Origin of the sequence: Pseudomonas sp. BGI-2, assembly GCF_004310295.1 — a bacterium.
In the GTDB taxonomy this organism is placed as follows: Bacteria; Pseudomonadota; Gammaproteobacteria; order Pseudomonadales; family Pseudomonadaceae; genus Aquipseudomonas.
The window spans coordinates 1-57,671 of record NZ_SISB01000014.1 but is presented as its reverse complement, the minus strand read 5'-3'; the positions used below and the strand labels follow the sequence as shown (position 1 = coordinate 57,671).

The 57,671-nt window shown below is 56.6% G+C and carries 51 protein-coding genes (1 of these 51 running past the window's edge); 11 read left to right on the top strand and 40 right to left on the bottom strand.

The window, feature by feature from the left end:
* Positions 1-1,107: the 5' portion of an ATP-dependent endonuclease gene (locus EYC95_RS11825; RefSeq protein ID WP_131060512.1), read on the bottom strand. 507 nt of this gene lie to the left of the window's left edge; only the first 1,107 of its 1,614 coding nucleotides appear in the window; it begins with the start codon at positions 1,105-1,107; its stop codon lies off the left edge, out of view.
* Positions 1,108-1,369: 262 nt separating this feature from the next.
* Here EYC95_RS11825 and EYC95_RS30615 point away from each other — a divergent pair, with 262 nt between their 5' ends.
* On the top strand, positions 1,370-2,314 hold the full coding sequence (locus EYC95_RS30615) for a hypothetical protein (protein WP_256656951.1): 945 nt from the start codon (positions 1,370-1,372) through the stop codon (positions 2,312-2,314).
* A gap of 297 nt (positions 2,315-2,611) precedes the next feature.
* Positions 2,612-3,046 carry a very short patch repair endonuclease gene (locus tag EYC95_RS11815; protein ID WP_305955864.1) on the top strand — a complete coding sequence of 145 codons (435 nt, stop codon included), beginning with the start codon at positions 2,612-2,614 and terminating at the stop codon, positions 3,044-3,046.
* A 19-nt stretch (positions 3,047-3,065) separates the two neighbouring features.
* Here the strand turns inward: EYC95_RS11815 and EYC95_RS11810 are convergent, their stop codons facing one another.
* The 5 genes from EYC95_RS11810 to EYC95_RS11795 form a co-directional block, all read right to left on the bottom strand.
* A complete protein-coding gene (locus EYC95_RS11810; RefSeq protein WP_218568843.1) occupies positions 3,066-3,992 on the bottom strand; it encodes an HNH endonuclease in 927 nt (308 codons plus the stop codon).
* Between the two features lie 143 nt (positions 3,993-4,135).
* Positions 4,136-5,287, bottom strand: a complete 1,152-nt coding sequence (locus EYC95_RS11805; RefSeq protein WP_218568842.1) for a DNA cytosine methyltransferase — start codon at positions 5,285-5,287, stop codon at positions 4,136-4,138.
* A 282-nt stretch (positions 5,288-5,569) separates the two neighbouring features.
* Entirely contained in the window at positions 5,570-6,196 is a 627-nt protein-coding gene (locus EYC95_RS11800; RefSeq protein ID WP_131060510.1) for a recombinase family protein, read from the bottom strand.
* A 306-nt stretch (positions 6,197-6,502) separates the two neighbouring features.
* Positions 6,503-6,643 (bottom strand): hypothetical protein, encoded by a 141-nt coding sequence (locus tag EYC95_RS30155; protein WP_165557452.1) that lies wholly within the window; start codon positions 6,641-6,643, stop codon positions 6,503-6,505.
* Entirely contained in the window at positions 6,640-6,840 is a 201-nt protein-coding gene (locus tag EYC95_RS11795) for a helix-turn-helix domain-containing protein (protein WP_131060509.1), read from the bottom strand. Before EYC95_RS11795 ends, EYC95_RS30155 begins: the two co-directional genes overlap by 4 nt.
* Positions 6,841-6,988: 148 nt before the next feature.
* Here EYC95_RS11795 and EYC95_RS11790 point away from each other — a divergent pair, with 148 nt between their 5' ends.
* Positions 6,989-7,528, top strand: a complete 540-nt coding sequence (locus EYC95_RS11790) for a hypothetical protein (RefSeq protein ID WP_131060508.1) — start codon at positions 6,989-6,991, stop codon at positions 7,526-7,528.
* A 4-nt stretch (positions 7,529-7,532) separates the two neighbouring features.
* Here the strand turns inward: EYC95_RS11790 and EYC95_RS11785 are convergent, their stop codons facing one another.
* From EYC95_RS11785 to EYC95_RS11760, 6 genes are all read right to left on the bottom strand, one after another.
* Positions 7,533-8,744 (bottom strand): site-specific integrase, encoded by a 1,212-nt coding sequence (locus EYC95_RS11785; RefSeq protein ID WP_131060507.1) that lies wholly within the window; start codon positions 8,742-8,744, stop codon positions 7,533-7,535.
* Between the two features lie 247 nt (positions 8,745-8,991).
* On the bottom strand, positions 8,992-9,918 hold the full coding sequence (locus EYC95_RS11780) for a DUF5655 domain-containing protein (RefSeq protein WP_131060506.1): 927 nt from the start codon (positions 9,916-9,918) through the stop codon (positions 8,992-8,994).
* Positions 9,915-12,932 carry a type I restriction endonuclease subunit R gene (locus tag EYC95_RS11775; protein ID WP_131060505.1) on the bottom strand — a complete coding sequence of 1,006 codons (3,018 nt, stop codon included), beginning with the start codon at positions 12,930-12,932 and terminating at the stop codon, positions 9,915-9,917. Before EYC95_RS11775 ends, EYC95_RS11780 begins: the two co-directional genes overlap by 4 nt.
* A gap of 322 nt (positions 12,933-13,254) precedes the next feature.
* Complete coding sequence (locus tag EYC95_RS11770; protein ID WP_131060504.1) at positions 13,255-14,724, bottom strand: ATP-binding protein; 1,470 nt, start codon at positions 14,722-14,724, stop codon at positions 13,255-13,257.
* On the bottom strand, positions 14,724-16,010 hold the full coding sequence (locus tag EYC95_RS11765; protein ID WP_131060503.1) for a restriction endonuclease subunit S: 1,287 nt from the start codon (positions 16,008-16,010) through the stop codon (positions 14,724-14,726). The genes EYC95_RS11770 and EYC95_RS11765 overlap by 1 nt, the downstream gene beginning before the upstream one ends.
* Positions 16,007-18,400 (bottom strand): class I SAM-dependent DNA methyltransferase, encoded by a 2,394-nt coding sequence (locus EYC95_RS11760; RefSeq protein WP_131060502.1) that lies wholly within the window; start codon positions 18,398-18,400, stop codon positions 16,007-16,009. Before EYC95_RS11760 ends, EYC95_RS11765 begins: the two co-directional genes overlap by 4 nt.
* Positions 18,401-19,312: 912 nt before the next feature.
* Here EYC95_RS11760 and EYC95_RS11750 point away from each other — a divergent pair.
* A complete protein-coding gene (locus EYC95_RS11750; RefSeq protein ID WP_131060501.1) occupies positions 19,313-19,606 on the top strand; it encodes a DUF3077 domain-containing protein in 294 nt (97 codons plus the stop codon).
* Between the two features lie 65 nt (positions 19,607-19,671).
* On the opposite strand, the gene EYC95_RS11745 is transcribed toward EYC95_RS11750, so the two are convergent.
* The 6 genes from EYC95_RS11745 to EYC95_RS11720 form a co-directional block, all read right to left on the bottom strand.
* On the bottom strand, positions 19,672-19,887 hold the full coding sequence (locus EYC95_RS11745; RefSeq protein ID WP_131060500.1) for a hypothetical protein: 216 nt from the start codon (positions 19,885-19,887) through the stop codon (positions 19,672-19,674).
* On the bottom strand, positions 19,884-20,150 hold the full coding sequence (locus EYC95_RS11740; RefSeq protein ID WP_256656950.1) for a hypothetical protein: 267 nt from the start codon (positions 20,148-20,150) through the stop codon (positions 19,884-19,886). Before EYC95_RS11740 ends, EYC95_RS11745 begins: the two co-directional genes overlap by 4 nt.
* A gap of 20 nt (positions 20,151-20,170) precedes the next feature.
* On the bottom strand, positions 20,171-20,800 hold the full coding sequence (locus EYC95_RS11735) for a hypothetical protein (protein WP_131060498.1): 630 nt from the start codon (positions 20,798-20,800) through the stop codon (positions 20,171-20,173).
* Positions 20,797-21,363 carry an RNA polymerase sigma factor gene (locus EYC95_RS11730; protein WP_131060497.1) on the bottom strand — a complete coding sequence of 189 codons (567 nt, stop codon included), beginning with the start codon at positions 21,361-21,363 and terminating at the stop codon, positions 20,797-20,799. The genes EYC95_RS11735 and EYC95_RS11730 overlap by 4 nt, the downstream gene beginning before the upstream one ends.
* Before the next feature lies 1 nt (position 21,364).
* Positions 21,365-23,065, bottom strand: coding sequence for a VWA domain-containing protein (locus EYC95_RS11725; RefSeq protein WP_131060496.1), 1,701 nt, complete (start codon positions 23,063-23,065; stop codon positions 21,365-21,367).
* 89 nt (positions 23,066-23,154) lie between these two features.
* Positions 23,155-23,715 carry a YbhB/YbcL family Raf kinase inhibitor-like protein gene (locus EYC95_RS11720; protein WP_131060495.1) on the bottom strand — a complete coding sequence of 187 codons (561 nt, stop codon included), beginning with the start codon at positions 23,713-23,715 and terminating at the stop codon, positions 23,155-23,157.
* A 139-nt stretch (positions 23,716-23,854) separates the two neighbouring features.
* Between EYC95_RS11720 and EYC95_RS11715 the strand changes: the two genes are divergently transcribed.
* A complete protein-coding gene (locus EYC95_RS11715; RefSeq protein ID WP_131060494.1) occupies positions 23,855-25,384 on the top strand; it encodes an apoptosis inducing factor family protein in 1,530 nt (509 codons plus the stop codon).
* Positions 25,385-25,459: 75 nt separating this feature from the next.
* Here the strand turns inward: EYC95_RS11715 and EYC95_RS11710 are convergent, their stop codons facing one another.
* From EYC95_RS11710 to EYC95_RS11670, 9 genes are all read right to left on the bottom strand, one after another.
* Positions 25,460-26,965 (bottom strand): YdgA family protein, encoded by a 1,506-nt coding sequence (locus tag EYC95_RS11710; RefSeq protein ID WP_131060493.1) that lies wholly within the window; start codon positions 26,963-26,965, stop codon positions 25,460-25,462.
* A gap of 283 nt (positions 26,966-27,248) precedes the next feature.
* Positions 27,249-27,884 (bottom strand): NADH:ubiquinone oxidoreductase subunit N, encoded by a 636-nt coding sequence (locus EYC95_RS11705; RefSeq protein WP_131060492.1) that lies wholly within the window; start codon positions 27,882-27,884, stop codon positions 27,249-27,251.
* Between the two features lie 82 nt (positions 27,885-27,966).
* Positions 27,967-29,415 (bottom strand): efflux transporter outer membrane subunit, encoded by a 1,449-nt coding sequence (locus tag EYC95_RS11700; protein ID WP_131060491.1) that lies wholly within the window; start codon positions 29,413-29,415, stop codon positions 27,967-27,969.
* Entirely contained in the window at positions 29,412-30,299 is an 888-nt protein-coding gene (locus EYC95_RS11695) for an HlyD family secretion protein (RefSeq protein WP_131060490.1), read from the bottom strand. The genes EYC95_RS11700 and EYC95_RS11695 overlap by 4 nt, the downstream gene beginning before the upstream one ends.
* Entirely contained in the window at positions 30,296-30,505 is a 210-nt protein-coding gene (locus EYC95_RS11690) for a DUF1656 domain-containing protein (RefSeq protein ID WP_008148151.1), read from the bottom strand. Before EYC95_RS11690 ends, EYC95_RS11695 begins: the two co-directional genes overlap by 4 nt.
* Entirely contained in the window at positions 30,502-32,574 is a 2,073-nt protein-coding gene (locus EYC95_RS11685; RefSeq protein WP_131060489.1) for an FUSC family protein, read from the bottom strand. Before EYC95_RS11685 ends, EYC95_RS11690 begins: the two co-directional genes overlap by 4 nt.
* Positions 32,571-32,999 carry a MarR family winged helix-turn-helix transcriptional regulator gene (locus EYC95_RS11680; protein ID WP_131060488.1) on the bottom strand — a complete coding sequence of 143 codons (429 nt, stop codon included), beginning with the start codon at positions 32,997-32,999 and terminating at the stop codon, positions 32,571-32,573. The genes EYC95_RS11685 and EYC95_RS11680 overlap by 4 nt, the downstream gene beginning before the upstream one ends.
* A gap of 130 nt (positions 33,000-33,129) precedes the next feature.
* Positions 33,130-34,605 carry a Fic family protein gene (locus EYC95_RS11675; RefSeq protein ID WP_131060487.1) on the bottom strand — a complete coding sequence of 492 codons (1,476 nt, stop codon included), beginning with the start codon at positions 34,603-34,605 and terminating at the stop codon, positions 33,130-33,132.
* 143 nt (positions 34,606-34,748) lie between these two features.
* Positions 34,749-34,931: an antitoxin gene (locus tag EYC95_RS11670; RefSeq protein WP_131060486.1), complete on the bottom strand. Its 183-nt coding sequence runs from the start codon at positions 34,929-34,931 to the stop codon at positions 34,749-34,751.
* 165 nt (positions 34,932-35,096) lie between these two features.
* Here EYC95_RS11670 and EYC95_RS11665 point away from each other — a divergent pair, with 165 nt between their 5' ends.
* Both EYC95_RS11665 and EYC95_RS11660 read left to right on the top strand, forming a co-directional pair.
* Positions 35,097-35,372 carry a CopG family ribbon-helix-helix protein gene (locus tag EYC95_RS11665; RefSeq protein WP_131060485.1) on the top strand — a complete coding sequence of 92 codons (276 nt, stop codon included), beginning with the start codon at positions 35,097-35,099 and terminating at the stop codon, positions 35,370-35,372.
* Positions 35,369-35,650 (top strand): type II toxin-antitoxin system RelE/ParE family toxin, encoded by a 282-nt coding sequence (locus EYC95_RS11660; protein ID WP_131060484.1) that lies wholly within the window; start codon positions 35,369-35,371, stop codon positions 35,648-35,650. The genes EYC95_RS11665 and EYC95_RS11660 overlap by 4 nt, the downstream gene beginning before the upstream one ends.
* A gap of 14 nt (positions 35,651-35,664) precedes the next feature.
* Here the strand turns inward: EYC95_RS11660 and EYC95_RS11655 are convergent, their stop codons facing one another.
* Entirely contained in the window at positions 35,665-35,910 is a 246-nt protein-coding gene (locus tag EYC95_RS11655; protein ID WP_131060483.1) for a DUF2789 domain-containing protein, read from the bottom strand.
* Between the two features lie 139 nt (positions 35,911-36,049).
* Positions 36,050-36,511: an aminoacyl-tRNA deacylase gene (locus EYC95_RS11650; protein WP_131060482.1), complete on the bottom strand. Its 462-nt coding sequence runs from the start codon at positions 36,509-36,511 to the stop codon at positions 36,050-36,052.
* 199 nt (positions 36,512-36,710) lie between these two features.
* On the opposite strand from EYC95_RS11650, the gene EYC95_RS11645 reads away from it, so the two are divergent.
* From EYC95_RS11645 to EYC95_RS11635, 3 genes are all read left to right on the top strand, one after another.
* Positions 36,711-37,241, top strand: a complete 531-nt coding sequence (locus EYC95_RS11645; protein WP_131060481.1) for an NfeD family protein — start codon at positions 36,711-36,713, stop codon at positions 37,239-37,241.
* 2 nt (positions 37,242-37,243) lie between these two features.
* The gene (locus EYC95_RS11640) at positions 37,244-38,002 is read left to right on the top strand and encodes a slipin family protein (RefSeq protein ID WP_131060480.1); all 759 of its coding nucleotides are present in this window, start codon (positions 37,244-37,246) and stop codon (positions 38,000-38,002) included.
* A 346-nt stretch (positions 38,003-38,348) separates the two neighbouring features.
* The gene (locus EYC95_RS11635; protein WP_131060479.1) at positions 38,349-38,732 is read left to right on the top strand and encodes a DUF6124 family protein; all 384 of its coding nucleotides are present in this window, start codon (positions 38,349-38,351) and stop codon (positions 38,730-38,732) included.
* A gap of 324 nt (positions 38,733-39,056) precedes the next feature.
* On the opposite strand, the gene EYC95_RS11625 is transcribed toward EYC95_RS11635, so the two are convergent.
* From EYC95_RS11625 to EYC95_RS11570, 11 genes are all read right to left on the bottom strand, one after another.
* Complete coding sequence (locus EYC95_RS11625) at positions 39,057-40,634, bottom strand: efflux transporter outer membrane subunit (RefSeq protein WP_131060478.1); 1,578 nt, start codon at positions 40,632-40,634, stop codon at positions 39,057-39,059.
* Positions 40,631-41,698 (bottom strand): HlyD family secretion protein, encoded by a 1,068-nt coding sequence (locus EYC95_RS11620; RefSeq protein WP_131060477.1) that lies wholly within the window; start codon positions 41,696-41,698, stop codon positions 40,631-40,633. The genes EYC95_RS11625 and EYC95_RS11620 overlap by 4 nt, the downstream gene beginning before the upstream one ends.
* 26 nt (positions 41,699-41,724) lie before the next feature.
* Positions 41,725-43,260 (bottom strand): MFS transporter, encoded by a 1,536-nt coding sequence (locus EYC95_RS11615; RefSeq protein ID WP_131060476.1) that lies wholly within the window; start codon positions 43,258-43,260, stop codon positions 41,725-41,727.
* Positions 43,261-43,479: 219 nt separating this feature from the next.
* Complete coding sequence (locus tag EYC95_RS11605) at positions 43,480-44,400, bottom strand: LysR family transcriptional regulator (RefSeq protein ID WP_131060475.1); 921 nt, start codon at positions 44,398-44,400, stop codon at positions 43,480-43,482.
* A 204-nt stretch (positions 44,401-44,604) separates the two neighbouring features.
* A complete protein-coding gene (locus EYC95_RS11600; RefSeq protein WP_131060474.1) occupies positions 44,605-45,471 on the bottom strand; it encodes an ABC transporter permease in 867 nt (288 codons plus the stop codon).
* Positions 45,472-45,491: 20 nt separating this feature from the next.
* Positions 45,492-46,352 (bottom strand): ABC transporter ATP-binding protein, encoded by an 861-nt coding sequence (locus EYC95_RS11595; RefSeq protein WP_131060473.1) that lies wholly within the window; start codon positions 46,350-46,352, stop codon positions 45,492-45,494.
* Between the two features lie 5 nt (positions 46,353-46,357).
* Positions 46,358-47,383: an ABC transporter substrate-binding protein gene (locus EYC95_RS11590; RefSeq protein WP_131060472.1), complete on the bottom strand. Its 1,026-nt coding sequence runs from the start codon at positions 47,381-47,383 to the stop codon at positions 46,358-46,360.
* Positions 47,384-47,400: 17 nt separating this feature from the next.
* Positions 47,401-48,288, bottom strand: a complete 888-nt coding sequence (locus tag EYC95_RS11585; RefSeq protein ID WP_131060471.1) for a TauD/TfdA family dioxygenase — start codon at positions 48,286-48,288, stop codon at positions 47,401-47,403.
* A 322-nt stretch (positions 48,289-48,610) separates the two neighbouring features.
* Entirely contained in the window at positions 48,611-49,978 is a 1,368-nt protein-coding gene (locus tag EYC95_RS11580; protein WP_131060470.1) for an HlyD family type I secretion periplasmic adaptor subunit, read from the bottom strand.
* A complete protein-coding gene (locus EYC95_RS11575; RefSeq protein WP_131060469.1) occupies positions 49,968-52,124 on the bottom strand; it encodes a type I secretion system permease/ATPase in 2,157 nt (718 codons plus the stop codon). The genes EYC95_RS11580 and EYC95_RS11575 overlap by 11 nt, the downstream gene beginning before the upstream one ends.
* Positions 52,125-52,160: 36 nt before the next feature.
* Positions 52,161-53,513, bottom strand: a complete 1,353-nt coding sequence (locus EYC95_RS11570) for a TolC family outer membrane protein (RefSeq protein WP_131060468.1) — start codon at positions 53,511-53,513, stop codon at positions 52,161-52,163.
* Between the two features lie 358 nt (positions 53,514-53,871).
* On the opposite strand from EYC95_RS11570, the gene EYC95_RS11565 reads away from it, so the two are divergent.
* The coding region (locus tag EYC95_RS11565; RefSeq protein ID WP_131060467.1) for a retention module-containing protein at positions 53,872-57,671 on the top strand (3,800 nt) is incomplete at its 3' end.

Sequence of the window (57,671 nt, the reverse complement as noted above, 5' to 3'; positions counted from 1 at the left end):
CGCTGGACTACCGCCTAATAGCTCATAAATAATATATGGCTTATCGAAATCATCTGTTTTACGAATAACGGTTGTACACTCGCTTTTTTCCGTCTTGAAGATACTTTCCACTTCGCTTGATTCAGCAACAAACACCGAAGAGTGAGTGCTAATAAATACTTGATCAAGCTTCTCACTCAACTCTAGAAGAACCTTTTTCAGCTTTCGCTGAGCCGTGGGATGCAAGTGAAGTTCAGCTTCGTCAATGAAAAATAGGAATGACTTGCCAGCATCCTCTCTTGCTTTTCGATAATCTGCATAGGCCTGAATAACTGCAAGCATCAATGCACGTTGCATTCCATCGCCTTTCTCGCTGGCGTATGTCTCAATTCCATCATCCACTACCGTTTCGAATTTTTTCAACAGATCCCCAAATTCTGGTGAAATGACTTCAAATAGAACTTTAGAACACTCTGAGAATTGCTTTTCTAAATGCCCCTTGACTGCGCCGCCGAGATCTCGGAAATGACCGTAGATCGCAGAATCTTCGGAGTTGAATAGCTTTTCAAAAGTAGCATGAAACTCTTTGTACTTTGGATCATCATCCAAAATCTGCTCAATTACAGAAGCGAGCATGATCCCAACTGCACTTTTCTGACTATATTTAGTAAATTCTTCAAAGTACTGTCTTGTGTGAATATATTCAAACTTTGGCAGAAAATCATTTAGCGCAGAATCGAAGCCAGCAGGATTTTTAGCAATTTGCCCTTCAATTTCGACAGTTCTTTTTTTGGGGTCGCTACTTTTTCTAGTTATCGTGATCGCATCTGAGCCTGCGAGAATTGCTAGAATTTTTGCTTTGTTCCCCACATTGATCATATTTTCAGCGCCATGCTGAGCACCTGAAAACTCTACACTCACAACAACTTCTTTGCTCGAATCCCGCATGTATTGAATATTTTCGATCGTTCCCGACTTTGATGAGCCCGTATAAAACCAGTTAATGGCTTCAAAAAAGTTCGTCTTGCCCGTGTTGTTTTGGCCTACAAGTATGTTGAAATCCGAAAAAAACAGATCTAAAGACTCGATTGACCTGAAGTTTTCGATCTTTATCCTAGAGATTTTCATGCTTTCCCTGCCAGCTGAGTTGATTGTCAGCCGAGTGTCCTCCCGCCCCCTGTACAGTGTCAATAGGTCCATGACTAGTCAGGATATGGGGACGGCTTAAAATAAAACTGTAAACAATAACTACATCCCTAGAGAAGTAGTTATGATTAAGTACTGCCTAAACTGCAATGTGGTAATTCCAAAGCTTTCTAAACAATGGCCTAGCCAGAAGTACTGCACCACAAAGTGTAGAAAGATTGGAAACCTTAAGATAAAGTCTTCAATGACACGCGCTGAGCAAAAAAGAGCGAATTTACGTCAAAACAAAGAAGTGATCTATTTAGTAAGACAATGTAAAAAAGCCAAGACCGTTCAAATCTTAGAAGGTCATAGCATTGAGTCTTTCACTAAAACTATGGAACTTGTTAGGAATAAGCCTTCAGGAGAGGTACATCTTTGTCATATAGCGCCAGTTAAGGGCAAAACTTCAAAAGGCTTATTTCACCATTTGAATCTGTTCTATGGAGGGGCTTATCAAAATAAAAAATTCAAGAACAATTATCTTGGGGGCGGACTATCCATAAGCAATAAGAAGCTTAAGGTAAAATGGAAGATTACAGATGATATGTCGACAAATGACATTCTTGTAATGATAGAGAGATACTTGGGAAACATAGTATCGGAATACATTAAAACTAGCCCAGTAAAAAAATCCAAAAAAGCGCAAATTGCCAATAAAATTGCTGGACTAGATAAAACAAAGGCCTTCGATGACCTAATGTTGATTAGTTATAATCACCTAGTGAAGCAGTGGGAAGAGATCAGCAAAATAAAAATATTTACCCCGTCTTTTACAAATCAAGAGTCAAAATATATAACTTATATGGACGGCTTAACAAGATTCATATCTTATGGCGGCGACAGGGTGCCTATGCTTAAAAGCCTAAGAAAGGTAATGGTTATAGGTTACATGGCTCTTGAGCGTGTAGCGCAGAGCCAAACATACAATAAATATTTTTATGTTAAATATGAGCCTCTAATTAACAAGAGGTATGGCCAAGCGATGCTAAACGACCCAGAAAACTGGCCTGAATTCAAAGACCTGATATACGATACAACATTTAAAGTATTGCAGGGAGGCTCGCTAGACATTCAAAAGTTTCGCAAACTGATAATGTCGCACCTCACATTCCCAGAGAAAGCGTGGGCAACTAAAGAAACCCTATAAATATGACTGCACCTAAACAATTCATTCAGACTTGAAAGTTACAAAAACTATCGTAAATCTCAGCAAGACCCATTCCTCGTATTGGGCAAATGAGTGACGTGATGGTATGGTGCCCATAGAGGCAATAACTTGCTCAGCGTCGTCACCATTCAAGTGACTAGGACGAATTCAAATCGTCGCTTTACAAGAAGGTGACGCGTTTGACTGCCAAGTGAAATGGGTGAAGCAAAGCCTTCATTGAGACCTCCTTGACCGGCGTAGAGGTCCATGGCCTGGAAATAACGATCAAAATTCAATGTGCTGACTTGCCACAAAAAGGTAAACAGAGTGGATTTCGTAGACCAAGCGACTCGATCAAGAATGATGGCAGCCGTTCGTAGTGAAAACACCCGTCCTGAGCTCATAGTCAGGAGGTTCCTTCACGCTCATGGCTATCGATTTCGGTTACATCAGAAAAACCTGCCCGGAAAGCCGGACATTGTGATGCCAAAATTCCGGACTTGTATTTTTGTCCATGGATGTTTTTGGCATCATCATTCAGAATGTCAATACGCTACCATACCCAAGACTAGGTACGAGTTCTGGAATGAAAAACTTCTACGCAATGTGGCAAGGGATACGGAAAACGTTAAGGCCTTGGAGGCTCTAGGCTGGCGAACTTTGATTATATGGGAATGCCAGTTAAAAAAAGGGCAAGACACGCTTAATCAACTACTTCAACAGCTATGCTAAAATCAAGTATGAGAAGTGATTAATCGAACCGTTCCTTTCTATGCACCTTATGATGACAGATAGTACATAACGTAATAAGATTCTCCACCGAGTTTTTTCCGCCTTTTGCGTGATGAAGAACATGGTGCAACTCAAGGTGTCTAGGGTCTGACGCGTTCCACATCGAGTGAGTCCATCGACAGTGTTGACAGGAGTACTCATCTCTAACCAGCACTTCACCTCTAACGTCATCGGGGATTTTTCGATCATGCGGTGGTGTTTGATTCATATCTTCAAGGACATAAGCACCAATCGGTAAATCCGGACGCCCCGTAGTTCGCGTAGCAATAGACCAACCTTCTTCGGTTCTCAGCTCACGTACTCTGCGAGCCCATTCGGTTGAGCCATCAGCAACATATCTAAGCTCTTCACCCGTGACGGCTCGCCCCACATTTACTTGGAGAAACTCCAGCAGTTTATCTTTTACAGCAAGTTTCTTCTTACGAATAGTATTTGCACTATTCCAACGAAATGCAGCGTCCCTATCTTGGGTCTCATCAAGCAATACATAGTCATCGACCATCAATGACTCGACACCCAGCATGGTTAGGTCGAGGTCTCCAGCCTTGACCATTTCTTGTGCCGTCACTCCCGTAACGATGCTCCAACCTTGCTCAACACGGAGCTCACGAACGCGTCGTGCCCATTCGCCAATACCTGAGACCACCATCAGCTCATCGCCTTTAATCACTTTGCGTGGATAAGTGATGAGATAAAGAATTATGCGATCCCTAGCAGATGCAGCACTCGATTTAGGAATCAGAGAGCTACCCAGGTCACGGAGAGCATGAAAGGTGGGCACTAAAGAGATTACCCTTGCACGAAGATCACCATGCTTCAGTTCAAGACCGAAGTTAGTGATTAGCTCCAGCAAGCGAATTCGCAAACTTTCTGGATCGTTTTGCAACTTCAGTGAACGCCTTGCCAACTCACCATCTCCCATGACGAATGCTATGACTCTGGGTGTATTCTGCCTTTGCAGAATACTACAAATACTTTCAACGGCATGTAGCATCTAAGGCATCAGGCAATCAAGACCGGTCCGCTTAACTACGCTGCCATTGTCTCAGCCTTCGCACTCAGCACCTTCAATACGACTTTCGCTATAGCACCAGCAAGAAGAGGAGGTACTGCATTACCTATTTGGCGTGCAATTTCAATTTTTGTCCCTTGAAAAGGGAAGTCATCTGGGAATCCCATTATCCGCGCTGCTTCGCGGTGAGTTATCGGGCGATGCTTTTCTGGGTGTAGATAGCGACCTTTCTCTGGTTTGAAGAATTCAGTTCTGATGGTCACGCTCGGTCTATCCCACCAAAGTCTTCCAAACAGATCAGTGCCGCCCGACGTCTTGCGAATCCAACATGCTGGAGTAATCTCAGGTGCATTTCGCTGCAAATCGAAGCGATTGCCGCCAGGAGGTACAGCCTTATACCGAGCAAGGCTTTTCTCTGTTGGAGTGCGACCAAAATGTAAATTCAAAGGAGGAGCGCACTCGCGAATTTGAATGCCAACGGGTTCCGGCAAATCTGCTATCACATCTTTGACCGTTCTCCATGGAGGCAGAAATCGGTCGTCTGGATTCTTGGAATGAGTCTTAATCGGCAACACGGGCGTTTCGACTAACCTTTTTTTCCATCCGATGATAATCAACCGTTTTCGAGTTTGTGCCACACCATAATCGGCAGTGTTCACAACCTCAAAGATCATCTCAAAGCCCATAGATATTGCCCGATCTTGAATATCTAAAAACTCACTGGAACGCAGCAGTTCGGGGACATTCTCCATCACGAACATTTTGGCACCACACTGCTCCACAACATCCATGTATGGCTCCCATAAAGCTCGACGACCATCCCCAGTCCTGTTTTTGTTGAGAAGACTAAAACCTTGACAGGGTGGGCCACCGATGACTACATCCGCAGCAGGAATCTCAGGGCTTGTTTGCAGCCAATCCTCAATGTTACCCACCACCGCTGGAGCAGAATATGCCTGCTCATGCGTTCTCATTGCCGCCGCATCGTTGTCGACCGACAGAACACACTCGAACCCACCACAGAACCTTTCATCTGTGAAGCCGAGCGTCATGCCACCAGCACCGGAAAATAGGTCGATTACACGGAATTTATGGGGTGTCATATTGATATGCATAGCTGATATTTTTTCATCGCCGGAGTATAGGGCAAGTGTCTTGAGCAAAACCATCAAGACTAGCCCAATCGAAGCAGAAGGTGCCCAGTTAACCGGGCCGATCCCTCAAAACGGGGTCTTCTTGAGGAACACCCTTTACTGTATGAATAGACAGTACATTCAACACAAACTGCGAGTCAACCTTCCATGAGGAGCGAAGGGTAAGCGAATTTCTCTCTGATGATCTGTCTCTCCGATCAATGAAGCGTTTGCGTATGAATCTAGCGATGAGCCAGAGATACTGAAGAATTGCTATCACCTTTGCCCCAATCAAAGCGAAAAGGGGTAGCGCGATCATCAGGCAGTCTTCGTTTCTCGTTTGATCCTGTACACAGTGGCAACACCGCACTCAGCCAGCTTGGCAATCTGATCAGCAGACATCGTAGGATGCTTCTGCATCAGCGATTGAACTTCCGCCCACTTGGCCACGTTCTTGCCTTTGCCTGCTGGCTTCCATTCAGGATCAGCTGCACGTTTGTTCTCCAGACCTTGCCTGATACGTTCCACACGCTTCTCCTGATCCAACCTCGCCATCGTCGCCATCAGGTCGATCAGCATATTGTTGATCACATCCATGATCTGACCTGTAATTCCCTTCGCCTCAACCAGCATGTGGCTGGTGGGCAGATCAGCTACAACCAACCGAAGCCCCTTGACTTTGATGGTCGCTTTCAAGGTGTCCCAGTCTGTCGGCGAGAGCCGACTAAGGCGGTCTACGGACTCAACCAAAAGTACGTCTCCCTTTTCGGCAGTATCGAGTAGGGCAAGCAACTGAGGGCGGTCGAGCTTGGTACCACTGATGTTCTCAGCGTAGATACCAATGATGCTCAACCCTTTTTCGGTAGCGAAAAACTCCAGGGCGACTTTTGCACGGTTGGCGTCCTGGTCTTTGGTCGATGCTCGGAGATACAGGTGGGCATTCATGGCGAGCTATTCTTTGATCTATAATTCGATAGATCAATGATAATTGAATCGTATACCTATCATCAATAGATATCTGATATAGCTTGGCAAGCAGCTCTCGGACTATCAGTTAGGTCTACCTATACGAGAGATATCTCACACAGCAGATGCAGGGGAAGCAACCATTTACAGAATCAAAAAGGTATTCGGCTTGCAATACTGTTAATGCCTTTCGTGACTGCGCTAATCAACAGACGAATTTGCCAAGCTTGCGAATCTGATTAGTGACAAAGCCTCTGGCCATTCGGGCAGAGGCTTTTTTTTCAATCAATTTTCGCCACGCTTGATGAGTTCCACTCGGTAAGCACCTAATCGGCGGAGTGATTCCAAATCTGCCAGGAGGATCGCTCCTGATAGCTGAAGCATGCCCAAGACGTTTCCAGCGTAATCAATGATGCGGAGGCTCATCTGCTGTTCTCCTTGGCTTGGCGGTTGATGAAAGCCTCCAGATTTTTGACCAATACCAATCGGCGTCGGCCCAGCTTAAAGCTCTCGATTTCTCTCCTCGCCAGAATTTCGTAGAACATGGATCGAGCGACACCAATCAATCGCGCACCATCGTCAACGCCTACTGAGAGGGGAGTTATTGGGTTGTTCAGACTCATCTGATAATTCCTTAGCTGCTGATGCCATGACTGGCTGGGTTTGTGTAGCCACCTTATTGTGGTGCCACTTTTGTGTCAACACATTTTCTTGTGTTGCACGCCACATGTGTGGCAACCTTAGCGGCACCACAGCTCAAGGAAAAAAATCATGGCCGTCAGAAAAAAATCCGAAACGATTCACCTTCGTGTGAAACCGATTTCCAAAGCTTTGCTAGAGGGGTTATCAAATTCAACGGGCAAGACCTCAACTCAGATCATCGAGGATTTGATAACTGAAGCTGCCGCGAACTTTTTAATTGAAGATGTAGAAGACATTATAAATGATGACGCTTTAAAAAATGGACAATTAGACTTAGAAACGGCTCTTGTAACGGCTCACTGCGACGACGATCCTATTCTTACGAAGCTTAGAACTTATTACATTGCGCCGAATGCTCTAAGCGCAAAAGATAAAATAATCGCATCTGCGGTCACTCAATCTAACGATACTTTCTTTGGCAAATCAGAACTCTTCTCAATTGAGGATGAAATTATAAAACCGGATTATATTTCCAAAACTCCACAGTTAGATTTACATGAGGTATCGAGAAGAATGCCATCGCTGGAAGATTTTGCAGCATTTAGGGAAAAGAACCAAAACTTTAAGTCTACGTATGAAGCTTTCCTTAAAATGATAGGCGAAGAGTGATCATCTAAATCAGCTCCACCGCTGCCGCCTTGCTATCGGGAGCCAAATGTGCGTAACGCAGCGTCATCGCAAGATCTGAATGGCCTAGTAACTCACGCACCGTGTTGAGGGGAACCCCCGCCATAACTAGCTTTGATGCGAATGTATGTCGTAGATCATGCCAGCGGAATCCCTCAATTTTGGCAAGCGTCAGAAGTCCGTCCCATGACTTCTTAACATTATCCAACCTATGACCATCTTTGCCGGGAAATACGAAACCTTTATCGCTAGTTTGATCCTTCCAATTGGTTAATATTTCCAGTAATTCTTTGTTTATCGGGATATGCCGCGTCTGTCCGGATTTTGAGGTGGCGCCTTCCACCGTGATTATTTTATTTTTTAAGTCAATGTCTGTCCAAGTCAGGTTGAATACCTCACCTCTTCGCATACCTGTATTGATTGAGATTAGAACTAAAGGCTTAAGGTGATCAGCAAAATAAAGTTTATTAAGGTCAACCATCAAATCCTTTTTACGATCAGTGCGCCATTTGTTTGCACTATCTCGCTCTGCACAAATAGTCGCCTCTCTCTCCGTCATAGCGTCACGTAGTGCCTTTTCCTCTCCTGGTGTCAGATATCTCACCCGACCGCGCTTATCGACTTTTAGGCGTTTCAGCTTAGCCATCGGATGTACCTCTAGCACACCCCATTCGACCGCCCGAGTCAGCACACCGCGCAAGCGTGTCATATTCCGATTGGCGGATGCAGGGGTCAGGCCTCCCGACAGCCAGGTCGTACGCAATAACTCTATGCGCCGAGCGTCGATCTCATTGAGACGCAGCGTAAACAGATCCGCAAAACTCTTCCGAATGGCACGGGAGCTGTTAACAGCATCTCGATGATGGGTTTTCGACCAAGGCTCGAATTGGTCAGTGAGAAAGGATTCGAAGGTGGGCATACCTCCCACCTTTCGTTCTTGAGAAACGGCTAATGGCTCACCATGAGCGTGCGCCTCAGCAAGATACTGAGCCGACTCGGTTCGTGCTTGTTCGAGCGTCATCTTGCCCACTCGCCCCAGCGTTATCGCTTTGTTCCGCGCCCAAGTCACCATATATGAGGCATGTCCGCTGGGAAGTACGCGGATGAAAAGCCCCGGCTGGGAGGTATCATGGATGCGGTATGCTTTTTCTTGTGGAGCCAGGTTTGCTAGCAACCTGCCGGTAATCTTGGTCTTCATAATCTGGCCGTGACAGCAGCGTGACAGAAGAATTAACAATACCAGTCTGATTTGACGGACTCAAGCGGACAGTAACCATTTGATTTTACTGGCGCAAGCGTGGTTTCACAGGGATTAATTATGCCCTCCGAAGGCAGTGGTCGTGGGTTCGAATCCCGCCTGGTGCACCATATAGTAGAAACGAGAAAGCCTCAGATCTTAGGGTCTGGGGCTTTTTTGTGGTCGATATTTCGGCGAGACCTCAGCTCTAGTTCTCTTGGTAGCTGCGTTCAATCAGTACTTTGGCTCTTTCCAGATCAGCCAGAGTGCGCAGGCTCAACTCCAAATCGCCGGTCCCCCAGTGACCGATGGCGCGCACATCACGGCTGAAGTCCTCAATAAGTTCGACAGAATCAGGATTGAGCTTGAGGTAAAGCTGTAGCCGCTTGGACTGCACCACTAAGCTGGCGAAGTTTTTCAAACGACGAAATGCGAGGTAGAGCTTCAAGGGCTTCTCTTGTACATCATCGCCGAGAGACTGCAGGTAGCTGGTGGTCTGCTCAAAAAGCGAAGAGATGTCCGACGGCGCCTGGGCCAGTTGTTCCTGCCAAGTCTTATCCTTAGCGGTGAGGGTAGGTTTGCCCGCTCCGCTTTCTACAGACTTTGCTGATGCCGATGCATCAGCCACGCTCACCACATTGACCAGCTCAAACAGCAGCAGGTCATCTGCGAACAATTTGTAGCGGATCAGCTCAATATTGCGCTGGATCAGTTGTACCGCATGCTGATCGTAACGGGTGAAATCGGCGGCTATACATAGCAGTCGCGTGCCGCTCCACTCAATCTGTTCGGCGGCCTCTTTCCCCAATTTTTCCATCACCAACCAGCGAAACTCGGCCTGATGATCCAGCAACCAATCGAGATAGAACAGCCCCTGATTAATTACATTCTCGTTGCTGTGACGCTTGTATTCGATGATTACCGGACAGCCATTCTCGTCGAGACCCAGCGAGTCAATACGACCCTTGTGGGTTTTACCGGTGGCGTATTCGGTCGCGAGAAAGCGCACCCCGAGGAAGGTTTCCATCTGCGCTTCGATTAAACTCTGTAGCTGTTTTTCTACGGCCACTGCACGGCCGGGTAATTCACAGGCACCGTTAATGGTGTTTAATCGAAAGAGTTGGATATCGCTCACCCTAACATCCCTCGTATATTTCCCTGCAAGGTTGACTTGAGTGCAGCATCGCTAGCCACCAATCGGTACAGCTCTAGATCCTCGCGCCGACGCCGCAGCATGACTTCATCAAAGATTTTGTCGAAGGCCAGTTTGCGGTGGTCTTCGTCCTGGCTCTTCTGGTATTTGGCATCGAAATCAGGATGCTCTTGAATGCCCTTAACGATACTCAGGAATTTCACACGCTTTTCTTCATTCGTTACTCCCCAGGCCTGGAACCAGCGGTCGTTAAAGGATTGGATGATCTGATCCAACGGGTCAGTTTCCTGATCGCCACCGTGCACCCCCCGCGGATTGGGGTTTGCCGGATCCTGCGTGGTTTCGGAGTCGTCCAATACAATTGAGTGATTGAGCTTTACGCGCTCCAGCCCATACGAAGAAAGGTCCACTGAGTTCAGTAGGGCGTCGATCTCGTCGGCGTGCTTGTCCTCGACCTTTAGCTTCGGTATCAGGAACTTGAGGAACCAGAAGAGCTTTTCCCAGGCAACGATCTCAAAAGGCATGATCGAAGCCATCTGCCCGTAGATCTTTACGAACTGCTTTGCCTTAATTTTGAAATCAATTTTCTCCTCATCCTCCAGCTCCAGTTCAACGTCGTAACGCTCGACGGCAATATCAATCAGCACAGCCAACCGCTCAGCGTCGACATTGTCGAAGTACTGCGCAGCAAAAGACTCCACCTCCGGCCACTCGTAAACTCCCACCTCGTCCAGTTGATCCTTGAGCTCATGAAGCACATTGATATCCGTGGCGCCGGATAGACTGGTGGCTGTGTAGAAAGGATCGAAGGACGTCTTGATTTCCTCTACTAGGTTGAAAAAGTCGAGAACGAACAAGTCTTCGGTCTTCTTGCCCCATTTCGGCGCAGCGCGATTGAGGCGTGACAGCGCTTGCACGGCGAGCACGTCCTGCAACTTCTTGTCGACATACATGGCGCATAGCTTGGGCTGATCAAAACCGGTCAAATACTTGTTAGCTACAACAAGTAAGCGGTACTCCTCGGTATCGAACTTGTCCCGAGTGTCTCCTTCGGCGAAGCCGTTAATCTGAGCCTCACTATATTCGATGCCGTCCACCAGCTTGTCGCCGGAGAAGGCGATCAACACCTTGAACGGGTTGCCCCGAGTCTCCAGCAATCGGCAGATGGCCTTGTGATAACGGATGGCCGCCTCAATGTTCTGGGTGATGACCATGCCCTTGGCCAGACTCTTGAGTTTTTTCGGGATGACCACCTGCTCGATAAAGTGATCCAGCATGATCTCGGCTTTGGCGTTGATGGTCTGCTGGTCGCGCTCAACATAGGTACGTAACTTCTTCTGCGCCTTTAACTTGTCGAACAGCGGGTTATCTTCGATGGACTTGCGGATTTCGTAATAGCTTTTGTAGGTGGTGTAGTTCGCCAGCACATCAAGGATGAAACCTTCCTCGATGGCTTGCTTCATTGAATACAGGTGGAACGGCTCGAAGCGGCCATCAGCCTGGAGTTGCCCGAACTTCTCCAGAGTGCTGTTCTTCGGCGTAGCGGTGAAGGCGAAGTAGGAGGCGTTTCCCTGCATCTTGCTTTTCTTGATAGCACCAAGGATTTTCTCTTGTGCGTCATCCAGTTCATCCCCTCCCATCACCCTGTTCATTTTTCCGTGGGAGCTGCCATCCTGCGAGCCGTGGGCTTCGTCAATGATCACGGCAAAGCGCTTGCTACTCATATCGTCGATACCTTCGACGATCACCGGGAACTTCTGGATGGTGGTGATGATGATTTTTTTGCCCTGTTCCAGCGCGTGCTTTAAATCCGAAGATTTCAGCGCTGGAGCGATGATGTTCTTAACCTCCGAAAAATCCCGAATGTTTTCGCGCAACTGCTTGTCCAGCAAGCGCCGGTCTGTCACCACAATGACCGAATCGAAGAGCGGCACATCCAGCCCCCTGGCCCCAGCCACATCCAGCGAAGCCGGGTAGGTTTCGATCAACTGATAGGCCGCCCAAGTAATGGAGTTCGACTTGCCCGAGCCGGCCGAGTGCTGGATCAAGTAGCGCTGGCCCACTCCATGCGAGCTGGCATGCGCCACAAGTTCCCGCACTACATCCAATTGGTGGTAGCGCGGGAAGAAAAGCGTCCGCTTGGTCAGCGGTGTTTTGCTGCTGCCGTCCAGACGAACGAAGTGCTGGATGATGTTGGCCACGCTCTGTCGGTTGAAGATTTCCCGCCACAGGTAAGCACTCCTGTGGCCATCGCGGTTGGGCGGGTTGCCGGCACCATGATTGTGACCCTTGTTGAACGGTAGGAAGAAGGTAGCGTCACCGGCGAGCTTGGTGGTCATATAGACCTCATCGGTATCTACCGTCATATGCACCAAGCAACGACCGAATTGCAGCAGGGGCTGACTGCTGTCGCGATCCTGCTTGTACTGCTTCTGTCCGTGATAACGGGCGGTCTGGCCGGTCCAGGGGTTCTTCAGCTCCAGGGTGGCGAAGGGCAGCCCGTTGATGAAGAGCACCATGTCGATCTCTTCCAGGGTATTGCTCAGGGAGTAACGCACCTGACGGCTGCTGCTGAAGATGTTCGTCGCAAAGTTGCGCTTGACCCGTTCTGAGCTGCTGGCCAGCGGTGCGGGGTACATCAGGTTAAAGTGAACGTCGTCTATAGCGAGGCCACGCTTGAGGAGATGCAGTACGCCATACTTCTTCGCCAGCCGGTCGAAACGCTCCAGGATGCGCAGATCCCAATCGTCGTAACGTTGCTTAAGACGCTCCAGTTCATCGAACTGGCTGTCATGCAGGAATTGCCATAACCAGCAGGTATCCACCGCATAACGGGCATTGAAATTCTGGGCGCGGCCCATCCGGTATCCGTGGTTGGGACCAAAGGGACGCTCAGCCGCGCCTTCGCTTACGATCAACTGCTCTTCCAAGCAGCTTCCGGTCAGATATTTCTCAATGCCCGCTTCCAGCGCCTGTTCGTTGGTCTTGCTTACCATGCTGGCTTCCTTGTGCCTAAATTGCCCGTCGAAGCCAACCTACCCCCGACGCAGTGTACGAATGTCTGAAAATGTCTAGATGGCGAGAGCTTAGACATTCGCAGCCACAAGCTAACCCATTGATTTATAAAATCTTAAATCTAAAACTTGGATTTACTGGTAACCCGCTGCTGGTTTAACCACTGGCTAGATCGTCTAAAAATATCCCTCGCAGTCAAATGAACGCTTTTTCCAACCGCCCTGAATCTATTGGGTTTTAAGCCTTTCTTTGGCAGTTTTGAGCATCTCAGTCAAATGACCGGCAAATGAGCGTCAAATGAAGTCATACCCAGCCTGGGACATAGCGATAGACTTTGCGATTGGCCTTGGGATCATACAAGCGGATCAGGCCTGCTTCGATGGTCTGCTTGATGATCCGGCTGGCCATAGCGCTGTTACCCTCGTCGATCTGAAATCGTTTGCGCAACGAGGTGTTATTCATTGGCTCGCGATTCACATACTTCAGGCAGCAGTGTTGGTAACAAGCGCGAATGCGGTCCTCCGGCTCCATGTCCTTGTAATCCTTGTGAGCAAACAGCACCACGCGAGTGTGCTCGTCGGTTTGCTCAAAAATTGGCGCTGGGAGCTGGTAAGTCTCGATTTGGGCGATCACCTTGTCGATGCCGCTGCCGCGCTCCTCGCAGATGCCGATACGGCGCATGAACGAGGCCAGCGCCTCGTTGCGACTGCGCGGCGGGCTGTCGAGAAAGCGCTGCGGGTCCACCAGAGGCACTCCAGGATTGGTAATTTCCATGCGCCGCTCGAACAGCTCGATCATCGGCCCACTACCGCTGAGGTTGAAATCCTGATGAATGATGGCATTGGCCACCAACTCCCGCAGGGCTAGTTCCGGGTACATTGGAACCTCCTGACGGAAAGCCTTGCCGATTTCCTCGTTGGTCGGCAGAAGGGTTTTCAAGGTGTCGATAACTCCTTCGAAGCCCAAGGCGTAGCCCTTGTTTCCGGTGAGTTCACGAATGGTTTCCAGTTTTCCGCTGCCCTTATAGTGGATCACACGTACAGCTTTGCGTCCTAAGGCAGGGAAATCTTGCAAGCGCTTGGCAAAAAGTATGGCGCCCAGGTTGGTGATATGCCATTGCCCACTGTCGCTGCGCTGGATCATTCGGTCGGCCGCCAGCGCCGCGAGTATCGCGTCGCGCCCCTCGGGCAAGTGCTGGTTGGTCAAGTCGAAGTAAGTCGAATAGTTGAGCAGTTTGAGCACCTGATCAACGCCTAGGTTCTGCGCAGCCAATTGCTGTTCAAAGGGCACTCGGTCGAACACGCGCCAGAGCGCCCGCTCCTTTTCAGGAAACTCGCGCAGTTTCTTCTTGTAAGAGCCGATCCGGATGTATTCGATGCCATCAAACTGAACCGGGGTATGACTGGCTGCTTGGACTTCCAGTATCACTACCGGCTGGCTATCGGTGGCGGGAAACTCGAAAAAGCGAAAGTGGATTTTCGGCGAGGTCTTTTGCAGCAGCCAGCTTTCCAGCTCCTGCTGCTTATAGCGGGATGCAGAGGGTTTGAAAGCCGTACCAGTCACGGCGTGCCTGGCATCGTCAATGCCCCAGAGCAAGTAGCCATACTGCTTACCGAGTAGGGCGGCGGCATTGGCCAGCGCCGAGATGTATTCGCCGATCATCGGTGCATCGTCGTTGTCTTGCTTGAACTCTACCCACTCGGTTTCATGCGGCAACGCGCAAAGTTCTCTGAGCAGGGATTGCAGATAGCCAAGGTCGCGCTCCACCGTCATCAGGCGATCTCCCGTTCCTTTACATCTGCAGGCTCAACTACGCCAGGTACCTTGATCTTGCCGGTTACAGCGCAGCTGATCAGGGTAGATTTGTATTCCTTGATCTTGGTAATTTGTCGTTCAAGCAAAGCAACGGCAGCATCCTGCTTCTGCATTGCATGCTCGATAAACTTCACGATTGTCTGCTGCTCTTCAACAGGAGGAACCAAGGTTATCAACTGCCTAAAGCCATCCCAGTAGAGCCTCTTACGGAAGTCTGTAATGCCCTTGGAGTAACGATCCATCTGCTGGATAAAGATGGGTGTGCGGTATTGGTATTCGAAGTATTGGGCGTTGAGGCGCGGACAAGGTATTGCAATGGTATAGGCAGGGCTGACCATTCCCTCCACGCGCACCGCACCAATTGCCCCTTGCCAAGCCCGCATCATGTTGAAGGCGATATCGCCTGGTCGTACAATTTGGTACTTGGTTTTATCTTCAATCTTTACACGGCCACGGATGTTGTCATCCTCGGATATCTCTTCCTTAGACACGCCGGAATGGATGGAAACCGATAGCAGAGGCAATTCTTCTTTTCCAGGTTCGACTCGTTCATGGAACAAGGCGCGGTTGGCCATAACTTCCCAATGTGCCGGAATTTCGCCGATCCATTCGATGCCGGAATCCCGCATGGGCGCATCAGGGAAAATACCACGTGTTACAGCCTGCTGAATCAGTATCTGCTTACGCTCTTTAAGCAGCTCAATCTGACGCTCTTTGATCTGGATTGTCTGATCTATTTGGTCTGATTTGTGATCTATAAATTCTGCAATTGCTTTTTGCTCTGCCAGTGGCGGGTGCGGAAATCGTTGGTTCTCCACCACCGCCACTGATATGCCGGGCTGTGCTGTCGACTGAGAGAGTCTATTGAAATCAGCAGTTCGAATCGCTTCGCCAATCCATGTAACGCTGCTCCCTGACTTCGGATATACAACCACGGCATGCTCGGAGGCAAAGAAATATCCTGACGAGTAGTTGACGTTACCACACAGAGCCCCCTGCCTTCCGATCAACGGGAGCCTGCCGATATTATTGAATGATTTGGTGTATCCCCGAAAACCGTTCCCTCCAAAAACAGGATATCCGTCCTCCGTAAACTGCTCTGGCCGAATGGTGTCGCCGCTCTGAAGTTTGGCGATGTATTTCAGCGCCTTTATCTCCCAATGTACTGGGACTTTACTTGCCCAATCTATTTGGGTTTTTTTATAGCGTGAATATCGCGGCAAATGAAACTCTATTTGGGTCATGACGACACCCCAGAGAGTTCTTCAACCCTCAACCCCAAAATTTCCGCAATTAACCCTTCCGCCTGCTGCTCCAGAGCCACAATTTCCCGCGAAACTTCTTCCATGCTGCGCAATGGCTGATGCTTGTAGAAATGTTTGTTGAAACTAATCTCGTAGCCGATCTTCACCGACTCCAGGTTGATCCAGGCTTCCTCGACATGAGGCTGCACTTCCACCTTGAAGAAGCGGTGGATGGAATCAGCCAGTGGGATGCTTTCGCTGTCGCGCAGCTCGCTGCTGGATTCATAAGTGATGAACTCACCGGGCTTGCCATTAGGGTAATAGCCAAAATCCACAAGCTCGGGCTCGCTGCAGTTCAGCCGCTGCTGCAGAACCGCCAAATGTGTGCGGTCAAACCTCTCGACTTTGCGAATCACCTTAGCGGCTTTTTCGTCGTACCAACTAACGGCATTCAGCAGCTGGTTACGCTCGCTGGCACCGAGCTTAATACCGGAGTCGCGATGCAACTGTTTGAGCACCTTGTCTACCTGTTTGGCGAACACATTGAAGTCGTCGAACTCGTTGGTGCCGACTGCCTGCATCAAGTAGTTGGCCACGGTCACAAGCAGGGACTGCTTCATCCAAACTTCGAGGCTCAGCACCTTCTTGCGTTGTTTGGCGTTGAATTCCAGTCCCTGATCCTCGCACCACGAGAGAATAGCCATTTCGTTCTTGGCCAGAGTCTGATCCTGGTACACCGCCTCGCCCCACTGGCCGTAGATCCATTCCATGGGCTCGCGCAGTGACTTATCGAAGCGCAAAATCTCGATGCGCTCGGCGCTGAACTGAGCCTTTCGCCGATCAGGCCGCTCGATATTGACTTTGTGGTAGCCGAAGTCACGGTTGTCGAAGACTCGGGCAGCGATACCGTCGCTGCCGCCCTGACGGTCGATGCCGTCCTGATTGAGGTAAGCCTGAGTAATCAACTCGATATGCTCGGCAGCGAACTCGCAGTTCTTATTGCCCAGGTTCTTGCGCATCTTGCGGTACAACAGGCTGGCGTCGATCAACTGCACCTTGCCCCGTCGATGGGCCGGTTTGTTGCTCGATAGCAGCCAGATGTAGGTGGTGATACCAGTGTTGTAGAACAGGTTGTTAGGCAACTGGATGATGGCGTCCAATAGGTCGTTTTCGATGATGTGACGGCGGATATTGCTCTCGCCACCACCAGCGTCGCCGGTGAACAGGCTGGAGCCGTTATGTACCGAAGCGATGCGTGAGCCCAGACCAGCTTCGCCCGGTGCTTTCATCTTGCCGACCATCTCCATCAGAAATAGCAACTGTCCGTCGCTGGACCGCGGGGTGGCGTCCTGCACTTCTTCGTTGCCCCAATAGTCCCTGAGCGTTACCTTGAAGCGTGGGTCGATGACGTCACCGCCCTCCTTGATGAATTTCTGCTCACTCGCCCAGCTCTTGCCGTAGGGCGGATTGGACAGCATGAAGTCGAAGCGGCTACCGGCAAATTCGTCGACGGACAGGGTGGAGCCAGGTCGGATGTAGGCGGGGTTATTGCCCTTGATCATCATGTCCGACTTACAGATGGCATAAGTCTCGTCGTTGATTTCTTTACCGTAGAGGTAGACGTCCCGCCGTGTACTCGGGTCCGGGTACTTCTCTTCGATGAAGTTCTGCGACTCGGTGAGCATGCCGCCGCTGCCGCAGGCCGGGTCATAGATGGTCATAACCGCAGGCAGGCGATCCTTGATCGGGTCGAACACCAAGTGGGTCATCAGCTCGATCACTTCGCGCGGGGTGAAGTGCTCTCCCGCTTCCTCGTTGTTCTCTTCGTTAAATTTACGAATCAGCTCCTCGAACACATAGCCCATGCCCAAGTTGCTCAGGGCCGGCAAGCGATTGCCTTCCGGGTCCTCGTTATCGTTCGGGGTCAGGTTGATATGACGAGAGGTAAACTTTTCCAGCACATCGAGCAGTACGTCTTTGGCCGCCATATGGCGCACCTGGGCCTTGAGATTGAAGCGCCGGATGATGTCCTTTACGTTGCCGCTGAAGCCGTCGAGATACTCCTCGCAGTTGGACAGGAGGATCTGCTGATTGTTGGTGGCCGTCTTCTGTAGCTGACTGAGCGTCCATTTGCTGATGTTGTAGAACACATAGCCGGAAGCAGCTTGCAAAGCGCTTTCGTCCAGTTCGGTCAATCCCATTTCACGCTGAAGTGCCAACTCATCCATTACTTTGGATTTGGTCGGCTCCAGCAAAGCGTCCAGGCGACGCAACACCACCATGGGAAGAATGACGTCGCGGTACTTGCCGCGCACATAGATATCCCGCAGGCAATCGTCGGCAATGGACCAGATGAAAGAAACCAGTTTGTTGTGGACCGCGTGGTTCACTGCAGATACTCCGTATCGAAGACGCTGGCCAACCGGGCGACTTGGCAGCCCAAGGGTTGACGAAACGCAGCATCTTAACCAAATGGGGCCGGAACCGGGCTGAAATCTGGCCCATGGAGCAGCCGTCGATCACCTTGTTCCGGCTCTTTCGGATAGGGATACTTCGCGGCTCACTCCTAGGGTTGAGCGGACGCTCCCGTCGAAGGCGGGATTACTGCCATGACCAGGGCTGGCGGAACCTCAAATGGTAAAAAGAAAAATCCAGACAATAAAACCCCTGAGCAGTCTCTGCACCGGAGTGCATCAACCGACAGGGGCCGTGTTGTTGGTGATTATAAGGGGTGAGAGCATCTCGGCAACTGCTGGTTGGTCCGATGCAACCGTCAAGGAAAACTTGACGGTTCGATTTGAGTGCGCGCATCAGACTCAGGAGCCCGATGGCTTTCCTAAATTTCTTGGGTAGTTTCTTGGGCGGTTCTTGGGTAGTTTCTTGGGTAGTCAGCAACCACCAGAGCTCTGACAAACGCCGTTGCCATTCACCCAACACCCGAGGTTGCAGGAGATCCACCTGCACGATACCCTTCCGCCGTCGCTGCCAATTCAGCGACCGGGCTTGGTAACCCGAGAGTTAAGCGCAACAGCGCCCCAATCAGATTTGCAGGCGTTTTTTTATGCCCGCAGTTTTGAGCTATGGCGGCTGTGCGTGGGACGTCTTCGGGCGTGCCGGATTCCTTGACTCCCGGTTTACCAACCTGCGCACAGCTGTCACCTATTCGCTTGGTAACGAAAAAGTGGCAGTTCCACGTCAAGGAGCTAGACCATGCGCAATATAAATCCGTACAAAATTCGTTTTACCCCTCAACGCGATTTCGAATCGCTATCCCACCGCACCTCCATCAATGGAGGTGGCAAATGACCGAGCAATCAGAGCTGAAAACCATTGGCTTAACGCCTGCCATCTACTGCTCGGATCAGGCTGTGTTCCACGTCACTCGCGGTGTGCCTCTCGGTGATGCGTTAGCCATGGCTTCCGACTTTCTGTTCCTCGCCAAAGCATTATCCAAAGATGCTGCCTACGACAGAGAAAGTGATCGTCATGCATGGGCTTCGCATTATTTGACGGCGCTGAGTAAAGCGTTGGTTGATGATGCGGTGAAAGTACTGACGCGAGGGCCCGCGTCGCGTAAGGAAAAAACCGCAGAATAGCGGCAACCCACCATTCAAATTGCAGGTCCTGACATTGCTAGGGTCTGCAATTTGAAAGAGGAGCGCTATCTCGTGCCGTTTTGCTTAGCTTCGATGCCATCAATGAGCGCATAAAGCTCTGCAAACACTATTTCGGCAGCAAAATCTGGGCGCGGATCACTACGGCAAGCTGCAATGGCCTCAGCTTGAACCCGATCAAGCACCTGCTGCGAGTCCGTGTATGACGCGCGCTTAGCCGCCAAGCCGCCATGATCGGGAAGGTGCATATTGCGGCTTTTCATTCCGTCGTCCAATCAAACTCGTCGTACTCATCATCCTCTTCGTCCTCAACCTCTTCATCATCAAGAACGTCTTCCTCCAGCGCCTCCTCTGCCTGCTTCGCCAGAAGAAACTCCTTACGACTCTTCGTCACTGCTCGCCGCAATTCCTCACCCTTCACAGGGCAGTTGAGCATTTGGGCGATGCGATCGATTTTTTTCGCCACGGCTTCCTCCAACGCATCGGCTATGGCCCGATAGTGCGCGCTTTCGGGTGTTGATGCCAAATCGCTGGGCGCTTTGCGTCTCAGTTTTTCTGCAGATTCTTGAGTCGGACGGTGAGATTCTCCTTGGGAAAGCGTTTGTGCAACGTCGCCATCAGGTCGTCGGCCGCTTTGGTTTGACCGGCACTTCGCAGGCGAATCACTTCCCGCAATTGATCGTCGAGGAACTTCGGTGGAGCCGCGAAGCGTTTACTGACCTTCGCTTCTTCAGCCATGTCAGCGCTGATCGATTCGCTCTGCGCGGGCGCAGCCATATCGGCCATTGGCGCCACAGGCGCAGGCGCGGACATCGCGCCAGCCGGGGCCGCCATTGAGCGGGCAACCGATGCAGGCACTTCAGCGGCTTCTTTCTTGGCCGCAAAAGACGAGGTTTTGGGTGCCGGGGTGGAATCGTAGGTCGGCACTTGCTCGGGCGTACGTTGCACCAGCGCCAACATCAGCGCGACACCAACAAGGCTGGCGAACGCGACTTGCCAACGGGGTTTCTGGCAGGCCTCGACCCAGCGTTGCCACAGGTTCGGTTTCGGCACAGGCGTTTCACGGTGTGCGGCGGCCAGAATGAACGCGTCGAGATGGGCCGGTGGTTCATCGGTCGCGTGTTCACGAAAATGCTTCACCACATCGTCTTCCGGTGTTTTGCGGGCGTCAGTCATGTCAGTACCTCCTCGGTCAGCAGCCGACGCAGTTTCTGCTGGGCGTAGCGCAAGCGACTCTTGACGGTTTCCAGGGGTGTTTCGGTGAGGGTGGCGATCTGCGGCAGGTCGAGATCGCCGTGGGCGCGCAGCAGGAAGACTTCGCGCTGGTCGGCGGGCAGGTTTTGCAGGGCGGCTTCGAGGCGCTGGCTGTCGCGGCTCAGGCTCAGCAGTTGCTCCGAGTCGGTCGACTCATCAATCACGGCGTGGGTTTGTTCGTCATAGGTGTCGTGCAAAGGGTTGTGGATTCCATGTTTGCGCCAGTGATCGATCAATCGGTTGCGGGCAATCTGAAACAGCCACGTACGAAAATTCGCCCGGCCTTGTGGTTGACTGGTGCTGCGGATCAGGCTCAGCCAGGTTTCCTGGTAAACCTCTTCGGCGAGTTCGGGCTTGCCGCTCAAGCCGAAGAGGAATCGGTAGAGGCCCTGGCGATGACGGGCGTAGAGAATCTCGAACGCTGGCCCGTCGCCTGCGCGATACCGGACCAGCAGCGATTCGTCGCTCGGTTCAGGCGCAGACATGTCAGTTGTACTCTCCTTTATGCGACTCACTGTTGGAGGCGGAGGTGGTCCGCAGGCTCTGCGCCAACTCCACCAATTGCACGAATTCTGCCCGCAGACCGAATCGGTCGTCACCCCGTGCACCGCGAGCCAAAGCCTCGGTGTCCTTCATGTTGAAATCACCGGTATAGCGCCCGTCCTTGAGCTGCTGGGAAAACGCTGCCACGGCCGCCGCAAATCGCAGGTCATCACTGGCTTTGCCGATCGAAGCACCCGCAATCGGCCGCTCGATCAAGCGACTGTTCCCACCTTCAGGCAGCTGATAACGCACACGCAGCATCGCCAATTCCCCGGTTGCAACAGAAGCAGCCGACTCAGACTTGCCATACCGCAGCTGCTCCAACCAGCCCTTCTCACCCTTGGGCACAATTTCATACAACGCCGTCACCGTGTGTCCTGCACCGATTTCACCGGCATCGACTTTGTCATTGCTGAAATCCTCACGCTTCAACGCCCGATTCTCATAACCCAGCAGCCGATATTCGCTGACCTGCGCCGGGTTGAACTCCACTTGCAGCTTCACGTTCTTCGCCACCACCGCGAGGGTAGAACCGAGTTGATCCACCAGCACCTTGCGCGCCTCGCGCAGGTTGTCGATGTAGGCGTAGTTGCCATCGCCGGCGTCGGCCAGTTGCTCCATCAGGTGTTCATTGTAGTTATCCACACCAAAGCCCAGTGTGGTCAGGGAAACACCGGTCTTGCGTTTATCCACAGCCATTTGCTTGAGGCTGTCGAAATCACTGATGCCGACGTTGAAGTCACCGTCTGTGGCCAACAGGATGCGGTTGATGCCTTTGGCAATGAAAGCCTGCTGCGCCATCTGATAAGCCAGTTCGATGCCCGAGGCTCCCGCCGTCGAGCCACCGGCGGTCAATTGATCGATCGCTGTACGAATTTTCGCTTTTTCCCGTCCGGAAGTTGGCTCCAGTACCACACGCGAATCGCCGGCATAGACCACCAGCGACACCCGGTCCTGCTCGCGCAGTTGATCGACCAGCAGCTTCACCGTGCTTTTGACCAGTGGCAGACCTTCGCGCCGGTCCATCGAGCCGGACACGTCCACCAGAAACACCAGGTTAGCCGGGGCCAGTTCCGCTACCGCACGGTCCGAGGCCTTGATGCCGATGCGCAACAAACGGGTATGCGAGTTCCACGGCGACGGTGCCAGTTCGGTGGTCACGCCGAAGGGCGAGCCATCGGTGGGCAACGCGTAGTCGTAGGGAAAATAATTGACCATTTCCTCCAGCCGCACCGCGCCTTCGGGCGGCAGGCGTCCCTGATTCAGCAAGCGGCGAACATTGGCGTACGCGCCGGTATCGACGTCAGCACTGAAGGTCGAGACCGGTGCCTCGGCCACGCTGTGAATCGGATTATCCGCCAGCGCTTGATATTGCTCGCGCTGCTCATCCCGATAACCCGGCGCAGCCATCTCTGGCGCAAAGCCCGCCATGGGGGCCGGACGAATGCTGCGTTTGGCCATCGAGGCATCTGCCGCAACGGACTCGTTGCGCACCAGCGCCTCAGTCGTCATTGCACCTTGAGCCGGTGGCGACACCACAGCGGAGTCAGGTTCAGAGGAAACGCCGCAACCGGCAACGGCCAGCAGCAACCCGACGGCGAAACCCTGGGCGGCCGGGCGGAGGAAATGCAGAGGGAGGGACATGGGGGCTGACCTCAGGAGGAAATTGATCCATTCATCCTCTGAGACGAGCCCCCGTTCAGGTTCGGGTTAAACCGGCAGAAAAATTATCTTCAGCGGTGATAACGCCGCACCACGCTGCTGTTTTTCAGCACATGGCCTTTGATTTTCTCCAGCAACTGCGCCCGCGTCAGGCCGGAGGGCAAGGCGTCCGGAGCGAGGTCCAGGGCGTAGAGCTGAATAATGTAGTGATGCGCACTGTCGCCAACCGGCGGGCAAGGACCGACATAACCGGTGGTGCCTTTGCTGTTGGTGCCGCCGACGCCTTCAAGGGCGGATTTTGCGCCAACACCGGCCGCAATCTGGTGCGTTGTGGCTTTGATGCCGTAATGCACCCAGTGATCGACACCCTGACCTTTCTGGCCGTCGGGATCGTGCATGACGATGGCATAGCTCAAGGTGCCCGCCGGGCCAGTGTTCCAGTTCAGCGCCGGTGACGCGTTGTGCCCGCCGCAACCCGGGGCATCGCTGGCGGCGGCCGAGGTGAACAGCCGGTCATCCGTGACACCCGGGATATTCAGGGTGAAACGCTCCTGGGCCTGCGCCGGAAATTGCACACACAGGGCGACTGCAACGGCCGCCAGCCAAGGGTTCAGAGAGGTCAATCGGGTCATTCCGGAGCACCTTGTGCGGATGGGGCCTTCTTCGGCTTGCGAACTATAGCGGTACCGTTCATGCGGTGGCAGTGGGAATTGGCTGAACCTCGGGTTAAGCGCCAAACTCTTAAGTGAATCGCCTGCCTGGAGAGTGATCATGGCCCTGCACCGCGTCGCCCGTTTCGCCGATGTGCCCGAAAACCGAGGCCTGGAAGTACGGATCGCGGACACCAAAATCGTTTTGCTGCGGGTCGGCGATCAATTGCGCGCCTATCAAGGCGAATGCCCCCACGCTGGGGCGCCGTTGGCCGAGGGTGCGCTGTGTCATGGGCGCCTGATCTGCCCGTGGCACAAGGCCGCGTATCGGATCGAGGACGGCGGGTTGTGCGAACCGCCGGCCCTGGACAGTCTCAAGCGCTATCCCCTGGAAATGCGCGATGACGAGGTCTGGGTCGACGATCAGCCGCTATCGGATCCCCACACACCGCCGGCCGATGATGAGCGCACGTTTGTGATCGTCGGTGCCGGGGCCGCCGGTACGGCCGGTGCGGCGGCATTGCGCGAGAAAGGCTTCGGCGGCCGCGTCGTGTTGATCGACCGTGAAGCCGAGGCCGGTTACGACCGGACGGTACTGAGCAAATTCGTGATTGCCGGGGAGATGCCGCCAGAAGAAGTCCCGCCGCTACGAGACGAAAGCTTTTACCGCGAGAAGCGGATCGAGCGAATCAACGGTGAAGTGGCGAGTCTGGATGCAGTAAACAAAACACTGCGACTCGCTGACGGTCAGTCGCTGACCTATGACGCTGCGTTGCTCGCTACCGGCGGCACACCCAACCCCCTCGCGCTGCCCGGCGCCGACTTGCCGCAAGTTTTCCTGCTGCGCTCCAAGGATCAGGCGACGCAGATTCTGAGCGCCGCGAAACCAGGCCAAAGGGCGGTGATCATCGGCGACAGCTTCATTGCCTTGGAATCGGCGTCAGCCCTGCGCGAATACGGTCTGCAAGTCACCGTTCTGGCCCGCCACACGGTGCCGTTCGCCAAGCAGTTCGGCGAAGCGGTCGGCAAGGCGATTCGTGCCCTGCACGAGGCCAACGGCGTGGTGTTTCATACCGACAGCGAAGCCGCGCAGATCGAAGGCACGGACAAGGTCGAAGCGGTGAAACTGGAAAACGGTCAACGTTTGCCAGCAGACCTGGTGCTGGTCGGCATCGGTGTCAGCCCGGCAACGGAACCGTTTGCCGATCTGCCCAAAGAAAAGGATCGTTCACTGCAGGCCGACGACGGCATGCGCGTGGCCGAAGGGCTCTGGGCGGCGGGTGATATCGCGACCTTCCCGCTCAACGGCCAGCCGCAACGGATCGAGCACTGGCGCCTGGCCCAGCAACAGGCACGCATCGCCGCGACAAACATGCTGGGCGGCGACGAACACTACCTCGACGTTCCGTATTTCTGGACCTGGCACTTCGGTAAAAACTACGACTACCTCGGCCATGCCGAAACCTGGGACGAAGTCGAGTTCAAGGGCAACCCTGACCATCCTCCTTTTATCGGTTTGTTCAGCAGAAACGGCGTGGTCGCGGCAGCAGTTGCCTGCGACAAAGAGCGCGCGATGGCGATGCTCGCTGAACGGATGAAACAACCGTTGCCGGTGGATGAAGCGTGGCGGCTGATTCGGGACGTGGATTAGCGTTAAACACCACACAGCAAAACGCCCGGCGTCTGCGTGTCGCAGAGGCCGGGCGTTTCGTTGAAGCGAGCGGTTTTACTGAATCGGTGCAACGCCGCCGAGCTTGCTCATCACGAAGCCGACAAATTGCTCAACGGTCATATTCTGGCCATTGAACTCCACCTGATTGTTGGCGTAGTGCAATTGGGTGACGATGTCGTTGCCTTCCAGTTTGGCCAATTGCGTACCGACCGCCATGCTGCTGAACATGTCCGCGGTCGCCGTCGCCTGATCGGCAACGAGCTTGACGTCGGTCTGACCGTCGATTTCCGATTGCACGGTGAGAAGGTCAACGAGCATTGGCTTGGACACTTTCAGATTGAAATCCAGCAGCGCAATCAGCTGTTGGGTCAGTTGGTCTGGCGGCAGGTCCATGGACTGCGGCTTGGTCAGGTCGAGCACCAGGTTGGCGCGGCTTTCACCATTGGTGGACTTGAACGACAGATTCTCCAAAGCCACCTGCGGGCCAGCGGCGAGCAGTTTTTCCAGATTGGTTTTGACCTGCGCCTCTTCGGCCGGGGTCAAGACCAGTTCTGGAGCCGGTTCACCGGCGGCAGCAGCCTCAGCGGCAGCCTTTTCGTACGGCTGCAGCTTGGTCTGGTAGATCTGCATCAGCGCCATGGTCGCCGGCATATCGAGGTTCTTCAGGCTCATGGCCATCTGCGCAGAGCCGACAGTCTTGCCATTCAACGACACTTCGCCAACCTTGTAATCGGCACGTCCCGAACCACTGGTGCCCGATTCTTCGGTCAGGTTCTTCATTTCAAATTTCTTGAGACCCAACACAGACTGCTTGGCACCGAAGGTAGTTTTGCTATTGGTCAGCTCCAAGGTGTTGTCGCCGATGTAATAGCCGTAGCTGCTTTTGGTCAGGTTGCTGGCCACGGTCAGGCCGTTCAGCTCGACCTTCACCGGCGTCTGGTCTTCAGCCACCGTGGTCAACGTCATGCTGTCCATGTAGCCGTTGGCCTTGACCTTTTGGGCCTGGGCGCTGGCGGCGACGTCGAGGTTCAGGCCGGAAAATTTCAGGTTGGACTTGGCATCCAATGCGATGTCCAGCGGCAGGAATTCAAGGGTGCCGTTGGTGGATTCGTCGTAACCGATATTGACCAGGCCCTTGAGTGGAGACTGGTCCTTGGCAGCGGCGAACCATTTTTCGGTGGCCGGGGTTCTTTCCAGTTCGTAGTGACTGGTGGCCATGACCGGCAGCCATTTCAGCGACACCAGACGCGAGAACGGCAGCGGACCGTGTTCGATGTGGTCGACGAACAACAACTCGACCGGCGCTTCACCAAACATTTCACCTTCGCCCTTGAGGCGGTAGTGCGCGGTGCTGCTGAACACATGGCGCTCCAGCGACACCAGTTCCAGCGACGCCGTGCCGTTGGAACCGACCAGCGCGGCATTCAGCTCTTTGTTGGCGTCGGCGATCGAGGTGTTCAGCACGCCTTCGATTTTGGTGCCGGTGTACCAGGCACCACCGGCGCTGATTGCACCGATGGCAACGACGATTCCAAGAAGCACGCCTGCTGATTTATTCATGAATTACCCGATCAATGTCCGTTGTTGAAAATGTGGTCGTCTTCCCTGAACCCATGACGGGTTGCGGTCGCGACTGCGCTGAAAGTGCGATGCAGATTAGCATCAGGCGCACCGGGCGGCCCAATGTTTAAAGGTTAAAGAGTGTCTATTGACTGCGCATGAGGGTTGAGAGTTCGGCGGGCATGAAATCGCCTTCGCGGGCAAGCCTCGCTCCTACAAGGATTATGCAATACCTGTAGGAGCGAGGCTTGCCCGCGAAGGCGTCGGTACCGACAACATCAATTCAGGAGTATTGGACCTCCATCTCATCCAGCTGATGATCAAAGCTTTTCAGCCGCGCCGTCCACGTATACACCAGCACTTCAAAATCGCGATTGATCACCGCCCCGCCCGTCACTTCCGAGCGCGGATCGCAGAAGTCCAGCTGATAGCGTTCGCGGGCCATGGCAGTGGCAACATCGGAGAGCTCACGGGCATTGTTGAGCCAGTGCCTGTCGTCTTCAGAGACTTGCTTGTCCAGTTCAAGGCACTGTTTTTTCAAGGTCTCGAGGCTTTTTTCCAGCGGCGTGCCGGTGAGTTCGCCCATGACTTCCTGGAACGTGCGCCCCGGTTGCCAATAGCTGCCCCAGAAATACCGGTCAAACACTGTTTCGACCCGACGCAACGCCACCTTGGTGTCCCAGATCAGCACCAGGGTCTTGCCTTGTTCAAGTTGTCTTTTTTTGATCCGCTGGCCCTGGACTGAAGCCCAGGCCACCACGACGATTGCCATCACCGCAATCAGCGCCGCGGCGCTGTCCAGGAACACCAAGGCCTTGTCGATCTGGTGGGCCAGCATGATGCCGTAGAAATAGGTGGCCGACAGCAACACCAATGCCGCTATAGCGCACCAGAAGCCGGGAGCATAAGGGTTTTTCATTATTGGAATCCCCATGACCAACGCGAGCCTTGATCGAAGAGGTCAACGCGTGACCTCATCAAATCAAAGCATAGCAATGCACTCAGGGTTTGCCGGGCTGTGACGCTTGCGTTCGTCCGCTTTCCCAACCACCGCCCAAGGCGAGGAACAAATCGATCTGGCTCATGGCAACTTGGGTGTTGGCGGCAGCCAATTGGGCCCGCACATCGGTGTAAGTGCGGGTGGCTTGCAGGTCCGCCAGGAACGACGCGCGGCCGGCCTGGAAGAAGCGGTGGGTCTGGTCTGCAGCCAGTTGCGCCGATTGTTCGGCGTCGGCCAACGCATCGCGGCGTTGCAGCAGTGCGGAGTACTGCGCCAGGCTGGTCTGGGTCTCACGGATGGCGTTGAGCACCATGCCATCGAAGTGCGCCAGCGTGCCTTGGGTCGTCGCTTCAGCCTCGCGGATTCGCGCCCGGGAGCCGTTGGACGGCACGGTCCAGGTCAGCAAAGGGCCGAAGCCCCAGCGATTGGTCGCCGGTTTGCCGAGATTTTCGAGGATACCGACAGTACCGACGGTCGCGCCGATGCTGATGTCCGGGTACAACTCACCCGTGGCGATGCCGATGCCGGCGGTCGCGGCAGCCAGTCGGCGCTCGGCTTGGCGCACATCGGGTCGGCGTTTAAGCAAGGTTGCGCCGTCACCGACCGGCAACAATTGGGTGATTTTCGGCAGTTCGGCGCAGGTGGCGGTTCCGGCAGGCAACTGCTCGACCGGTTTGGCCAACAGCATCGACAAACGGAACAACCCGGCCTGACGCGCCGCTTCATAACGCGGCATGTCGGCGCGCAAGGATTTGAATTGGGTTTGCGAGCGAGTGACCTGGGTTTCGTCGCCGCGCCCGGCGTCGCGCAGACGCTGGATCAGCGTGGTGCCCTGGGCTTGCAGGTCGAGGGAATGCTGGGCAATTTCCCGCTCCTCGTTGGCCGCGCACACCTGGGTGTACGCCCGGACCACATCGGCCACCAAAGTGATGCGTGCGGTATCGGCAGCGGCCTGGGTCGCATCCGCATTGGCCTTGGCCGCTTCGATACCGCGCTGCAAGGTGCCGAACAAATCGAACTGATACGAAGTGGTAATGCCGATGTCGCCGACGTTGGCCACCGGCACTTTCTCCGGTAGCAAGAAGGCTTCGCCGGACTCCTGCAAACGCTGGGCGCCAAGCTTCACACCGGCGCTCCAGCCGCCCGCCGCCTGCGCTTCGTCGACCTGCGCGCGGGCACGGGCCAGGCTCGCCGCCGCCACGCGCAAATCGGTATTGGTGACCATGGCTTGCTGCACCAATTGATCGAGGCGTGGGTCCTGATACAAGCGCCACCAATCGGCGGGCACTGGGGCCGAAACGACGTTTTTACCGTTCACCGCCAGGTCGCCCTGCAAGTCTTCACGGTGAATGGCGGCCTCGTCCGGCAAGTGATAATCCGGTCCGACCACCTGACAGGCCGACAGCAACAAGCCTAATCCGGCGACGGCCAAACCCGAGGCCCTGCTCATTTCGCGGGCTCCTGCGGTTGGTCATCCATGATCGACACTGTCGCGGTGCGCCCGGCGATCATGCGGAAGTCCGCCGGTACGTCATCGAAGGCAATCCGCACCGGAATCCGCTGGGCCAGTCGCACCCAGCTGAAGGCCGGATTGACGTTGGGCAGCAGGTTGCTGCCGCTGCTGCGGTCGCGGTCTTCGATGCCGGCGACGATGCTTTCCACATGGCCGCGCAAACGCGCGCGGTCGCCGACCACTCGAATGTCGACCGATTGGCCGACATGAATGCCGTCGAGCTTGGTTTCTTCGAAATAGCCATCAATGTGGAACGAATTGCTGTCCACCACCGACAACACCGGCCGCCCGGCAGTGACGAATTCCTGTGCACGCGGCGCGCGGTCGTTGACGTAGCCGTCCACGGGGCTGCGGATGGTCGAACGGTCGAGGTTGAGCTGGGCGCTGTCCACCGCCACCTGAGCTTCCATCAAGGCCACTTCGGCACGGGCCACCCGCGACTGGCTTTCTTCCAGTTGCTCGCCCGGCACCAGATTGCCGAGGCCACGGTTCCGCTTGGCTTCGCGTTGCGCCTGGGCCAAGGTTTCCTGACGGTCGGCGACCGCTGCCTTGGCCTGACGCAAGGCCAGTTTGAAACGGTCCTGGTCGATGCTGAACAGCACCTGGCCGCGTTTCACCAACTGGTTGTCGCGCACTTCCACTTGCTGGATCAGCCCGGACACGTCCGGGGCGATCTGCACGATGTCGGCACGGATGTGCCCATCCCGGGTCCAGGGCGCGAACATGTAATACATCACCATGCGCCAGACCACGACGACGGCGAAGGTCACGATCAGCAGGGTCAGGACCACGCGACCGAGGGTCAAAAAAGGCTTTTTCATGTCATCAGGTATCGACTGAGTGAGTCCACGGCGCCGAGCAGCAAGGCGTAGAGAGCCACGTTGAACAATGCCCGGTGCCAGACCAGACGGTAAAAGTGCAGGCGCGTCAGCAACCCGTGCACCAACAGGAACAGCACGTACGTAATGCCCATCAGCACCAGCAGCGTGGGCAGGAACACCCCGCTGATATCCAGATCACCGATCATAAAGGCGCTCCATCGATGCCATGGGGAAGCGGTTCTTCAAGTTCGCCCGAGGCGACGAATTCCACCCCGGGCAGCAGCGACAGACGCAGACCGCTCAAGGCATGCAACAGGTGCAGACGCGCGCCTTCATCGCACTCGGTGTTGAGGGCGCGGCGGGTGCGGTCGAGGGTCATCAGCAGCGGGCTCGGTGCCGGCAATCGCTCGCCGGCCTTGAGGCAGGCTTTGAAATACTCGCCAACTTCGGCCACCACTTGCTGCAGCAGCACTTGCGGTGCGCCGAGCACCCGCGGCGTGTAAGCAAGCAGGTCGAGCAAGTTCAGCGCCACGCGCACTTCCCGCAGTGCAATGCCGGTGTCTTGCCCGGTCATGGCCAGACGTGGCAGATGCTGCATCAAGCGGTCGAGCATCTGCACACCCAAATGCCGGTGTTCGGCCAATGTAGCCGGCTCAGTCAGGCTGACAATGTCGCGCCAGCTGAATCGGGTCAGGCGCTTGGCCGCCAGTTCCGCACCGAACGGCCGGGCGATCAGCGTCCAGACAAAGGCAAACAGCAAGCCAACGGGGCCGGCCAGGTTGGAGTTGGCGAAGCTGAGGAAATCCGCGTCGTAAGCGCCCTGAATGCTGATGAACGACGAGGTGTTGACCAGGGTCAGCAGCATGCCCAGGTAAAACTGCGGCTTGACCGTCAGGGTGCCGATGCAAATGAACGGCACGGCAAACGCCAGCACCAGCATCGGGAAGTCATGCAGATTCGGCAGCACAAGGAACAGATAAAGACTGGCAAACAACACCGACATCGCGGTCCAGAAAAAGAACCGGAATATCTGCGGTGCCGGGTCGTCCATCGAGGCGAAGAAGCTGCACGCCACCGCTGCCAGAATCACTGCGGCACCGCCGTCGGTCCAGCCGAGCAGAATCCACAGCACCGACGCGACAATGATCGCGGTCACCGTGGACGCCGCCGAATAGAACATCAGCCCACGGTCAAGAAACGGCGACAGGCGACCCAGACGCCAATGCCGATACACCGCGCGCCAGCTGTCCTGGCTTTCGCACTGAATGGCGTATTGCAGGCTGCGGCAGTCTTGCCACACATCAATCCACTCGCCGAGGCGATACAACGCGTTGGAGAACAGCAGCTGTTTGCGGTCATCCAGCGCTTCGGCGGACGGTTGCAAGGCCTCAAGCTGATCTTTCAGCGCCTGCCAGCGGCCGAGGTCGGCATCTTTGTGATCCAGCCATTCGGTGGTCACGGTCAACAGCGGCGCGAACTTATCCACAAGCTCGGGGGTTCTTCGTTCAAGGGCGTAGAGCGCGTCGTCGAGGGCGTCGATCACCGGCAGCAGGTGAATCATCCGCCCGCGCAGTTCCTTGGTGTTGCGCACCGTCTGCGGCCGCGCGCCCTCGTGGGGCAACTGACCGATCATCAGCTCCAGGCTGTTGAAGGTCGCCACCATCGCCGAGCGCAAGGCACTGACTTCCTCCGGCTGTACGTTGCGGCTGAGGAAACGCAGGCTGTAAGTCGAGGCATCGGCGAACCATTTATTCACCGAATCGTTGAACACCGGCGCCAGCCGCCGTGGCCAGAACATCGCACCGACCACCGCCGCCACGGCGATGCCGAGGAAGATTTCCTCGGTTCGCGCTTCCGCGACATCCCACACCGCCAGCGGGTTATCGACCACCGGCAAGGCAATCAGCGGCAACGTGTAACCGGCGAGCATCAGCGCGTAACTGTTGGCCGTGCGCAGATGCAGGGACAGGAATAGCAACGTCCCGGTCCACAGCGCGATTACGACCACCAGCACATAGGGGCTCTGGACAAACATCGGCACGAAAAAAACCGCTGCCGCCGCACCGAGAAAAGTGCCGACCGCGCGGTACAACGCCTTGGAACTGGTGGGGCCGACAAACGGGCTGGAAACGATGTACACGGTGGCCATCGCCCAATACGGACGCGGCATTTGCATGAGCATGGCGATGTACAGCGCAATCATCGACGCCGCGAACGTACGCACCCCATAGAACCAGTCCCGCGCCGGAGGAACGCCGGTAAAAAATCCGCTCAAGGGTTCGCCACCGACGGCGGGGTGGCCGCTTCAAAGGCTCTCAGTACCCGCAGCGTCGCTTCCAGATCACTGCGGTCAATGCCTTCGAGCACTTCATTGCGCAACCGCACCAGCTCGGTCTCGACAGCCTGCACCAACTCCCGACCGGTTTCCGTCAGGCTCAGGCATTTGGCGCGCCGGTCATGGGCGTCTTCGGTGCGACGAACGTAGCCGGCATGACACAACTGATCGAGCAGACGCACCAGCGACGGACTCTCCATCCCCGCCGCCTGCGCCACCGTCACCTGCCGCACACCCTCGCCCAGACGCCCGATCATCAACAACGGGACGGCGCAGGCTTCAGAGATTCCATAGTTGACCAGCGTGGTCTGGCAGATCTTCCGCCAATGCCTGGCGGCCACCACCATGGAGCTGCTGATGTTCATCTGGAGAGCGTCGAGGTTTTTCGGCACGAGGGGAAACACACACTGTTAGTTTGCTAACTATCAATATGGCATTGGAGGGGAAAGCTGGTCAAGTTTTGAAACAATTCTGGGACCGGAGGGATGCCTCTCCTTAGCCATCACCCAACAATCTTCCCGCTTCTCCCTCTATAAAATCCAAAACCTCCTCCGACACGCTGTACTGAAATTGCTTGCGTCGGTGTTTTGAAACCTTGCCGTCGTTGTCCAGGCACATCATCACCAGCTTCGACAGATCGCTACCCCGTACATCGAAACGCTGATTAACCGCTTTGACCACACGGTCGTAACGGTCCAGAAACTCAGTCTCCTCTCGCAGTTCAATTTCCAACGCGCGGCGTGCCATCTGCAACGTAAATTCGACGCAGCGAGTGGCGTCCCAGAAACGATAGATGGAGGGGTGGCCAATGAATTCGAAGGCCATTTGATCGGCGTCCAACCAGGTGACGTTCCAGAAGTCGCGAGCAGGTTTTGAGAAATCCTTCAGCGTTTCCAGGTAGTTCGCCTCCTCGTGTTTCATCGCCACGGAGACGGGCAACAGCAAACCATTTTCCAAGGCGCCGGAATGGCAAAGGGTCTGGTGAATCAAGAAGCGCGAAAGTCGACCATTGCCGTCCATGAACGGATGAAGGAAGACAAATCCGAAAGCGGTTACGGCAGCCGCTACCAGCGGGTCGACTTGCCTTGAAGACTGATTGGCGAAGGTCATCAACTCCTCCATCAGTTCACGGCACAGATCCGGTGCGGGTGGGACATAGCTGACCCCAGCAGCGCCCCGCAAACCGTTATGCAAGTGGTTCTGTTCATGACGAAACAGGACAGCTTTGTCGAAAGGATTGGAAACGGTGCTGTTCTGCAACTCGACCAGATAGTCTTCACTCAGCTCACGCCCTTCATGGGCCTGGCGCAGTAGTTGAACAAAGCGGCGTGATTTTTCTTCGCTGGGTTCTTCTTTCTCGATGGCGAAGGAATCGCGGGTTTCGTGCAGGTAAGCCCAGTTGATGGCTCGGTCCATCATTTCGGGCGGTAATGTCGCCATAAAGGCTTTAGCTCGGCCGAGAATGTCGAGACTGAGCAAGGCTTCGAGTTCAGGCGTTCGTTCTACGGTGGCGCAGTAACGCAGAGAGCCAAGCCCATTGAACTCAATACGCCAACGCGTGTTTCTAACAATCGGGCCAGTTACATAACGTGCGGGGTCGAAAAGCGGCGCAAACCTGCTGTTTATCGGGATTGCATAATCGAGTCGCCGATTCGTCAACTCTTCCCAGAGAAAGCAGGCCTTTCGAACAAAGACGCCATTCGGTGCTTTTGCCAGTTCTTGAAGCAATTGCCCGGCAGCAACAGCTTCAAGCGCGGCGGCCAGAATTCCGAGATTGATGCCTTCATGTTTAAGCGCAAAAAAAATGTGTTCAAGAGTTGAATCGGTTGACGGTGCTACCGATTGAGGAACAGCCAGGCAATCCCCAATCATCGAGATGCGAGTGACAGGTTTGACCATAGCCACACGCGTCGGCGCGATAACTTTGAGTTTTAAAGCATCATGGAGGTGTGCGTATCCAACCCGGGGCATTGTGCGTGTCCACAGAAAAAGTTCACAAACGCGATTAAAGCCCAGATTTCTGCAACGCCTGTAAGTTTTTTGCACATTTCGGTCGTTTCGCTAAGATTTTTACACCCCGCCAGCGTTTTTTGGCACGCGTAAATGGTTCGATCTTAGAGATCATCCAGATTTACTGAAATCGGTTTTTCATGCCGGCGTGAACGAATAATTTCCAACAACTCACGGTCATCGAGGCGTTCCATCGCGCACTCGAAAACATCGGCCGGAACCAATGTCACAGGCTCGCCAGGTGAACATTTCAGTACCGCTGATGGATTTTTCTTCACTTCAGACATTATTTTTTAACCCCCGATGCTGACCGGTTCGGTGCCTAGGCCAAATTGGTTATGAACAGAAAAGGCAGGCTGCGGGCACCGCGCGTCGCGTCGATTTCCCCTCAGGCCATGGTTTGTACTGACGACGTATATACTTTGTCAGTACATCAGTCGAGGATGCAGACCATGTCAAAACAAGCCGTCTTTACAATGAAACTCGAACCGGAATTGCGCGAGCAGTTCATGGCCGAAGCCGAAGCGTCGCATCGCCCTGCTTCGCAGATTGTTCGTGACATGATGCGGCAATTCGTTCAAAAACAGCGCGAGTCGCGTGAGTACGAAGCGTTTTTACAACGCAAAGTAGACCGCGCGCGATTGTCCATGAATGCAGGTGAAGGCCTGCCGAATGATGAAGTTGAGGCAGAATTCGCCGCCAGGCGTGCGAGGGCTGCTAAAGGATGAGGATTATTTGGACGCCTGCAGCAGCACAGGATCGTGCAGAAATTTGGGATTATCTCCATGCCGTCAATCCAAAAGCAGCCATCGCCATGGACACCCGTTTCACTCACTCAATATCTCAGCTGTCCCAATACCCTGAAAGCGGCCCCGCCGGAATCATTGCCGGCACACGAGAGCTGATTCCGCACCAGAGTTATCGCATCGTCTATGAACTGGGACGGGATGCGATCTGGATACTCGCGCTGGTTCACACTTCTCGACAGTGGCCGCTGGAGAGTTGAAGTACTCCTCAGATTTACACCCCCCGCCCCTTCCTCATCAGCACATCCAGTTGATCCACAACCTCCGCCCAATCCGCGTCATCCAGAATCTCCTCCCGCAATAACTGCGCTTGGCCCTCGCTCCAGAAAAATGCATCGGCCAAATGCAATTCAGGCTTGAGCGGTGAATGGGTGGCGATGAATTTATCGATGCTTTCGGCGTCGTCCGGCAGGCCGAGTTGTTTGAACAGGGAAGGGAGGCTGTGGGTTGGGGATTCCATGTCGGGCTCCTATTTATGGCAGATGATTGGGTGATTGCTTTGCAGTCAATCGCGGGCAAGCCTCGCTCCTACAATGGACAGCGTGACCCTGTAGGAGCGAGGCTTGCCCGCGAAGGCGATGTAACTGGCGCCGCAAAACTCACTGGCTCAACTCTCGCACCTCCGCATGCGGCACCATTTTCAGAAACTCCGGCATGTTCATGTGCACCAGATTGTTGTGGTTGCCGGCTTCGAGGTAGATGTCTTTCTGCCGGGTCAGCAGTGGGTCGATGACCATGTCCAGGCCATAGGATTCACCGAGCGCGGGCACGGCGCCCCGTTCGCAATCTTCGAACAGATGCGCCAGGGTGCTTTCCCGGGTGATCTGCCATTCGCCGCTGGCGCGAACTTTACTCAGGTCAAGGTGACGGCTGGCGGGCAGCACAGCCATCAGAAAATGACCGTGGTGGTCGTCGAGGATCACCGATTTGGCCACCCGTTCGGCAGGAATGCCCGCGACCCGCGCCGTTTCAAGGCTGCTGGCCGAGTGTGGGTGGGTGACAACGTCATATTCGCAGTGCGCCTTGTCCAGGCTGCTCTGCAGGGTTTTTGCCATACGCATGATGCACCTCGGAGTCCGCAAACACTGTTTGGCGGACGATGGTTAACACTTTTCTTCGTACTGAAAGTCTAGGCCTGCTGGCGCGTTTCAGAGTGAAATCCGCCCGCCGGGCCAACGTCAACAACTGGTCAAAATTCGTACAATCCACAGCTCAGCTAGACTGTATAAAGAACCATCAATGACTCTCCCGGAGGGTCACGTGAACACTCGTTGCTGGGCAATTGCGCTGTTGTTGGCCTTGAGCGGATCGGTCTTCGCCGCGGACACCGTCGTCCTGCTGGCGCCCAACCCCATGGGGATCTGGCTGATCACGTTCGGCATCGCGTTTCTGATCGCCGAGGCGGCACTGCCCAATTACGGCGTGATCGGGCTCGGCGGCATTGTGATGTTCGTGATCGGGGCGGTGATCATGACCAACACCGAAGTGCCTGTGCCGTTGATGATCGGCCTGGGACTGATCAGTGCGCTGCTGTTGATCTTCCTTTTGGTCCACGCGCTGAAAACCCGACCGCGCGAAAACGTCAGTGGCGATGCAGGACTGGTGGGTAGCGTGGCCCCGGTGTTGTCGCTGGCCGGCAATGCCTACAACGGTTGGGTGCACCTGCAAGGAGAAAAGTGGCAAGTCCTCAGCGTCACGCCGCTGCAACCCGGGCAAAGGGTCCGGGTGGTGGCGCGCAAGGGATTACTGCTGGAAGTGGCCGCGGCTGATGCGGCGTCGAATGGAGAATAGACATGGGCCTGCAACTGGGTTTTGCCGCGCTGCTGTTACTGCTGATCGCGCTGGCGGGGTCGACCTTCCGCATCCTGCGCGAATACGAGCGCGGGGTGGTGTTCCAGCTCGGGCGTTTCTGGCAGGTCAAGGGCCCTGGCCTGATCCTGTTGATTCCGGTGGTCCAGCAAATGGTCCGCGTCGACCTGCGCACCGTGGTACTCGACGTACCGCCGCAAGATGTGATTACCCGCGACAACGTCTCGGTCAAGGTCAACGCGGTGCTGTATTTCCGCGTGCTCGATCCACAGAAAGCCATCATCCAGGTCGAAGACTTCCTCATGGCCACCAGCCAACTGGCCCAAACCACGCTGCGGGCGGTGCTCGGTAAACATGAACTCGATGAACTGCTGGCCGAACGGGAACGGCTGAACATCGACATCCAGCAAGTGCTCGACGCCCAGACCGATGCCTGGGGCATCAAGGTGGCGAACGTCGAGATCAAGCACGTGGACCTCAACGAGTCGATGGTTCGCGCCATCGCCAAACAGGCTGAAGCCGAGCGGGAACGCCGGGCCAAGGTGATTCACGCCGAAGGTGAGTTGCAGGCCTCGGAAAAACTCATGCAAGCAGCCGAGATGCTGGGGCGTCAGCCTGGGGCCATGCAGTTGCGGTACATGCAGACGCTGAGTTCGATTGCCGGTGACAAGACCTCGACGATCGTCTTTCCGCTGCCGATCGAATTGCTCAAGGGGATGGCGGATTTGTCGTCCAAATCTTGACCTTCTGCAAAAACACCAACGTCTGGTAACTCCGTCGGAGATTTCCTTCAAGTTGTAGTGGTGTTGGTGAACTTGTTCCGGCCTGAACCCAGGTCTAGTCTGGGTTTGTCACTGAATAAACGGTGACACGGACGTGCAAGTCCGACGAAACTGTTTAGGTCGCAATTGCCATATCTCTCATTGAGCATTTAAGTGTTCACTGCTTTATGGCGGCTGCGCGCAGGAGATCCTCGGATCTGCTGGGTGTCCTAAACAGTCCCGGTCTTGCACACCTGCGCACGGCCGCCACCCCATTCGCGTGCAAGCGAACGGTGACGGCTCCAACTTACTGTTTAGGATATTTCATATGATCAAGATAACGCCCAATCCTCCAGAGAACTCTGACGCCCCGTCAGAAGAATCTCTCGAGGCTGAAAAACTCAAAGAAGCCGCTGACCGCGCCTTCGCCCACTACTTCCCCCCGGCTGACGGAAAACCAGCCAGGCGCCGCAAAGGCGCGCTCTTCTCAGTTTCTCCCGACATCGACACCGAAGCCCTGCTGGCCAACGCCTCCGAAGATTTGCTGTCCATCAGTGCCATTGCGGCCGATCTTGCGGACGACGTGGACGGGACACGGCGCTCGGTAGCCCTGGCACTCAGCCGCATGGCCGATGGCGTGCAGTTGCTCGTAGAGCGGGCGCTGGATCATTGGGAGGCGTTGCAAATGGCGAAGGCTCAAACCAAGGTTTAGCCGGGTAGATTTGTGGTGAGCTGAAGATTGCTTTCGCGAGCAAGCCCGCCCCCACAAGGGATCTCGGTCGTACACATATCTTGTGTTCACCGAAGATCACCTGTGGGAGCGGGCTTGCCCGCGATAGCGTCAGAGCCGTCGATACATGATTTGGCAACTAGCGCGTCATAAGGCACCCGCGCCCAACGCTCCACGCTTTATCACGTCGTTCAGGGCCATTACGTTAGAACCGCAAAAATGAGGCTGGCCCCCCAACCGGCATAGACCTGAGACTATCCACATCCAATTCATTGGGCCGAGTGTCAAATTTTGACAGCCCTGAAATCAGCGCTGTGCCGTCTCTGCCAGCGGATACACCGACTCCCATCCCCCGCCCAACGCCTTATACAAACCCACCATCGCCAGCGACACCCCGGTCGAGCTCTCCACAAACTGCTCCTGAGTCGCCAACAACGCGCCTTGCACCGTGAGAACATTGACGAAGTCCACCACCCCTTCCACATATTGCTGCTGCGCGGTGCGCAGGGCGATCTGGTTTTGGCGGACGGCTTCGGCGAGGCTGTCGCGGCGCAGTTGGCTGGCGTTGTAGGCGCTCAGTTGGTCGTCGATTTCATGCCACGCGCGTAGTACGGTTTGCTGGTAGGCGATGGCGGCTTCCTGTTGCTGGGCCTCGCGCAGATTCAGGACCCCGCGCAGGCGGCCGCCGTCGAACAGCGGCAGACTGAATTGCGGGCCGATACCGAACGAGCGCGAGCCCCAGGAACCGAAATCGCTCAGCTGCATGGCTTGTGAACCGATGTTGCCCGACAGGGTAATCCGCGGATAGAAGTTACCCTTGGCCACGCCGATGCTCGCGGTGGCGGCATGCAGGCGGGCTTCGGCCTGACGGATATCCGGGCGGCGTTCGGCCAGCTGCGACGGCAGGCCAATGGCGACCTGACGTGGGGTTTGCGGTACGGGCACGTCGCTGGATAACTCGGCGTGCAGCGCTTGAGGCGGTTCGCCCATCAGCAAGCTCAAGGCGTTGATCAGCTGTGATTGGCGCTGTTCCAGCGCGGGCAGGCGCGACTCGATGGCGGCGACTTGGGCGGCCGCTTCGGCGACGTCCAGGTCAGTGGCAACACCATCGGCCAGACGCAGTTGCGAGAGCCTCAGGCTGTGGCGGGCGACATCGAGGTTTTGTTCGGTAACAGCCCGAGTGCTTTGTACGCCGCGCAGTTGGATGTAGTCCTGAGCGGTTTCGGCGAGCACCGACAGCAGCACACCGCGGCGATCGTTTTCCGCGACTTCCAGCGTCGCGTCGGCGGCTTCGGTTTCGCGGCGCACACGGCCCCAGAAATCCAGTTCCCATGACGCGGAGAAGCCTGCGTCCCAGAGGTTGAACGCCGAGTCGCCGTTGTTGCCTGATGGATCGTTCAGGCCTTCGCCGCTGTTACGTTTGCGCCCGTAGCTGCCGGTGACAGCGGTGTTCGGATAACGGTCGGCGGTGATCGCCTGGCGTGCGGCGCGACTTTGCTGCAAGCGGCTGCTGGCGAGTTTCAGGTCGAGGTTGTCGGTCAGGGCGCGCTGGGTCAGGGCCGAGAGTTTCGGGTCGTTGAAGACGTCCCACCAGCGCTCGTTCATGTCGGTGGGTACGGCTTCACTGGCGGCGGCTTTGGACGGTTTCGACCACTCGGTGATTTGTTGTGCTTGAGGTTTCTGGAAGTCGGGGCCGACGGTGCAGGCTGTAAGGCTCATGATCAGCAAGGCGCAAAAGGTGAGTTGAAGCCACCGGCCTCTTCGCGAGCAAGCCCGCTCCCACAGGGGATCTCTTTTTGCGCACAAAACTTGGGCACCCCGCAGATTAAATGTGGGAGCGGGCTTGCTCGCGAAGGCGTCAGTCCGGTCAACAAAGCTCTTCATCGCTGAACCACCTCAGACGCCGTCGCCGCACCGGCCGTATCAATCCTCGCCTCCACCGACATCCCCACCCGCAACCGGCCGGCCAATGCCTGACCCGGTTCCAGAACAATCTTCACCGGAATCCGCTGCACAACCTTGGTGAAGTTGCCGGTGGCGTTGTCCGGTTTGATCGAAGCAAACGTCACACCGGTGGCCGGCGCGATGCTCTCGACGCGCCCCGTCAAAACCTCGCCACCGAGGCTGTCGACACGCACTTGCACGTCCTGCCCCGGCTTCACGTCGGTCAGTTGGGTTTCCTGGAAATTGGCGACCACGTAAGCCTGCGCCAGCGGCACCACCGCCAGAATCTTGCTGCCCGGCGTCACGTAAGCACCGACCCGCACCGCCCGCTCGCCCACCATGCCGTCCTGAGGGGCAACGATGCGCGTGTAAGACAGTTCGTAGCTGGCCATTTCCAGCGCCGCTTGCGCCCGCTTCAATCCACCGTCAGCCGCATCGCGCTGAGCCGTGAGGATCTCCACCTGCTTTCGCTCAGCCGCCAGCACCGCCGTGACGTTGGCCAATCGCGCGGCGGCCTGATCGATGCGCGTGCGCGCTTGCTGAGCATTCTGCACCGTGCCGGCACCGACCCCGGCGAGGTGGTTGTAGCGGTTCAATTCATGCTCGGCGAAGGCCATCTCAGCCTTGGCCGACACCACGGCGGCCTGGGCTTGAGCGATCACCGACGCCTGGCGCTCAAGGGTTGCCCGAGCGTTTTGCAGTTGCGCCCTGGCCACCAGCGTCTCGGCGTCGGCAGCTTGGGCGGCGGCGCGCAGGTCCCGGTCATCGATTAATGCCAGTAACTGCCCGGCCTTGACCTGCTGGTTGTCTTCCACCAGCACGTCCTTGATGAACCCCGCCACGCGAGGCACCACCAGGGTGAAGTCCGCCGAGACAAAGGCATCGTTGGTGTTCTGCTGCGTGCGTTTACCGAAAAGACCTGGCGTCAGCAGGTAAATCAGCACGCCGACCGCCACCACTGCGGCGACGCCGACAACCACTTTTTGCTTTGTTTGAGTCGTCATAAAAACCTTCTGTTTCAGTGAAGCGTTCATGTCGGTGCGCGCGGTGGATAAATCCGCGTCGGCAGCCAGAAAATCAGCAGGATCAGCACCAACGCGACGCCGGTCATGCACAGATAAAGATCCGATGACGTCAGCACCACGGCCTGCTCATGCAGACGATGGGCAAGGCCAGCGCTGTCGCTGTCGGCCAGAGGGGAGTTGCCAAGGTTGTCCACCAGCATGGTCGAATGGAAATGCAGCCTTGCCGTGGTCAACGCCTCAATCACACCGGTGGCGACCACCGCTGACAGGCCTTTCACGGTGTTGAACCAGGCCGAGGCATAGGGGCCTTCCATCGGCGTGATGCTGCCGGTGGAGAGCATCAGCAGCGGCAGTACCGCCATGGGCTGACCGAAGATTTGCAGCCATTGCAGCACGTAAAAATCGTCACGAATCCACACCGACGTCAGCTGCGAACCACCGATGCAGGACAGCGCCAACATGCTCAGACCGAGCCCCAGTACCCAGCGGCAATCGACCCAACGCAGGTTGCACAGCGCCGCCACCAGCGGCAGCGCGATCAACTGTGGCAGGGCCGCCAACAACATGATCGGTGCGGTCTGAACCGGGCGATAACCCTGGACCTGCGCCAGATAGCTGGACGGAATAATGATCACCGCCAGCAGCACCACCAGCACCCCGGCCAGGGTCAGCAAGGCGAACGCCAGGTTGCGGATCCCGAGCATCTGCATCTTGAAAAACGGGATGGGCTGCGACCACTCGTTGATCAGGAAAAGCACCAGCATCAACAGCCCACCGCCGAGCAATCCACAGATCAGGCTCGACTCGAACCAGTCCAGTCGATTGCCCTGCAAAATGCCGATCACCAGCATGCAGATCGCCGGAAACCCCAGCAGCAAGCCGCGCCAGTTGAATTGTTTGAAGCGCTCCAGACGCAGCGGATCCTGCGGCAAGCCGTAGGCCACGGCCGCCATGGCAATCAGACACGGCGCGATGATTTGCCAGAAGGTCCATTGCCAGCCGACGTATTCGGTCCACAAGCCGGCCAGTGGTGTGCCGAGCCCAGGGCCGAAGGTGGCCGTCAGCGCGTAACCCGCCAGACCGTAAAGCTTCACGTTGGCCGGCAAAAAGCGCAGCGCGACGGTCATCAGCATCGGTGGAAGCGCGCCCCCAGCCAGGCCTTGCAAAGTACGCATCAGCAGCAGGCTTTCGTAGTTCGGGGCGAACGGGCACAACACGCCCAACAGGGTGAAGGCGCTGATGGCGCAGAGGGTGAAGCGCCGCAACGAGAACGTCACCGAGCACCACGGCGCGAAGGCCATGGCGGCTACGGAGGTCGCCGTGTAGCTGGCGACCAGCCAGGTGCCTTCGTCATAGCCGATGGCCAATGCGCCGCGAATGTCGGCCAGAGCGACCTTGGTCACCATCTCGTTGAGGCCCGACACCAGCACCGCCAGCAACACGCCCACCAGACCGATGATGATCCGCGGGCCGAAGACCGGGGGCGTAACGGCGGCCGGACTGGCCGCGGCGAGAGGTGCCGTGACCGTGAGTAAAGTCATTTACTGCAAGCTCCGGGGTTTGAATACCGAAGCAGTTTAAGAAGCGCGGGACGTTACGAAAACTGACTTATTGACAGGTAATAAGTGCGTTTCATGCAGCAATAATAAACCCTGTGGGAGTGAGCCTGCTCGCGATAGCGGTGGATCAGTCAACATCTGTAGTGAATGTGATGGCCCTATCGCGAGCAGGCTCACTCCCACAGGGATTGGGTGTGAACTTCAAGAGGGTTGTGCGGCCAGCCAGGTCTCATCGCAACAGGCCTTGAGCGTTTCACGCAGCCAGCGATGCGCCGGGTCCTTGTCGAAACGCGGGTGCCAGGCCTGGGTCAGCATCAGGGTGGGCAAGGGAATCGGCAGGGTAAACGAGCGCAGCTTCAAACCCAGGCGCCGCACACTCAACAGCGCTTCCTTGGGCACCGGCAAAATCAGGTCGGAATCCGGCAGCGCAAACATCGCCGCGTGGAAACTCGGCGCAATCATCGCCACCCGCCGCTCCAGCCCAAGGGCATTGAGTGCGGCATCAATCGGCCCGCGAGCAATGCCGCGACGGGACATGCTGATATGGGAGAAACCCGCAAAACGCTCGGCCGTAATCTCTTCGTCGAACAGCGGATGGTCCTCGCGAACCAGGCCAACGAAATGAGTGGAAAACAGATTCTGAACCTTCACTTCCGGGGTTAGCGGCCGGGTATTGCTGATGCTCAGGTCGATCCGCCCTTCGCGCAGCGCTTCATCGTCGCCGTCGCCTTCGGGGACGAAGCGCAACTCGCAATGCGGCGCCTGACGGTCCAGGGTGTCGAACAGCTTGCCGCCGTAGACACCGACGAAAAAGTCATTGGCGCGGATGCTGAAGCGACGACGCAACGAACCCAACTCCACCGCATCGGCCGAGCGAAACAGCAATGCGGCCTGCTCCACGACATCGCGTACTTGCTCGCGAAGCTCCAACGCCTTGGGCGTTGGCACCAAACCACGACCGGCGCGCACCAGAATCGGGTCGCCGATGGCCTCGCGGATACGCGTGAGCGTTCGGCTCATAGCCGCCGGGCTGAGGTTCATCCTCCGCGCAGCGCCCACCACACTGCCCTCGTCGAGCAAGGCGTCGAGGGCGACCAACAGGTTCATGTCCGGGAGTTGCATGCTGAGCACTCGTGTCTGGGCTGGGTTGATTCAGACGCAATGCTAGCAAACATTCTCCTGACTGATGTATTGGCAGGTCTGGCCCCTTCGCGAGCAGGCTCACTCCTACAGGGGTTTTGTGTTGAATACAAAATCTGCATCCAATGAAGATCCACTGTAGGAGCGAGCCTGCTCGCGAAGAGGCCGGATCAGACACCGCAAATCTTAGCGCTGCATCCCCCACCGCTTCACCGTGACCCGCTCCAGCGTGTCAAACACCAGGTTCTCCACCAGCAACCCAATCAAGATCACCACCGCCAACCCAGCAAACACCTTGTCGGTGTACAGCTCATTACGATTCTGAAAGATGTACCACCCCAACCCGCCCTTGCCGCTGGTGGCGCCAAACACCAATTCCGCTGCGATCAGCGTTCGCCAGGCAAACGCCCAGCCGATTTTCAACCCGGCAAGGATCGACGGCAGCGCCGCCGGGATCAGGATGAACAGCACGAAGCGCATACCCTTGAGGCCGTAATTGCGCCCGGCCATGCGCAGGGTTTCCGAGACGCCAAGAAACCCGGCATAGGTATTCAGCGCCAAGGCCCAAAGTACTGAATGCACCAGCACAAAAATCAGGCTGTTCTGCCCCAGACCAAACCACAGCAGCGCCAACGGCAATAGCGCAATCGCCGGCAGTGGATTGAACATCGAGGTCAAGGTGCTCAGCAGATCGCGGCCGAACTGCGTCGACACCGCCAACGTGGTCAGGCCAAACGCCAGGACGATGCCGATCAAGTAACCCTTGAGCAGCACCACCAGCGAAATCCAGACTTTGCCCAGCAGTTCACCGCTGAGCAAGCCGTCATACAGCGCGCTGCCGGTTTGCAGAAAACTCGGCAGCAGCAGGTCGTTGTTCTGAACGCGGGCAACCACCTCCCACAGCACTGCGAGCAAAATCAGGATCAGGCTTTTACGTAGCCAAGCCTGTTGCCAGAGGCGCTGAGCGAGCGGCAATTCCCGCTCCACCGGCACGCTCGTCAATGGCTGCAAAACGGTTTCGAATTCTTCACGCGCAGATGATAAATGGCTCATCGGGCACTCCTCTCAATGGCTCAATAAGCGATGCGAATGTCGGAAAAATCCAGCTCACGCTCGGTTTCCGGCGACTGACCTTCATCGAACAGCAACCGATGAATCCTTCGCGCCGACTCCTGAAACGCTACGCCACCGAGGCTGTGCAAATCGTATTGATGGCAGTGGACTTCGGCCCGCACCCGACCCGGATGCGGCGACAGCAACAGAATGCGATTACCCACCACCAGCGCTTCTTCGATGGAGTGCGTGACGAACAGCAGCGTGAAGCGCACCTCTTCCCAGAGCAGCAGTAATTCTTCCTGCATCTTGCGGCGAGTCAGCGCATCGAGGGCGGCGAAGGGTTCGTCCATCAGGAGGATTTTCGGCTGCATCGCCAACGCCCGGGCGATCGCCACTCGCGCCTTCATGCCGCCGGACAATGTGTGCGGATACGCATCGGCAAACGCCGCCAGACCGACCTTTTCCAGATAGTGCAACGCCCGTTCTTCGGCCTCTTTGCGCTTGAGGGTTTTCGAGGCCAGCAGCGGAAACATGACGTTCTGTTTGACGGTTTTCCACGGCGGCAGTTGATCGAATTCCTGGAACACTACAATCCGGTCCGGCCCCGGCGCATGAACGGTTTGTCCTTGCAGCCGGATCTCGCCCTCGCACGGTTGAATGAATCCGGCGACCGCTTTGAGCAGCGTCGATTTACCGCAACCCGACGGCCCCAGCAGCACAAAGCGGTCAGCCGGATCGATTTCAAAACTGACTTGATGCGTTGCCCGAACCACACGCTGCGGCGTGCGGTACTCCAGGCTGACATTGTCGACGGACAGCAGCGCCTGGGCTGCTGTGACCGGGTTGCTGGCCGTGTGGCCTTGCAAAGGGGCGTTCATCTCGATCAGCTCCCTTGCAGCGGTTTGGCATCCTGGAAGAAGTAATCCTTCCACGAATCCGGTTTGGTTTTGATCGCGCCGACGCGATATAGGAATTCGGCCAATGGGTAGGTGTTTTTCGGCGTGACGCTGAATTCAAACTGCGGGTTGTCGATGATTTTCAGCAACGCGGCACGGTCGATTTTGGCTTTGGTGACACGGATGTAAGTGTCGGCGGCCGCGCCTTTGTCGTTCTGGGCAAACTGCGCCGCTTCGGTCAGCGCCTCGACGAAGGCCTTGTAGGTTTTCGGGTTCTCGTCGCGGAATTTCTCGGTGGCGAACAGCACCGTCGGTGAGTTCGGGCCGAGCAGGTCATAGGTGTTCAGCACCACGTGCACGTTCGGGTTTTCCAGCGCCTGGTCCTGGAACGGCGGGTTGGAGAAATGCCCGGTCAATTCGGTGCCACCCGCGATCAGCGCGGCGGTGGCGTCCGGGTGCGGCAACGCGATGGTGTACTTGTCGAGGCGATTGAAGTCCTTGTCACCCCATTGCTTGGCGGCCGCGTATTGCAGGAAGCGCGACTGCACCGACACCCCGACCGCCGGCACCGCGATGCGGTCCTTTTCGGTGAAGTCGGCGATCGTTTTGACCTTGGGATTGTTGCTCACCAGGTAATACGGGAAATTGCCGAGGGAGGCCACGGCTTTGACGTTTTGCTTGCCGTGGGTACGGTCCCAGATGGTCAGCAACGGACCGACGCCCGCACCGGCAATATCAATCGAGCCTGACAGCAGCGCATCGTTGACCGCCGCGCCACCGGACAACTGGGTCCAGTCGACTTTGATGTCGATGCCTTCCTGCTTGCCGTATTTCTCGATCAGGTTCTGATCGCGCACCACGTTGAGCAACAGATAAACGATGCCGAACTGCTCGGCGATGCGGATTTCACCTTCGGCGTGGGCCACGGTCGGCGCCACCAGACTGCCGGCGATCAGGCTGAATCCCAAACCGATGGCAGCGGCCAGCGGCGCGAAAGGAAGACGTTTGGACATGGAAGTTCTCCGACAAATCAGAAAGGCGCGTCGCCCTGGATGGTGGTGCGATACAGCTTGCGGCGCAGATGGCTTGGGCATCCGGCGGCGAGGTGGATCAGCGAGCGGTTGTCCCAGAACACCAGGTCGTGGGCCTGCCATTGATGGCGGTAGATGTTTTGCGGCAGCACGCTGTGAGCGTAGAGCTCATCAAGCAGTTGCTTGCTCTCGTCCTCCGGCAAACCGACGATGCGGGTGGTGAAACCTTCGCTGACGAACAACGCCTTGCGACCATTTTCCGGGTGCGTGCGCACGATCGGGTGGACCACTTCGGCCACTTGAGCCAGTTGCTCCGGCGTCAGGGTCGGGCGCCAGTTGCCTTCGAATTTGGTCTCGCTGTAGCGCGCCGTGTAGGAATGCGCCGCCGGACGACCTTCGACCGCTTTGCGCAGCGCCTCGGGCAGGTTGTCCCAGGCTTTGTGCATGTCGGCGAAGAGCGTGTCGCCGCCTTCGGACGGCAGCTCCTGGGCGTGCAGCATCGAGCCCAGGCTCGGCAATTCTTTATAGGAAAGGTCGGAGTGCCAGAACTTGCCGGCGTCACCGAGGCCGATGGATTGGCCGTTTTCGATAATGTTGGAAACGATGAGGATTTCCGGGTGGCCGGCCAGCAGGAACTGCTTGAGCACATGGATCTGCAACACGCCGAATCGACGGCTAAAGGCGATTTGCTGCTCGGGGGTGATGCGCTGGTCGCGGAACACTACGACGTGATGATCAAGGTGCGCGCGGTGGAGGCGGGCGAAATCCTGATCATTGATCGGGCGGGACAGGTCCAGGCCGATGATTTCGGCACCGACAGCGCCGCTGAACGGACGAATGTCGAAGGTTTGTGGCGCGATTGCGGGTGACGCAGAGACGGCTGACATAAAAATCACTCCCACGCACGGCACGCTTCAAAGCGCGCACGTCGATCAAGAAACTCACGGAGGTCCCGTGTTGGTTCGTGTCGTGCGGCGCGCCGATGGGTCGGCAGGTACGCAGGAGAGTGACTTTATAGGTATAAGAATTTAAATTTAAATACCGTTAGCGAATAACGATATGGCTTTTGGATTGTGGCGTTTTTGAGGCCGCCTTCGCGGGCAAGCCTCGCTCCTACAGAGGTTTGTGTCGTATGCCAAATATGTGAACGATACAAATCCTGTAGGAGCGAGGCTTGCCCGCGAAGAGGCCATCAGCCGCGCTCAAGAACTACCGCTCGTGCAACGCCTCAGCCCGAGCCCGAATAATCGGTTTCAGCAGATAGCTTAGAACGGTCTTCTTGCCGGTAATGATATCCACCGAAGCCACCATCCCCGGGATGATCAGCAACGGCTTTTCATCCGTCCCCAGGTGGCTGCGATCAGTGCGCAGCTTGATGATGTAGTACGTGGTCTTCTTGTCTTCATCGGTGATGGTATCGGCACCGATCTGTTCAAGCCTGGCCTTCAGCCCACCGTAAATGGTGTAGTCGTACGCCGTGAACTTCACCGTCGCTTCCTGCCCCGGGTGCAGGAACGCGATGTCTTGCGGGCGGATCTTCGCTTCCACCAGCAAGGTGTCGTCCAGCGGTACGATTTCCACCAGGTCGCTGCCCGGCTGGATCACGCCGCCAATGGTGTTCACCAGCAGCTTGTTGACGATGCCGCGCACCGGCGATGTCACCAGCGTCCGGCTGACCCGATCTTCCAGCGCTTTGCCGGTGGCCTGGGCCTTGTTCAGGTCGGTGCGTGCCTCGTTGAGTTGGGTCAGGGCTTCGCTGCGAAATTTGCCGCGTGTCTCGTCGATCTTGCGCTGCACTTCCTTGATCGCCGATTCGGCGCGAGGGATCGCCAGCGTCGTGGCATCCAGTTGCCCACGGGTTTCGACCTCGGCACGCTTGAGTCGCAACACCTCGACCGGCGACACCGCGCCCTGGGCCACCAGCGGCTCGGACATGTTGATTTCCTGACGCTGCAACGACAATCCATTGCGGTACTGGGACTGTTTGGAAGTGAATTCGCGCAGCTCTTGCTGACGCTGGATCAACTGCTCCTGCAAACCACCGATCTCATCGTGCAGTTGCTGACGACGGCTGATGTACAGCGACTCCTCACTGGCCGCCTGACCGGGAACAGCCTTCAGCACATCGGCGGGGAAGTTCAGCGGACGGTCATCGACCTCGGCGCTCAAGCGCTCCACGCGCAGCAGCATCGACAGCCGATCGGCTTCGGTCTCGCCCACGTTGGAGGCAAACCGTGTGTCGTCCAAGCGAATCAGCGGCGCGCCGGCCTCGACAATCTGCCCTTCGGTGACGTACAGCTCGGAAACGATGCCGCCCTCAAGATTTTGGATTTTCTGGATCTTCGACGACGGAATCGCCTTGCCGTCGCCCTTGGTGACTTCGTCGATCACCGCGTAATTGGCCCAGAGCATCAGGAACACGAAGAAACCGATGATCGCCCAGATCGTCAGCCGCACCACCCGCGGGGCGTCTTCGATGAGGGCTTTGTTGACCTCGGGAAGTGGCTGGCCATGCAGCGACTCGGAGCCTTTGAAGTAACGGCGAATCGAATCCTTGAAACCCGACTTAAGCAACACTGATCTGCCCCTTTTTCAACGCTTCCATCACGGCGGCTTTCGGGCCATCGGCGAGAATTTGTCCACGGTCGATGACGATCAAGCGATCCACCAGCGACAACAGCGATGCCCGGTGCGTCACCAGCACCACGGTCTTGTTTTCAATCACCGCGGCGAGGCGTTGCTTGAGGCGTTCTTCACCGGTGTTATCCATGGCGCTGGTCGGTTCGTCGAGCAGCAGGATCGGCGGATTGAGCAGCAACGCACGGGCCAGGGCCACATTCTGGCGCTGACCGCCGGACAGGTTCTGCCCGCGCTCACCGACTTGCAGTTCATAACCTTGCGGGTGCAGACGGGCGAACTCGTGCACGCCGGCCAGTTCGGCGGCTTGCAGCACCATTTCGTCTTCTACATAGCGCGCACCCGAGACCAGGTTGTCGCGCAGGGTGCCGGCCAGCAGCTGGATGTCCTGCGCCACATAGCCGATGTTGTGGCGCAATTCGCTGACGTCGATCTGACGAATGTCGACGCCGTCCACCAACAGCGCGCCGTCGTCCGGTTGATAGAGACCCACCAGCAGTTTGGCCAGGGAGCTTTTGCCCGAGCCGCTGCGACCGATGATGCCGATCTTCTCGCCCGGCTTGATGACCAGGTTGATGTTGTTCAGCGCCGCGTTCTGTTGGTTCGGGTAGGTGAAATTCATCTGCCGGCATTCGATGGCGCCTTGCAGCACCTTGCGGCTCAGCGGGCGCTCTTCGAAGTTGCGCTCTTGCGGCAGTTCCATCATCTGGTCCACCGACACCATGGTCACCCGCGCTTGCTGGTAACGGGTCAGCAGGCCGGACAACGAAGCCAGCGGGCTGAGCGCGCGACCACTGAGCATGTAGCAGGCGATCAGACCGCCCATGCTCAGGTTGCCGGCGATGATCTGGTACACGCCGAAGACGATCATGATCACCCCGGCCAGTTGCTGGATCAGCAGGGTGATGTTCATTGCCAGACCCGAGAGCATTTTCACTCGTAGCTCGAGGCGGCTGAGGGTGCCGATGGTCTGTTCCCACTGATACTGGCGTTCGCTTTCGGCGTTGTTGACCTTCACCGCATCAAGGCCGGCGAGGGTTTCGATCAGGCTCGACTGTCGCTCGGCGCCCAGGGCCATGGTTCGTTCCATGGTCGCCACCAGCGGTTTCTGCAGCGCATAGCCGATCAGCAAGGCAATCGGGAACGCCAGCACCGGAATCCACACCAGGTGCCCGCCGAGAATGGCGATGACCATGAAGATCAACAGCGTAAACGGCAGGTCGATGAGGCTGGTCAGGGTCAGCGAGGCGAGGAAGTCGCGCAGGCTCTGAAACTCATGGATGTTCTGGGCGAAGCTGCCGACCCGGGCCGGGCGGTACTTCATGGCCATGCCGACGATGCGCTCGAACAATGTCGCCGAGATGATCAAGTCGGTTTTCTTCCCGGCCAGGTCCAGACACAAGCTGCGCAGGCTCTTGAGGATCAGGTCGAACAAATATGCCCCGGTGATGCCGATGGCCAGCACCCAAAGCGTCGATTCAGCCTGGTTCGGCACCACGCGGTCGTAGACGTTCATCACGAACAGCGGCGCGGCCATGGCGATGATGTTGATCAGGAAACTGGCGGCGATGGCGTCGGCGTACAGCCAGCGCGAACGCTTGAGGGTGTCGCGAAACCACGAGCGCGCGCGCGGGATCAGCGTGCCGTGATTGACGTCGAATTTGTGCTGGGGTTGAGCGAAGAACACCTTGCCAATGTAATCGTCGGCCAGCAGTTCACGGCTGACGAGGCTTTCGCCACCGTCGCTTTCACTGATCAGCAGGCGGGCCTGGTCTTCACCGTGCCAGCCGAGCAGGACGGCACTGCGGCCATCCTTGAGCAGCAACAGCGCCGGCATCGCAATCGCCGGAATCTGCTCCAGCTTGCGCACCAGCACGCGCCCTTGCAGGCCGGCGCGAGCGGCAGCGCGGGGCAGCAGCTCAACGCTCAGGCGCTGCTTGGGCAACGGCAGGCCGGTGGTCAACATCGCGGCGCTGGCCGGCTTTTGATGCAGCGTGCAAAGGGCTAGCAGACCATCCAGTAACGGATCGTCGTGCAGCGCGCGTGGATCATGAATGAGTTGAACTCGACTGACTTCTGATTCCACGCTCGGCACTCTTGGCTAACAGTAAAAAGGGAAGACTCAATTCATCCCGGGTAGCTGGACCCTGGGCTTCACGTCGTTCTGCACAACGGATGCCAATGGTGCGACCACTCCCTGGCTCTTGAGCAACTCGCCCATGGTCGCCTTGATTCGGTACTGAGTAAATAACTGAATGTTTTTGATCTCCGCCAGGCGACGGGCAGCGGTGAACAGTTCGTTTTCACTGTCGAGCAGGTCGAGCAAGGTGCGCTCGCCCAGGCTGAACTGCTTCTGATACGCGGTGCGCACGCTGGTGCTGTGATCGACATATTGCTGGGCGATCGGCACTTGGGCGTTGGCGTTGTTCAACGCATTCCAGGCCAGGCCCAACTCTTCGTTCAATACGCGCAGCGCGTTATTGCGGATATCCAGCGCCTGATTGGACAGGTACGACTTGGATTCCAGATCAGCCTTGTTACTGCCGCCGGCATACAGGTTGAAGCGCATGCGCAACATGGCCTGCCATTCGTTGCTGTGACCGTTCTGACCGTCGAGATCGTTGTCGGCGGAGCGACCCAGTTCGGCATCGAAGCGCGGGTAGAAGGACGATTTGGCGGCGTCGTACTGTTTCTCGGCAGCGGCGATGTCGGACTCGGCAGAGCGCAGGATCGGGCTGTTTTCCAGCATCTGCGCGCGGGCTTCATTCAAGTTGGCCGGCAACAGCGCGAGAAAATCGGCAGGCCGCTCCAGTTGATCGGGCATCTGGCCCACGGCACTGAGGAAGTTGGTCTCGGCGTCAGCCAGGTTGGTCTGTTCGGTGATCAGGTTGTTGCGGGCCTGGGCCATACGCGCTTCGGCCTGATCAAGGTCGGCACCGCTGCCGACGCCGCGCTGGGTGCGCAACTTGATCTGGTCAAAAATGCGTTCGTGGCTTTTCAGGTTGTCTGTGGCCAGGCGCACGAATTCGCGGCGGGTCAGTACATCCAGATAAACCTGAGCCACGGTCAGCGCGGTGCGTTCGGATGTGCCCAACAAGGAATAAGCACGGGAATTAACGGTGGCTTGTTGACGCCCCACTTCACTGGACGTCGCAAAACCGTCAAAGACCATTTGCGACAGACGCAAACTTGACTCGCTGCGGTTCAGGGTTTCCCAGTGATTGTCGTTACCGGCAGCGCGCGTGGTGACGCTGTCCGTGCCTTCGCGACCATAACCGCCCAGCAAATCGACCCGGGGAAGGTATCCACCTTTTGCTGCCTTTAACTGATAATCCGCGGCCAATCGACTATTAACACCTGCCTGGATTTCCGGATGGACATCCAACGCCTGTTGCATGGCCTCCGGAAGTGATTGCGCCTGAACAAAACTGGCGGCAAGGGCGAAGGGTAAAGCCTTGAACAGGTGCAAACGCATGGTTGGAATTTCCCGGAATTACTTGTCTTGAATTACTGCAGAACGTGCCGCTGCATCGGATGATGACCATCGGAATGACCGTGTGTCGGAAAGTTGGAATTTGGAACTGAGCCACACTCTTGGGGCAGGTAGTTACCTAAATATCAATGTGACATTACGGGGGCGAGTGTTTAGGATGACAGCACTAAGGTCAATAGTTTGGCATATAGTTTATAGCGAAAAAATATAGCCAATTTGCTGACGCTTAAGCGCGTCAACGTTGTGCCTCGAATACCTTGAAAGTACGTCCAGACTGATTTGGCGAACACGCCATCAGGTTTATGGAAGTCAACTGAACGTGACACCCGGAGAGTCTTCAATGAGCAGTGTTGTTGCCATCGTCAAAAGCATTGTCGGTCAGGTTTTCGCGGTGTCCCCAGAGGGCATTCGCCGCGTACTCGTTGAAGGCGACCGGTTGTTTGTCGGCGATCAGGTAGACACGGGTGCCGCTGGCGCCGTTACGCTCGAACTGGCTGACGGCCGGACCCTGGACCTGGGCCGCGACACTCAATGGAGCGCCAGCGACCCGGATTCCAGCACTGACTTGTCAGAAGCCACTGCACAAGCCGCGCCATCGGTTGAAGAACTGCAGCAAGCCATCGCTGCGGGTGCCGACCCGACCACTGAACTCGAAGCCACCGCAGCCGGCCCGACAGCTGCGGGCTCGGGCGGTGCGGCAGGTGGCGGTCACAGCTTCGTGATGCTGGATGCAACCGCTGGCCGGGTCGACCCGACCATTGGTTTCCCGACTGCGGGCCTCAGCACTGCGGCACTGGCCGCCCAGAACACCCTTGGCGGCCAGACGGCAAACACCAGCGCCAACGTGCAGCGCGAATCGACCCTGAGCCTGAGCGCCACGCCGACCATTACCGAAGCGGGCGGCGTACTGGTTTACACCGCGAACCTGACCCAGGCACCGCTGACCGACCTGACCATCACGCTGTCCAATGGCTCGGTGATCGTGATCCCGGCTGGCCAGTTGACCGGCACCGTCAATGTCCCGCTCGCGCCGAACGACACGGTTTATAACGACTCGACCCAGATCAACGTGACCGTCACCGGCACCACGGGCGGCAACGGCATCATCGTCACTTCGCCGACGACCCCGGCCGTGACCCAGGTTACCGACACCGTCGACACCACCACGGTCACCTTGACCGCCGGCGCCAACGTCACCGAAGGCGGCCAGATTACTTACACCGCCACACTGACCAACCCGGCGCAGACACCGGTCACCATCACCCTGTCCAACGGTTCGACCATCACCATCGAAGCCGGCAAAACCACTGGCAGCGTTGACGTGTCTACACCGGCCAATGACGTCTATCAGAACGGAAGCACCGTTAGCACCACGATCACTGGCGCCACCGGCGGCAACTTCGAGAATCTGGTGCCGAGCACCACGCCAGCGGTCACCACCATTACCGACTCGCCGGACACCACCTCCGTCACACTGACGGCGGGTTCGACGGTCACCGAAGGCGGCCAGATCACGTACACCGCCACCCTGACCAACCCGGCTCAAACCCCGGTCACTGTCACCCTGTCCAACGGTTCGACCATCACCATCGAAGCCGGCAAAACCACCGGCACCGTGAACGTCGACACCGCAGCCAATGACGTTTATCAGAACAGCAGCACCGTCAGCACCACGATCACTGGCGCCACCGGCGGCAACTTCGAGAATCTGGTGCCGAGCACCACGCCAGCAGTCACTACCATTACCGACTCGGTCGACAACACCGGCCTGAGCCTCACCGCCACTGGCACCGTCGTCGAAGGTGGCCAGATCACTTACACCGCAACACTGACCAACCCGGCCGGCACGCCGATGAGCGTGACCTTGAGCAATGGCTCGGTCATCACCATCGAAGCGGGCAAGACCACCGGCAGCGTGATCGTCGATACGGCGGCCAATGACGTCTACAACAATGGCAGCACCGTCAGCACCACCATCACCGGGACCACCGGCGGCAATTTCGAGCAGCTGACCCCGAGCACCACGCCAGCCGTCACCACCATCGCCGACTCGGTCGACAACACCGGTCTGAGCCTCACCGCCACTGGCACCGTCGTCGAAGGCGGTCAGATCACCTACATCGCGACACTGACCAACCCGGCCGGCACGCCGATGACCGTGACCTTGAGCAATGGCTCGGTCATTACCATCGAAGCGGGCAAGACCACCGGCAGTGTGACTGTCGATACCGCCGCGAATGACGTCTACAACAATGGCAGCACCGTCAGCACCACCATCACCGGGACCACCGGCGGCAATTTCGAGCAGTTGACCCCGAGCACCGAGCCGGCGCTGACCACCATTACCGACTCCAGGGACGACACTGGCCTGAGCCTGTCGGCGTCCGCCGAAGTGGCCGAGGGCGGTCAGATTCTGTACACCGCGACCCTGACCAATCCGGCTGGCACGCCAGTGACCGTCACCCTGAGCAACGGTGCGGTGATCACCATCGCGGCCGGCGCCACCAGCGGTTCCGTCAGCGTTGCGGCGCCTACCGATGACGTCTACAAAGATGCCGGCAAGGTCGAAGCGACCATCAAGGACGCTACGGGCGGCAACTTCGAGAACCTGGTGCCGAGCACTGTTGCGGCGGTGACTGACGTTACGGACACCCTCGATACCTCGACCGTCAACCTGACCGCGACTTCTTCCGTGGCCGAAGGCGGTACCGTGGTGTACACCGCGTCCGTCACCGCTCCGGTCACCGGTTCGCCGGTTGTGGTGACGCTGTCCAACGGCCAGACGATCACCATCCCGGTCGGTTCGAGCTCCGGCAGCGTGAATTTCGTTGCGCCGAACGATGCCCTGGCGGGCGGCGCTTCGTTGAGCGTCAAAATCGACGATGCGAAGGGTGGCAATTACGAGAAGCTGGATGTCGACGGCAAGTCGGCGGATACCTCGGTTACCGATACGGCTGACATTACGACTCTTAGCCTGAGCGCGACGGATTCTGTGGCTGAAGGCGGTTCGATCGTTTACACCGCCAACCTGACCAATGCGGCCGGCACGCCCGTGACCGTCACCCTGAGCAATGGCGCCGTAATCACCATCGCCGCCGGCGCCATCAGCGGCTCCGTGACCGTCAAGGCGCCTGCCGATGACGTCTACAAAGACGCCAGCAAAGTCGAAGTCACTGTCAAAGATGCAGTCGGCGGAAACTTTGAAAACCTGATTACCAATCCGGCAGCAGCGGTGACTGATGTTACCGACACCGTCGATACTTCGACGGTCAGCCTGACCGCGACTTCTTCCGTGGCCGAAGGCGGTACCGTGGTGTACACCGCGTCCGTCACCGCGCCTGTGACCGGCTCGCCGGTCGTCGTGACCTTGTCCAACGGCCAGACCATCACCATCCCGGTCGGTTCGAGCAGCGCCAGCGTGAACTTCGTCGCACCGAACGATGCCCTGGCTGGCGGCAGCTCCCTGAGCGTCAAAATCGACGACGCCCAGGGTGGCAATTACGAGAAGCTGGACGTTGACGGCAAGTCGGCGGACACCTCGGTGACTGATACGGCGGACACCACGACTATCAGCCTGAGCGCTACCGATACGGTTGCTGAAGGTGGTTCGATTGTTTACACCGCCACGCTGACTAATGCTGCCGGCACACCCGTGACCGTCACCCTGAGCAACGGCGCCGTGATCAACATCGCTGCTGGCGCAACTGTTGGCTCAGTGACCGTCAAAGCGCCTGCCGATGACGTCTACAAAGACGCCGGCAAAGTCGAAGCGACCATCAAGGACGCTACGGGCGGCAACTTCGAGAACCTGGCTCCGAGCACTGTTGCGGCGGTGACTGATGTTACCGACACCGTCGATACCTCGACGGTCAGCCTGACGGCCACGTCCTCTGTCGCTGAAGGCGGCACCGTGGTGTACACCGCGTCCGTCACTGCTCCAGTGACCGGTTCGCCGGTCGTCGTGAACTTGTCCAACGGCCAAACCATCACCATCCCGGTCGGTTCGAGCAGCGCCAGCGTGAACTTCGTCGCACCGAACGATGCCCTGGCTGGCGGCAGCTCCCTGAGCGTCAAAATCGACGACGCCCAGGGTGGCAATTACGAGAAGCTGGACGTTGACGGCAAGTCGGCGGACACCTC

What these genes read in the sequence shown, in the direction of transcription:
- EYC95_RS11625 (WP_131060478.1), bottom strand. Translation starts at nt 40,634, where the DNA reads ATGAAGAGCTTTGTTGACCGGACTGACGCCTTCGCGAGCAAGCCCGCT.
- EYC95_RS11665 (WP_131060485.1), top strand. Translation starts at nt 35,097, where the DNA reads ATGTCAAAACAAGCCGTCTTTACAATGAAACTCGAACCGGAATTGCGC.
- EYC95_RS11695 (WP_131060490.1), bottom strand. Translation starts at nt 30,299, where the DNA reads ATGAAAAAGCCTTTTTTGACCCTCGGTCGCGTGGTCCTGACCCTGCTG.
- EYC95_RS11600 (WP_131060474.1), bottom strand. Translation starts at nt 45,471, where the DNA reads ATGAGCCATTTATCATCTGCGCGTGAAGAATTCGAAACCGTTTTGCAG.
- EYC95_RS11785 (WP_131060507.1), bottom strand. Translation starts at nt 8,744, where the DNA reads ATGAAGACCAAGATTACCGGCAGGTTGCTAGCAAACCTGGCTCCACAA.
- EYC95_RS11680 (WP_131060488.1), bottom strand. Translation starts at nt 32,999, where the DNA reads ATGAACATCAGCAGCTCCATGGTGGTGGCCGCCAGGCATTGGCGGAAG.
- EYC95_RS11650 (WP_131060482.1), bottom strand. Translation starts at nt 36,511, where the DNA reads ATGCGTATGGCAAAAACCCTGCAGAGCAGCCTGGACAAGGCGCACTGC.
- EYC95_RS11590 (WP_131060472.1), bottom strand. Translation starts at nt 47,383, where the DNA reads ATGTCCAAACGTCTTCCTTTCGCGCCGCTGGCCGCTGCCATCGGTTTG.
- EYC95_RS11620 (WP_131060477.1), bottom strand. Translation starts at nt 41,698, where the DNA reads ATGACGACTCAAACAAAGCAAAAAGTGGTTGTCGGCGTCGCCGCAGTG.
- EYC95_RS11660 (WP_131060484.1), top strand. Translation starts at nt 35,369, where the DNA reads ATGAGGATTATTTGGACGCCTGCAGCAGCACAGGATCGTGCAGAAATT.
- EYC95_RS11690 (WP_008148151.1), bottom strand. Translation starts at nt 30,505, where the DNA reads ATGATCGGTGATCTGGATATCAGCGGGGTGTTCCTGCCCACGCTGCTG.
- EYC95_RS11715 (WP_131060494.1), top strand. Translation starts at nt 23,855, where the DNA reads ATGGCCCTGCACCGCGTCGCCCGTTTCGCCGATGTGCCCGAAAACCGA.
- EYC95_RS11605 (WP_131060475.1), bottom strand. Translation starts at nt 44,400, where the DNA reads ATGCAACTCCCGGACATGAACCTGTTGGTCGCCCTCGACGCCTTGCTC.
- EYC95_RS11655 (WP_131060483.1), bottom strand. Translation starts at nt 35,910, where the DNA reads ATGGAATCCCCAACCCACAGCCTCCCTTCCCTGTTCAAACAACTCGGC.
- EYC95_RS11750 (WP_131060501.1), top strand. Translation starts at nt 19,313, where the DNA reads ATGACCGAGCAATCAGAGCTGAAAACCATTGGCTTAACGCCTGCCATC.
- EYC95_RS11795 (WP_131060509.1), bottom strand. Translation starts at nt 6,840, where the DNA reads ATGAGTCTGAACAACCCAATAACTCCCCTCTCAGTAGGCGTTGACGAT.
- EYC95_RS11805 (WP_218568842.1), bottom strand. Translation starts at nt 5,287, where the DNA reads ATGGTTTTGCTCAAGACACTTGCCCTATACTCCGGCGATGAAAAAATA.
- EYC95_RS11745 (WP_131060500.1), bottom strand. Translation starts at nt 19,887, where the DNA reads ATGAAAAGCCGCAATATGCACCTTCCCGATCATGGCGGCTTGGCGGCT.
- EYC95_RS11640 (WP_131060480.1), top strand. Translation starts at nt 37,244, where the DNA reads ATGGGCCTGCAACTGGGTTTTGCCGCGCTGCTGTTACTGCTGATCGCG.
- EYC95_RS11670 (WP_131060486.1), bottom strand. Translation starts at nt 34,931, where the DNA reads ATGTCTGAAGTGAAGAAAAATCCATCAGCGGTACTGAAATGTTCACCT.
- EYC95_RS11570 (WP_131060468.1), bottom strand. Translation starts at nt 53,513, where the DNA reads ATGCGTTTGCACCTGTTCAAGGCTTTACCCTTCGCCCTTGCCGCCAGT.
- EYC95_RS30615 (WP_256656951.1), top strand. Translation starts at nt 1,370, where the DNA reads ATGACACGCGCTGAGCAAAAAAGAGCGAATTTACGTCAAAACAAAGAA.
- EYC95_RS11765 (WP_131060503.1), bottom strand. Translation starts at nt 16,010, where the DNA reads ATGACCCAAATAGAGTTTCATTTGCCGCGATATTCACGCTATAAAAAA.
- EYC95_RS11800 (WP_131060510.1), bottom strand. Translation starts at nt 6,196, where the DNA reads ATGAATGCCCACCTGTATCTCCGAGCATCGACCAAAGACCAGGACGCC.
- EYC95_RS11585 (WP_131060471.1), bottom strand. Translation starts at nt 48,288, where the DNA reads ATGTCAGCCGTCTCTGCGTCACCCGCAATCGCGCCACAAACCTTCGAC.
- EYC95_RS11720 (WP_131060495.1), bottom strand. Translation starts at nt 23,715, where the DNA reads ATGACCCGATTGACCTCTCTGAACCCTTGGCTGGCGGCCGTTGCAGTC.
- EYC95_RS11790 (WP_131060508.1), top strand. Translation starts at nt 6,989, where the DNA reads ATGGCCGTCAGAAAAAAATCCGAAACGATTCACCTTCGTGTGAAACCG.
- EYC95_RS11730 (WP_131060497.1), bottom strand. Translation starts at nt 21,363, where the DNA reads ATGTCTGCGCCTGAACCGAGCGACGAATCGCTGCTGGTCCGGTATCGC.
- EYC95_RS11725 (WP_131060496.1), bottom strand. Translation starts at nt 23,065, where the DNA reads ATGTCCCTCCCTCTGCATTTCCTCCGCCCGGCCGCCCAGGGTTTCGCC.
- EYC95_RS11705 (WP_131060492.1), bottom strand. Translation starts at nt 27,884, where the DNA reads ATGAAAAACCCTTATGCTCCCGGCTTCTGGTGCGCTATAGCGGCATTG.
- EYC95_RS30155 (WP_165557452.1), bottom strand. Translation starts at nt 6,643, where the DNA reads ATGAGCCTCCGCATCATTGATTACGCTGGAAACGTCTTGGGCATGCTT.
- EYC95_RS11635 (WP_131060479.1), top strand. Translation starts at nt 38,349, where the DNA reads ATGATCAAGATAACGCCCAATCCTCCAGAGAACTCTGACGCCCCGTCA.
- EYC95_RS11700 (WP_131060491.1), bottom strand. Translation starts at nt 29,415, where the DNA reads ATGAGCAGGGCCTCGGGTTTGGCCGTCGCCGGATTAGGCTTGTTGCTG.
- EYC95_RS11775 (WP_131060505.1), bottom strand. Translation starts at nt 12,932, where the DNA reads ATGGTAAGCAAGACCAACGAACAGGCGCTGGAAGCGGGCATTGAGAAA.
- EYC95_RS11770 (WP_131060504.1), bottom strand. Translation starts at nt 14,724, where the DNA reads ATGACGGTGGAGCGCGACCTTGGCTATCTGCAATCCCTGCTCAGAGAA.
- EYC95_RS11615 (WP_131060476.1), bottom strand. Translation starts at nt 43,260, where the DNA reads ATGACTTTACTCACGGTCACGGCACCTCTCGCCGCGGCCAGTCCGGCC.
- EYC95_RS11735 (WP_131060498.1), bottom strand. Translation starts at nt 20,800, where the DNA reads ATGACTGACGCCCGCAAAACACCGGAAGACGATGTGGTGAAGCATTTT.
- EYC95_RS11710 (WP_131060493.1), bottom strand. Translation starts at nt 26,965, where the DNA reads ATGAATAAATCAGCAGGCGTGCTTCTTGGAATCGTCGTTGCCATCGGT.
- EYC95_RS11595 (WP_131060473.1), bottom strand. Translation starts at nt 46,352, where the DNA reads ATGAACGCCCCTTTGCAAGGCCACACGGCCAGCAACCCGGTCACAGCA.
- EYC95_RS11675 (WP_131060487.1), bottom strand. Translation starts at nt 34,605, where the DNA reads ATGCCCCGGGTTGGATACGCACACCTCCATGATGCTTTAAAACTCAAA.